Raw genomic sequence first — 56,955 nt, 5'->3', positions numbered from 1 at the left:
TCGTGCGGGCCGATCGACGGGTGGTAGACGATGCCGGCGGCCACGTCCCCGGAACCGTTGATCCAGCGTTCGGGGTCGGAGAAGAGCGCTTCGGGCCGGGGATAGTTGCGCACGATGTCCAGCTCGGGCACGAGCGGTGCGGGGCTGTGCCGGCGCCAGGCCAGTTCCTTCGACCGCCGGTCGTAGCCCAGCGTGTTCACCATCAGCCGGTGGCCCCGGTCCGGCCCTTCCGGCCACGGCAGTGGAGCGTCGAGCAGGACGGTCGTACCGCCGAGCTGGTGGGGGCGTACGTCCAGTCGGGTGGCCCACCGGCGTACCTGGGTGGACACATGGACGCGGAACCGCGGGGCGAACGGCACGGTGTGGACGGTGATGGTGAGGCAGGCCGAGTAGTACCAGGTCTGCCGACGGCGCTCGTATCGCTGAGGCGGCCAGGAGACGAGTCGCGCGCCGTCACCCGAGCTCTCGACGCGGAAGTGGAGCGGGGTGCCGCTCGTGCGGAACGTCCTGGTGACCAGCCGGAAGGCGATCCACTCGGGCAGCAAGCTGTAGAGCCGCACGGCGGGTTCGGCGGTTCCGCCCGCCGAGAGCACGCTCTCGGCGAGGTCGACCGGTTCCGTCTCCCAGTGGGGCAGACGTGCCATCTCGGCCGGGTCACCGGAGCGGAGCCTCTCTTCGAGATCGGCGTCCTCCGAGTCGTCGTCCTCCCGGTACATGCCCGCCGCCCAAGCTCCTACCACCGGGGCCAGCACGTCCGGCGGGACGGCTTCCCTCGCGTAGAGCCACGGCAGACGGCCGTCCATCCCGGCGTTGCGGCCGGTCGCGATGACGCCTGGCGCCATCGCCTGGAGCAGGGAGTTGAGCCTGCGCACGGGGAGCCGGTGGGGGTGGACGGACTTCTTGTCCGCCTCGGCATGCATCCCGGTGAGCTCGGCGTGCAGGTCCTCGCCGAGCCGCAGCACTTTCATCTCCTCCCGCCAGGGTTCGTGGAGCGGGTCGGGTTCGTAGGCCGCGACGCGAATGTGGTGGTACACGGAATTACCTCCTGGGACAGGGGCTCGGTACTTATGGGTGGGCGGGTGCTGCGGCAAGCAGGCGGGTGAGCATGCTGCGCAGTGGCGCGTACAGGGCGCGGACGATGAACTGCTCCTCCGCGGTCGTCGTGCCGCCGTCGAAATACGGGTCCAGGACGGCGAGGACGCTGTGCAGCAGACTGGATTCGGGGGTGTCGGGCCGCGCCGGTACGGCGCCGCGGTTGGGGGCGAAGGCGGCGTCGACGAAGACCACCCGGGCCGGTACGCCACCGCGTACAAGTCGCCCGATCACCTGCCACAACAGGACCAGCATGTCCCAGGTGACCTGTTCCCGTACGTCGTCGTCGAGACGGCTCCACGCCATCGAACGGGCGAGTACCTGGTACCAGTACGAACGGGCGAGGCGGCGGAACTCCTCCGCTCCTTCCTCGACGGTGGGTTTTCCTTGGATCAGGGTGGCGAAGTCACCGCCGGTGACGGCACGGACGACCCAGTCATTGATGGCATCGACGGCCAGGTGGAGGTCCTCTGGGTGCGGATGGGGCCGTGCCAGGAAGTAGACCGTGCCGATGGCCGCCTCGTCGTCCTCGTTGAGGATGTTGTGGCCGCGTTCCAGCGCGAGCAGGGGCGCCACCAGGATGTCCGCATCGAGGTCCTTCAGGTGCTCGACGTCGCCCCGGCGCAGTGATCGGGCGTGGTAGGCGGACGGCGCCTCGTCCTCCGCGGTGATTTCCTCGTCGTCCGACACCAGGCACAGCACCTTGTTGCGCCAGCGGACGTTGAGGTTGTGCAGTGTGTCGGCCACCACACGTGCCTCGGCATAGCTGCCGACCAGCAGAAGGATCTGGTCGCGCCCTGGAGGAAGAGAGAGCAACTCCTGCTGGAGCGGACCACCTTCAGTGACCTCGTACTCGTCTCCGCCCTCACCTAGATGGCACGCGATGCGGCGCAGCTTCTCCGGGCGGTCGTCCGGATGGGTTCCCGACATGCGCAGTTTCTCGTCGCCGTCGTCGATGAACTCGAAGCGCATGGAGCTCTCGTTGGCGATGCGTTCGGTCACCTCGGCCGGCGGTTCGATGACCACACCGACCGGGACGCAGACGTGGTAGCGGCTGGACGCGCCCGCCCAGCTGCTGCCCGACATGAGCAGCAAGTGAGCACCGGGCCTGCCGTCGACGGAGGTGAGGTCGGGGATGGCGCGCAGCAGCTCACGTCCGACGCCGCTGCACCGGAAGAAGGTCAGTTCGCCACTGCGGACTCCGCCCTTGTCCTCACCTGGGACCTGGAACTGGAAGCCGAGCACATTGCCCATCGGGGCCTCGGGCACCATCGGGCCGTAGTCGAGCGGCCGGCGGTACATCGTGTTGAAGCCCAGGCTGAGGGCCGCCTCGACGCGGGACCACATGGCGTTGATCATGGCGAGCCGTGGTTCCAGGGCGCTGAGCAACAGTGTGAACTCGAACCGCTCCGCGAGTTGCTTCCGCCATTCCTCGGGAGCCTGGGGCGGAGGCTTGGGCTTCCTGCGGCGTCCGCGCTTCTTCTCTTGTTCCTCCGCCTCGCGCCGCCACTCGTCGTACGCCTCTTGGTACTTCCGCTGCCGGGCAGCCATGTACTTCGGGTCGATGGCGAAGACCTCGTCCATGACCTCGGTGAGGCGGCGCCGGGTGTTCTCCGGATTGCCGGTGTGGAGCAGCTCGTTGAGGAGGGCGGTCAGCCGGCTGAAGTCCTCCTCCGTCCTACGGTGACGGTCACCGAACGGGTTGTCCCGGAACGCGTCGAGCAGTTTCCCGAGAGCCTCGCGGGGGGCATGGTGAGGGTGGTCCCGACCGCTGCCGTCGGGGAGTTCGTAGCGTTCGTCGAGGAGCCCCAGCTGGAGAGTCCAGGCACTGAAGTAGCCCGTCCGCACCCACTTGCGCAGCTCGTACCCAGCGACGAGCATCGCGTACAGCCGGTCGGTGGCCGCGCCTGCGGTGTTGAGGGCGGCGGCGAAGGTCTCAACGTCCCGTTCGGAGAGCTGGGTGCGTCCGCCGGCCGCGAGTTCCCGGATCTTGTGCCGGCTCAGCTGGTCGATGAGGCCCTTGTCCTCGTCGCTGGCGAGGACCACGGCGGGTGCGAAAGTCCGGTCGAGCTGCATCTGGACACGGTCGGCCTCGTCGATGATCACGAGGTCACTACGGCGGCAGGCGAGTTCGAGGAAGCGGATGCGCTCGCCGTTCTGAGGGCGGGGCGGCGAGGCGTCGATCAGCCCGGCCGGGGTGGCCACCCAGATCGAGGCATCGACCAGCGTGCGGGCTCCGTAGTGACGGGGGCAGGCGGACCAGTACGGGCAGCTTGTCACCCGCTTCTGCCACTCGGAGTGCCGTCTGTCGTTCGGGGTACGGCGCAGGGCCGACGGGGGTCGGAGCCCGGAGCAGGGTGCCTCGCCGTAGGCGAGTGGTTCGGTCGTCGATGTGGCGCCCTGCCGTCTGACGTTGAGCAGGCATGACGTGCCGAGGTAGGCGAAGGCGGGGTCGTCGTGGGCGAGCAGTCGGTGCTCGCCCCGGCCCGCCAGCCGGCGGTGCAGTCGCTGGGCGTGCCGCTCGCGGCCGGAGGAGCCGAGCACGGGTGCGGCGGCGCCGTCGGTGTAGAGGTCGTAGAGCCGGACGAGCTTCAACACCTCCGCGACATCGGTGACGACGACGGTGGTGCGCTTGCCCAGCTTGGCGAGATGGACGGCGATGATGTCGCGCAGTGTGCTCTTGCCAGCGCCGACGATGCCGAGCAGGTGCTGGATGCCGTCGATCGTGAAGGTGAAATTCTCGTCCTTCCTCGCCTTGTGGAAGATTCCGTTCTCCTTGGTGGACAGGTCGAACGACCGTAACCGCTCCAGCCACCGTGGTGCCCGGCCCTTGCCGGAGCGAGCGTGCTGGGCGTCCATCTCCGCCGCCGTGCGTTCCAGGTCTTCCCTGGTGAAGATCAAGGGCTTGCCGCCACCGGCCGGTTCCAGGTCCATGTCGTGGGCGACGAGGGGGATGTGGGGGACCGGCGGCAGGTCGACGACGGCCATGGTGCGACTGACGGGGAAGGCGTGCGGGCCCTGACCCGCGACCGGCAGCCGCTTGCCCGCCAGCGGCGGTGCGGCACGCAGCAGTTGTTCGTAGACAGAGCAGCGGTCGCCGGCGACGGAGAGGTCTCGGCGGGCAACGGGTGTCTCGGCGTCCGGTACATCGTAGGCGCGCACCCTGGGGTCGAACCTCTGGTAGGTGTCCAGCGCCTCGAGCCAGGTACGGCTCCGGCGCAGCGTCCACAGCGAGTACCTGGCGATACGCAGGGTCTTCGCCGCATCGGATGGCAGCGGTGCCCGGTGCGCCTCGGCGAACCCGTACCCGCTGAACAGCACCCAGGCGCTGCCCGCGGGGCTACCCGGCATCATCTTCTGCTGGAGGTACAGGCCCAGTTCGACCTGGCAGAGGGCCTCCAGCGCGGGCTGAGGCACGGAGGGCCCCAGAAATGCTTTGAGCGCGTTGAACACGTCGGTCAGGGGCGGGGTGAGACTACGCATCGTCCTTCTCCTCTCGCCGGGCCTGCCCCAGGTCAGGCACGAGGTCCATGGGCGTGGTGAGCACCAGCCGGTCCCGCAGGAGCGCGGGAAGGGCGTCGGTGAAGGCCTGCCGGTAGCCGTCCCGTCCGGCGAGCGTGTTGGGGGTCACGACGAGGGTGCGGTCCGCGAGGGGTGTGTTGTCGGTGAAATGGGCTGCGAGGAGCGCCGGCTGCAGGCGGTCGTACACCTGGATGTCCACGATGCGGGGGCCGGTGTCCCAGAGCCGGTAGGCGGGCAGAAGACCGGGCAGGGTCTCGTACGCGACTTCGGCGCGCTCCAGTTCCTCCCGGACGGCTTCGTCGGTGCGGTGCGGCAGTACGAGGTACCACCGCAGCGAGCGCTGCAGGATCCACGCCTGGTCCGGCTCACGGATGAGCCGCGGAGGGGCGTCGCGCGGGCAGTTCTCCCCCTCGCACCAGACTTCCGCGCCGGTACCGGACGGTCCGGGTACGAACACGGCACTGTCCCGGGGCAGCGCGGGGAGCCTGCACGAGGGGCAGTACAGGAAGTCTCCGTCGACGAGCAGGAACTCGGGCAACGGACCGTAGAGGTTCTTGACCCGCCTCCAGACCGCCCTGTTCCAACCCGGCGCGAAGCGGTCCTGCTGGTGGACGACCGGGTGACGCGCCAGGAACGCCCGGCACTGCTGGTAGTACTCTTCCGTTCCACTCCGTGCGTGCAGGTCCCTGAGGAGCGCGCGGGCGTGTGCCGCCACGCCTCCACCCGGTCCGTGCGAGGCCACCTCGAGACACGATCGGGTCGGCAACCGGCCGACCCGGTGCACCAACGTGGTGCCCGGCGAGATCAGGGAGGAGGGGACCGCGAAGAGTGAGTGGTCGGACGGCCTGGTCCGGCACCACTCCCACAGCTCCGGAAGACTCCTCGGCGGCGGCTCCCCTGCTTCGAGGCAGCGCATCACCGTGTGATCCAGCGCCCGCTGGGCGAGGCCGGGATAGGGCAGGGTGAAGGAGCGGAGCCCTTGGACCTCGGAGAGAGCCACCACCATGCGGGCGAGTTCGCCGAAGAAGTCGCTGCCCACGCCCTCGGGCGCCTCGCCGGCGTCCGGCCGATTGGCCCGGCCGGCCGACCCCGCCCTCATGCCGCGGCCTCGCTGACGGACGACGCCGTGCACCAGCGGGCCACTTCGCACCGCTCGCAGGAGCGTCCGGGCCGGGCCGCGTACTGGTCGTCACCGTGCCAGTTGGCCACCATCGCCCGCAGTACCTTCTCCGCGGTGACCCGATTGGCCGGGGCAAAGGGATCGATGATCTCCAGGTCGGCGCCGCCTGGGCGCAGCACCTCTAGCTCGACCCGGGCACGGAACGGTTCACCGCCCAGGTCACCGCGGGCGATCAACACGACGGCCAGGGCCAACTGCGGATAACGCTCCAGCAGGGGGCGGTCGGACCGCCAGTCGGTGACGGAGGTCTTAGTCTCGCGCCACACCCACGACCCGGCATCCCGGTAGAGCAGGTCGGGCGCGGCCAGGACTACCACGTCGGCGGTGGTGTCGTGCCTCACCACCCGGGGCTCGGTCCGCACATCCGTGCCGCCCCCGACGTATCGCAGCGGGCATACCGCGGCGTGCCGCCGCAACAGCAGGGCGCCGAGTGCGCGTTCATCTGAGGGCAGGTCGAATCCTTGCGGGACCCACTCCTCGGGAACCTCAACCGTGCAGGGCCGAAGCGATCCGTGAGCGTGTCGTTCGGCGAGGCAAGCATGCAAGGCCCGGCCACGCTCGGCCGTCACCTCGCGTTCGACGGAGTCCGCCATGGGCAGGTGCAGTCGGCGCATGTGGTCACGCGCCGGGCAGGCTCGGTAGGCCCGCCCGCTTGTGACCGACCAAGTGCGGCGGGGTCGGTCGTGCGCCTCGATGCCCAGCAGTCCGGGCGCTGTGCGCAGGGCCGGGCACACAGGCAGGTAGGGGCATCCGCCACAGGCTGACCCCGGGCGGTATTCCCGTCCATCCAGTACGCCGGCCAAGGCGGCGGGGCCGTGTTCGCGGTACCGGGCGCGCGCCTCTTCCCGGCTCCCCGCGAAGAGCTCCCGCGTACGGCCGTCGAAGAGCGCGAACTCCACGATCCGTACGTGCTCCGGCAACGGTCCGGGGGCGCCCTCGGCCAGCACCAGGGCGACGACCGCGGTGAAGCCGTCGGGCGGCAAGTCCCGCAGGCGGTGCACGGGCAGACGAAGCTCGCGGTAGGCACCGTCCGAGGAAGCCAGGCAGCGGCCCCACACGGTGAGGCGGTACTCCTGGGCGTCGCGCGGGTCGGGGACAGACAGCCGGTAGCGGTATGTCCAGGACTCGGGAACCTCGTGCAGGGGACGTTCCGGATCGGGGGGGAAGGCCGACTCGTACATCTGCACGCCGTGCTCCGACCAGGTCTGCAGACCGTCGTGCAGGGGCCTGGTACGTGTCCGAGGCGGGCTGCCGGCAGGCTCCGAACGGATGTCGCAGGCAGCCATGAAGGGGCCCAGAGCGAAGTGCTCCAACCTCTCACGGCGGCGCGGTACGGGGTCGGTGGTCTGGTAGCCGCGGGTCTTGAGAGCGTCAGCGGCGGGGCATCGGAACTCTCCCCCCTTGAACATTCCGGCGGATACCGTGATGACTTCGGAGGTGCGGGTCACCCCGTCAGGGGGCAGCCATGGCTGTGACATTTCATGCTCCATTCCCGTACGGAGGAAAGGTGGATGGCCGTGAGGGAGATCGAGGAGATCGGCGATGTGGAGAGGCGCTACGAAGTGTTGGACATGGTCGGCGACGGCGGCCAAGGCGACCTTTTCCTCGGGCGTGACCGCAACAGGGGACAGAAGGTGGCGTTGAAGCTCCAGAAGGCCCGAGACCTCGGGCCCGAGAGCGATTTCCATTGGGCCGGCAATGAACTCCTCAAAGAGGGATCACGCATGATGATGCTGACGGGAATCCAGGCGATTCCCGAAGTCATCGCCACGGGGACACACCGGCGACGCCGGTGCCTGGTCATGGAATTTGTCGAAGGGCACCAACTGCAGAAAGTCCTGTCGGCGGCCCTGCCCGTTAAGAATCCTGGGACCATTGCGGCCACCATCGGTCAGCTGTGCGAAATTCTGGCAGAAGTCCACGACCGGAATCTGGTGCACTGCGATCTCAAGCCCGAGAACGTCATCGTGCAGCCAGACGGCCGTCTCCGGCTCATTGACATGGGCCACGCGGTCGTGGCGGATCAGGAGACGGAATACGCACGCGGCACGCGCGGCTGGGCCTCCCCCGAGCAGTCCGACGCGTGCCCGTCAGGCTTGACGCGGCAAGCGGACATCTTCGCACTCGGCTGCATTCTGCTGGAGATGACCGTGATGCGCCTGCCCTACGGCGGGCAGGACGAGCGGGCGGAAGAGGGCACCCCGGTGCTGCCGGCCGACCGGCTCGCCAAACTACCCCCGGAGTTCGCCTCCCTGGCGCTGTGGATGGTCCGGTGGAAGGCGACGGAGCGCCCCGCGGATGTCCGTGAAGTGTTCGATCAGCTCCGCTGCTTCCTACCTCAGCTCGGCTCGCAACGGCCATCGAAGCCCCTGCGCCCGGACCCGACCGAGTACTATCGCGCACATCCGCCCCGGCTTTGACAGTAATCCGACGGCCGCCGCCCGGGCGGGTCACCTCAGCGCTTCCAGCCGCTCCCGGACCTCCCGCACCCCCTCACCGTGCATCAGCTCACGCAGCACGATGACTCTCTCCAGCTCCCGCACCGCCGCGTCGGTGTCGCCGACGGACACCAGGACGTCAGCGAAGAGCATCCGTACCTTGTCCTCGTTGGGCCAGTTCTCCTGTTCGCGGTAGATGTCGGAGGCCTGCCGGTACAGGGTGATGGCCTCGTCCCGTTCAGAACGGGCCAGGTGCACTTTGGCCAGGGTGAACAGCACATCGGCCAGACCGCTGCGCTCTGTCGTGCACTCCACCACGCCCAGAGCGTCGGCGCACCGACGGAGCGCCCGCTCGTGCTCGCCCCGGTCTAGGTGGATCGCGCCGAGGACGTTCAAAACCGCCGCTTTCCCGACCCGGTCGGACACCTCCCGACACAACTCCAGTGCTCGGCGGAGCACTTCTTCCGCTCCCGTCAAGTCGTCCTGCTTGCGCAGGGTGAGCCCGAGCCGGTGCAGCGTACGGGCCAGACTCAGCCGGCCTTCCGTGCTGCGGTCCTTCTCGCTGAGCCAGACGGCCCTGCGCAGGGCGCCCACCGCCAAGTCGTACTCACTGAGCCGCCAGTGGGTCCCTGCCAGTGACCGGTGGACCATGGCGCAATCGACTGGACCAGCGACGGCCTCCACCGCCTCGGCGGCGTACCGGAGGTTCTGCCGCGCATCATCGAGCAGGCGACGGCGCCACTGGTAGATGACTAGGGCCATCGGAAGCAGCCATATGTACCGGTCGATACGCCGTTTGATTGCCAAGTGAATGCCTCGCTGGACGGTGGCGTACTCCTCGTCCAGGAACGCCATCGCCTCCGCAAGGTCCGCAGGGTCGGTGACCCTGACCGCTCCGGGCTCGCCGGTGGGCAGGGTGCGCTCGCGGTCGAGCACCCGGTCGCAGGCGCGGACGTTGTGCAGCTGGTGTTCCAACACCTGTCGTACGGTGGCCTGCTCGATCTCCGCGTTCTCTCCGTCCGGCACCGGCCGCACGTGCCGAAGGGCGAAGGCCCGCACGAGGTCGTGCAGCCCGTAGCGGTCGCCGTGATGTTCCACCAGGTTCGCAGCCACGAGGTCCACCAGGGCCCGGTCGGTGCGGGTACCTTCATCCACTGCCCGCCCCAGATCCATCACCGCCTCCCAGGAAGCGCTGGGCCCGGGATGGACGGCGAGCTGCCACAGCAGCAGCCGGGCTTCCTCATTCAGCACGCGCACGGAGCAGTTGAGCGCGGCGCGGACCGACAGTTCGTGCTCGGGCAGGTCCAGGGTGTCCAGCCTCGCCCGCTCCAACTCCTTCTCCATCTCCCGTACCAGGGCAGGGAGGGTATGCAGCGGACGCGCACCCATCTCCAAGAGCCGGGCCACCACCACGAGGGCCAACGGCAGCCGACCGCAGAGGTGGACCAGCTTGCTGAAGGGCACGGCGTGCTTGGCCCGGTCCCCGGCCGACACCTTCTCCTGGAGCACCTCCAGGGCGTCCGCCTCGCGCAGCGGCTCCATCTTGCGGAACAGCACCTTTCTCTCGGACTGCAGCCGCAAGAGGTCATTACGACTGGTGACGATCACGGCGCAGGTACCGTCTCCGGGAAGCAGCGGCAGCACCTGCTGGGCGCTGAGCGCGTCGTCGAGGACGATGAGCACCGACCGGTGGGCCAGCGCCGACCGCAGCGCGTTGCTCTTGCTCTCCGTTCCGGTCACCGTGGTGTAGGGCGGCAGCACGGCCAGAAAGCCGTCTAGGACCTCGTCCGGTTCGGCGGGCCGCACATCTCCGTCGGCGAATCCGTTCAGTTCGCCGCGCAGCACCCCGTCGGGAAACCGCTCCCGCAGCCGACCGGCGAGGTTCTCGGCCACCGTGGTCTTCCCGACGCCCGCCATGCCGCTGATCAGGACCAGCGCCAGATTGCCGGCGTCCTGTTCGTCACACACGGCCTCGAAGAGGTCACCGATCAGCTCGTCCTGCCCGATCGGCTTGCGCCTGCCGCCGGGCAACTGGTCGGGAACAGGGGGCAGGAGCGCCCCGCCCGGCCGGCGGCCCTCTCCCCGGACTTGGTCGATGGCGCTCTGTACATCGACGTCCGCTCTTCCGTTGCGCTTCTCCCACTTCTTGATGAGCCGCTCACGTCGGGACTCCGGCAAGTCTGCGTGGGCGAGTAGGTAGAATCGGAAGATCTGAGGTAGTTCCGGCGCGCGCTCGAACCATTTCTCCGTCTCCTCGCGCAGCCATTTGACCTCCCTAGACTTGTGGGCTGCGTCCAGTCGCGCGTACACGGCGGCCATCAACTCGGCCCTTAGCTCCTCCCGACGCAAGAGGAAGCCGGCCTCGGACAGTCCGTGGAGCGGTTCGTCCTCGCCGTCCCACTCCTCCAAGGCCGCGCCGAGCAGCTCGAACTGCGCTTTGCAGGTCAGTCCCTCAGCCTGCCTCACCTTTTCGCGAAAACGGAGCAGGTCGACGTCACCCACCGGCACACGGAGCGTGCAGTAACCCGACTTGCCGCTATGGGGCACGAACTCCTGGCCCAGCCGCTTCCGCAGGTCGGCGACGACGCGGTTAACCAGATCGCCGACATCCTCAACGCCCTCCCAGAGGACTTCGGCGATGTCCTTCCTCTTACATCGGCAGTCTGGCGAGGTCACCAGGAGCGCGAACAGGGCCGCCACCTTCGACCCTTCGACCACCCTCCTGCCGCCGCCCCCTTCGGCTCGCACCGGGCCCAGCACGTACCCCTCCATCGCCTCCCCCTCACCGCGCCGCAGCCGGTGATCCGGCCCCTCGCCGGCGCTCCTTCATCCGTGCGCCGCGCCGTGCCGCTTCACACGCGCTTGCTTCTTCACGCCCCCCCGGGGGCTCAGTTATCCCTCAGTTTTCGCTCTGCGGCCCCGCTTCGCCCCCGGGCACGATGGCACCAGCCGCTCGCAGAAGCACGAAACGGCGGCTTAGTCATCCATCGACTCATCAGAGAGGAACCGCGAACCCGATGAACAGCCGTCAGCGCAACCGCCGGGCAGCCCGTCTGCGCCAGTCTCCCGACTGGCCGCCGAGCCGCCGCCGGCGAGCGGTCGTCCGGACCGAGGACCCCACCCCGGCGACCCCGCCCACCGAGGCGCCGGACAACTCGTCTTCCGAGACCGCCTGAGCTCAACAGTTCGTGGGTGCCCGTTCTGTACGGGCACCCACCAGCCTCGCGGACTTCGTCACCAGCGAGCTCGCGGCCTGGCTGCCGCGCTTGCTACACGCTCGCGGCCAAAGACGGCGTTACCTGGTCGAGAAGACCACTACCGCATGCTCACGCATCAAAGTGAGGCTGGTGGGACTCACCTCCGCTTGACACGGATATGAGGCCGTACGCCCCCACAGGACCCACCTCGTCAAACATCTCGGTATCTCCAGCACCTCCGGACTCGGGTTTCCACAGTTCGAAGAGAGGACCTTTCCTGATGTATCCACTGCACAGCAGTGCGTTCGCCTCGGTGAGGCGGCACTTCGACGATCCCCGGACCAGTGACGCGGTCTTCGTGTTCGTCCCCACGGACGCCGACGAGGCTGATCCGGTCCGACTGACCGCCGCCGAGACGCACGAGGCCTTGTACGGCCCCGGCTCCGACCCGCAGTTCGCCACCACGATCTGGAAGGAGGTCATCCGTACGGCGCAGAGCGACCTGACTCCAGACAGCACGGGGAAACTCCTGGCGATCTGGCTGGCCCTGCCCCGGTTGACCGGGACGGTCCACCGGGTCTGCACTCGCCTGCGGGCCGACCGGTCGGACGTGGAGGCCGAGATGGTCCTGGCTCTCCTGGAGAAGCTGGCGGATCGGGACGGCGCGAGCTGTCTCACCGACTCCTCCCTGCTGCACGCGGCGCGCGCCAGGGCGTGGCATCTCGCCCGGGAAGGGCTGCGGGAGCTTCCCTCCACCCAGATCGAACGCATCACCGAGGAGCGCGCTCTCGCTGCGTCCGGCGAAGAGGCGGATGCTCCGGTGGCGGAGCGCCTGGACGTACGGGTCGACCGTCCAGACGGCCCGGACGGGCTGTGCGCACCGCTGCGTTTCCGGGTGCGCCCGGACCATCTACGCCGACAGGGAATCTTCATCGACACCAACGACGGGTCACAAGACCGTTCGGCGGGTCACAGCCCCGGGAGGAGGCGACGGCCCGGGCGCCGCGCGGATACCCGGCCGGTCCGCCCTGCGGGGAGGCGAGGGTGAAGGACCCGACAGAGGGCCGCCTCAGTTTCACGGAGATGTTCGACCTGCCCGTCGCAGTGGACCTGCGCACGGCGGCACGAGCACTCGGAATCGGCTCGACGACCGCGTACCGGCTGATCCGCGAGCACCAGTTCCCCTGCCCCGTCCTCCGCATCGGACGTAGGTACAGGATTCCGACCAACGAGCTGATGCGCGCCCTAGGCATCGAGGACCGCCCGCTGTACAGCGTGGACCCGGAAGAGGACACGGACAATCCAAGCGTCGGCTTCTGACGGTAACCAACGTACGGCTCCGTGGCATTGGCCACGGAGCCGCACGGCCCTGCCTGCTACGACGGGCCGTTCGCCGCGACGTGCGCCGCGCGGTTCTCCACGGCTTCCTGGCAATCGGAGGGCGAAGGGATGCCCTCCCTTCGCCGAGCGGTTCGGCGGCCGATAGCCCGCGCGTCGGCCAGTTCGTGAACCCGCTGGCGATCACCGACTCGAGTTACGGCGAGCGCGCCCGTCAACCCCGAACCTGCCGGTGAGCCGTCGACGCACGCTTCGGCGCCCGCGTCATGATCGCCGCGCCCGGCCGGGGCGCGGCTCTGAACGACCCAGCGGCCCAGCCCTATGCACCGCTCGCCACGACCGCCTTCGCGAGGTGACCCCGAAGGTCCTCGTCGTCGTGGGCACGAAGGACTGGCACCCACCCAATCTTCCCGACCGGCAGGGCCGGGGAAGCGACGCCTACACGGCGTCCTACGCACCGAAGACCAGGATGGACAACTTCGACGACGCGGAGCACGAGCTGGGCGGCATCCCGGCCTTCGACGCTGCCGAGGCCACCGACGAGAACCACGACTGTCTCACCGCCGCACGAGCCCTCGTCCGGGCGCGCCTGCGCGCCCGAGTTGCGCCCGCAGGAACCGGACCGGTACCGGGCCACCGCGGTTCGCGCATCAGCTCCCACTGCTCCCTGTCCCGCTTCATGAAGCCGTCGGGCGTGTCGCCGTGCTCTGGCGCCTTCAGTTCCAGGAAGCCGGTGATGCGTCCCGGTGTCTCCACCGCGTAGTCCGGACGCACCAGGGCTTTGGGCAAGGGATACTCAGGATCAAGGCGAGGCCTCAACTTCCAGCGCGCCCCGAATCTTCCACGAGCTTCACCACCAGCAGGCTGATGGGCACCTCCGTGCCGCTGACCCGCAGACGCTCCCTGCGCTCGGATCCAGAGTCCGCCACGAAAGCCCGTATCCATTCCTCCGGCACCTTGTCTCTCCAAGCTGTGGACGTGGACGGTGGACACCGCAGACACAGCTTGTTGGAGGCGAGAGGACCGGATCAGTGCGCACGGGGGCCGCGAGGAGCACGGATAGTGGTTCCGTGACCGCTGGGAAGGCCGGGGCGGGTGTTGGTTAGGAAGAGACCGCCGTAGCCAATGTGGACCTTGCGTGCCGCCCAAACGGGAAGACGCGTGGGAGGCCATTCTCGCGCCGAGCGGACCCGCTGCCCCGTCTCGTGAAAGCATACGAATCCACCCGCTGAACGACCGGGTCAGCCCCCCGGCGGAGTGCCAGGAGCCAGCGCCGCTCCCAGAACCTCATTCCGTCCTGTACCCACTACGTCAAACGTCAGGAAACGGGGAGCCAAGCCGACAGGCGCTTGGCAATAGCCAGTACATCGATGCTGTCCTGCGCGACTTCCTCGACAAACGGGCCAGCCACGGAGATGGGAGGCGGGGCGGTACTGGTGCTGACGCCGTTGAACCGCAGGAAGACACGCGTGGCAAGCCAGGCGGTGCGCTTGTTGCCGTCGATCAGCGCGTGATTGCGAGCGACGGAGTGCAGCAGTGCCGCGCTGGCGAGGAGCAGTCGCTCCCCCGAACCGGAGTCCTTGCCCCACGCCAACAGTCCCGGTCTGCGGCCCTGAACCAGAGAGGTCCGAGGTTGAAGCTTCCGATATTCGAGCATCATCCGAGCGTCAAGAATTCTGCATTGCGCACCGCCACGTCGCCGCGAGACCCACGCCGGCCCTTGAACCTGCAGCTCAGAGCGTTCTGCACAAGCGACCTCAGTCGACGCATTCCGCAAGCGAAAACAGGTCGAGCTGACCATCTGAAATGCAAAACCACAGGTCAGGCCCCCTTAGCCACCGGCTCCAAAATCGCCACGCACTCCACATGATGAGTCATCGGAAACACATCAAATGCCCGCAGGAATCGCGGCTTGTACCCCGCCGATGCGAAGTACGCCAGGTCTCGGGCCAGGGCGGCCGGGTCGCAGGCCACGTAGGCGATGCGGCGGGGGGTGAGGCTTGCCAGGTGGGTGACCGTTTGTTTGCCGGCGCCTGAGCGGGGTGGGTCCAGGACGATGATGTCGACCTCGGTGATGCCGGTGCGGGGGAGGACCGATTCGACCTTGCCGTGTTCGATGCGGACCCGGTCCAGGTCGGCCAGGTTGTGGCGGGCGTCTTCGACGGCGCGCTTGCTGGATTCGATGCCGAGGACCGCGCCGCGGTCGCCCACCCGTTCGCCGAGTGCGCCGGCGAACAGGCCGACGCCGCAGTACAGGTCGAGCGCCATGTCGCCCTTGCGCGGGGTCAGGCCCTGCATGACGGCCTCCACCAGCAGGTCGGGGGCCTTGGGGTGGATCTGCCAGAAGCCGCCCGAGCCGACCCGGTAGGTGCGGCCGTCGGCGCGTTCGCGGACGAAGCCGCGGCCGTGGACGCGGTGTACGCCGCCGTCGTTCTCGTCGATCCGCAGCACCGACACCGGGCGGTCGAGCTCCACGATCGGCAGCCTGCCCCCGGGCACCGGCTCCACCAGGACCTGGCGGTCCGAGGAGCCGCTGGCGGCGATCGCCTGCACCTCGGCCACGGCCGGCCAGGTGCGGGCCTCGACGCCGAGTTCGCTGACGCCCGGCGCCGCGATCAGGCAGCGGTCGATGCGCTGGACCTCGTGCGAGCGGTGGCGGCGCAGGCCGGCGTGGCCCTCATCGTCCACCGCGTACTGCACCCGGGTGCGCCACGCCGGCACCTCGCCCTTGGGGAGCTTGTCGCCGGGGGCCGGCTCGACCGTGCCGTTCCAGCCCGCCTCCTGCGGGGTGAGGCCGGCCAGCCTGGCCAGTTGTTCGGTGATCACCTCGACCTTGAGGCGGCGCTGCGCGCCGGGCGCCGCGTGCTGCCAGTCGCAGCCGCCGCACGCGCCGGGGCCGGAGAACGGGCACGGCGCCGGCACCCGGTCCGGCGACGCCGTCAGCACCTCCACGGCGTCCGCCCGCAGGAAGCGGGAGTCCGCGTCGCCCTCGGTGACCTCGGCCACCACCCGCTCCCCCGGCAGGGTGTGTCGGACGAACAGCACCCGCGGGCGCTCCTCGCCCGGCAGCGTGGTGCGGGCCACGCAGTGCCCGCCGTGGGCGACCGGGCCCACCTCCACCTCGTACCGCTCGCCGACCAGCGAGCGGGCCGCGGGCCCGCGCTCCGCGGCCTCGGCCGCCACGCCCTCGCCGGCACCCACAGCGGCACCTGCACCGGCGCCGCCGCTGGTGGCGGCGCCGTTCGCGGTGGCGGAGCCGGGGCCCGCGGCGGAGTGCCGCGGACGGTTCGGGCGCTGCCGGTGCGTGCGGTTCGTGCGGTGTGTCACGGCGGGGTGGCTCCTGACGGGAGGGCGGGCGAGCGGGGCGAACAGTGTGGTCGGTACTGGTGGCGCGGGGCGCGGCGGACGCGGCTCCGGGCTGCCGTAGCGGCGGGGAGGGGCGGCAGGACGCCAGCTCATCAGTCTACGTCCCACATCCGGCGCCGGCCGCCCCAGCCAGCACCGACCGCCCCGGCCGAGCCCGCCCCGCACGAGAGCCGAGCCCGCCCCGCACGGGTGCCGAGCCCGCCGCCCCGCCCGGGCCCCCCGGGCCCGGACCCCGCACCGGCGCGTACGCCCCCACTCCCCCACCACGCCAAAGGCCCGCCACCGCAGTGACGGGCCCCCGGGGCTTCGTGAGCCGCCGGCGGGCCGGGGCTCGGCGGCCCGGCCGGCGCGTGCCGCACCAGCAGCCGCCCGCAGGCGTGCCGCGCAGCGCGCTGTTACTTCCCGCTGCCCGCCTTCTCCCGCTTCGTGGGGCGGGTGACCGGGCCGCGGCGGACGGCGCCTGGGGCGTGCCATTCGGCGCGCTTGCGGGCGCGGAGCTTGGCCGCCTCGGAGGAGTCGAGCTGCCAGGGCACCGAGGTGACCATGACGCCGGGGGTGAACAGCAGCCGGCCCTTGAGGCGCAGGGCGCTCTGGTTGTGCAGCAACTGCTCGTACCAGTGGCCCACCACGTACTCGGGGATGAAGACGCTGATCACCTCGCGCGGGCTCTCCCGGCGCAGGCTCTTCACGTAGTCGATGACCGGGCGGGTGATCTCGCGGTAGGGCGAGTCGAGGATCTTCAGCGGTACGTCGATGCCGCGCTCGCTCCACTCCGCCTTGAGCGCCTTGGTCTCGGCCGGGTCCACGCTGATGCTGATCGCTTCGAGCCGGTCGGTGCGCATCAGCTTGGCGTAGGCCAGGGCTCGCAGGGTGGGCTTGTGGACCTTGGAGACCAGGACGATGGCGTGCACCCGGGAGGGGCGGACCGAGTCCTCGGGCTCCTCGTCGGAGGCGAGTTCCTCGGCGACCCGGTCGTAGTGGCGGCGGATCGCGCTCATCGTCACGTAGAAGATGACCATGCCGAGGAGGGCGACCCAGGCGCCGTGGGTGAACTTGGTCACCAGGACGACGACCAGGACCAGGCCGGTGAAGGAGGCGCCGAAGGCGTTGATCGCCCGGGAGCGGATCATGTGGCGGCGCTTGGCCGGGTCCTTCTCGGTGCTCAGGTGGCGGTTCCAGTGCCGCACCATGCCGATCTGGCTGAGCGTGAAGGAGACGAAGACGCCGACGATGTAGAGCTGGATGAGCTTGGTGGAGTCGGCGCCGTAGACGTAGACGAGTATGGCCGCCGCGAGGGCCAGCAGCAGGATGCCGTTGGAGAAGGCGAGCCGGTCGCCGCGGGTGTGGAGTTGGCGCGGCAGGTAGCGGTCCTGGGCCAGGATCGAGCCGAGCAGCGGGAAGCCGTTGTACGCGGTGTTGGCGGCCAGGAACAGCACCAGGGCGGTGGCCGCGGCGAGCACCACGAACAGGAACGATCCGTCGCCGAAGACCGCCGCTGCGACCTGCGAGATGACCGGGTCCTGGGTGAAGTCCGCACCGACCGGCACCCCGTCGTGCAGCAGGTCCTTGGCCGGGTTCTCGGCCATCTTCACGTCGGTGGCCATGGCCAGGCCGATGATCCCGCAGAACATGGTGACGGCGAAGGTGCCCATCATCAGCAGCGTGGTGGCCGCGTTCTTGCTCTTGGGCTTGCGGAAGGCGGGCACGCCGTTGCTGATGGCCTCCACGCCGGTGAGCGCGGCGCAGCCGGAGGAGAAGGCCCGCAGCAGCAGGAAGACCAGGGCGAAGCCGGCCAGGCCGGTCTTCTCGGCGTGGATCTCGTAGTCGGAGGTGGGCGCGTGCATGTCGTCGCCGAGCACCAGGCCGCGGAAGGCGCCCCAGGCGATCAGCAGGAAGACGCCCACGACGAACACGTAGGTGGGGATCGCGAAGAGCTTCCCGGACTCCTTGACCCCGCGCAGGTTCATCAGGGTCAGCAGCACGATGGTGCCGACCGCGCACAGCGTCTTGTGCTCGATGACGAAGGGCACCGCGGAGCCGAGGTTCTCCACGCCGGATGAGATGGACACCGCGACCGTGAGGACGTAGTCCACCAGCAGCGCGCTGGCCACGGTCAGTCCGGCCTTGGGGCCGAGGTTGGTGGTGGCGACCTCGTAGTCGCCACCACCGCTCGGGTAGGCGTGCACGTTCTGGCGGTACGAGGCGACCACCGTGAACATCAGCACGACGACCGCGGCGGCGATCCACGGGCTGAAGTGGTAGGCCGACGCGCCTGCCACGGAGAGCACGAGGAGTACCTCACCCGGCGCGTACGCAACGGAGGAGAGCGGATCGGAGGCGAAGACCGGCAGGGCGATGCGCTTGGGGAGAAGGGTCTCGCCCAGTTTGTCGCTGCGCAGCGCCCTGCCGATCAAGATCCGTTTCGGCAGGTCGGTCAGTTTGGACACGCAGAGGATCGTAGGGGGTCGGCTCGGGCGCCGCCCACCCGCCACCCGTGAGCGGCGCCCCCTGACTTTCCCTAGGGGTGGCGGTGCAGGCGGGCGGGGAGGCTGCGGTGGCCGTTGGAGATGAAGGAGTCCACCGGAACCAGCTCGTCGGGGGCGACCGCGAGGTGCACGTCGGGGAAGCGTTCGAAGAGCGCGGGCAGGGCGGTGCTCGCTTCGAGCCGGGCCAGCGACATGCCCAGGCAGAAGTGCACGCCGTGGCCGAAGGAGAGGTGGTCCTTGGTGGCCCGGGTCACGTCGAAGCGGTCGGCGTCGGCGCCGTGCACCTCGGGGTCGCGGCCGGCCGCGGCGTACCCGGCCATGATCGCCTCGCCCTTGCGGATGGTGAGGCCGTCCAGCTCGATGTCCTCCACCGCGTAGCGCAGCGGCAGGTTGGCGACCGGGGCCTGCGAGCGCAGCGTCTCGTCGATGACGTCGTCCCAGCTCGCCTCGCCGGCCCGGACCAGCGCGAGCTGCTCGGGGTGGGTGAGGAGGGCGTGCAGGGCGTTGTCGAGGAGGTTGACGGTGGTCTCGTGGCCGGCGCTGATCATCAGCAGCAGGGTGTCGGCGAGTTCCTGTTCGGTCAGCCGCGAGTCGCCGTCCTCGTCGCGGGCGGCGATCAGGCCGGTGGTCAGGTCGTCGCCGGGGTGTTCGCGCTTGTCGGCGATGAGCTCGCCGAGCAGCCGGTACATCTCGGTGTAGGTGTGGGTGACCTCCGCCGGGTCGGCCGAGGTGTGGAAGATGCTGTCCACACAGGAGCGCAGCCCGTCGCGCAGGGCGGGGTCCGTGACGCCGAACAGCTCGCAGATCACCCGGATCGGCAGCGGGTACGCGTACGCCTCGCGCAGGTCCACCACCGCGCCCGGCTCGGCGCGCTCGAAGTCGTCGAGCAGTTCGGTGGTGATCGCCTCCACGCGCGGGCGCAGCGCCTGGGTGCGGCGCAGCGTGAACGCCTTGGAGACCAGCGACCGCAGCCGCTTGTGGTCATCCCCGTACGCGGTGAACATGTTCTGCACCGCGACCCAGGTGAACAGCGGCCACTCCGGCGATATCTCGCCGTTGATCCAGGTGGGCCAGTGCTTGCGGGCGTCCTTGGAGACGCGGGGGTCGGCCAGCAGGTCCTTGATCACGGCCTGCTGGGTCACCGCCCACGCCACCACCCCGCCAGGGAGCTCCACCAGCGTCGCCGGCCCGTGGGCGCGGAGCTCGGCTCCCTCGGCGTGGATGTCGCGGCCCGTGGGGTCGATGGCGACGGGGCAGGACTGGCGTTCCATGGCATCTCTCCAGGTGTCTCGTCGGTCTTGGCTGGCGCTGAACTGACGGCTGCGGTCGGCGCGCCCGCGGTGGGGGCGGCGACCGCCGGAAAGCGGACGGGGAGCGCGCTGAGCGCGCGGTGGAACGGTCCCGGGCGCCACTCCAACTCATCGACGGGGCGCGTGAGTTCGAGGTCGGGAAGCCGGTCGAGCAGCTTCTCCACGGCGACCGATGCGATCAGCCGGGCGCTGCTCTGGGCGGGGCAGGCGTGCGGGCCCGCGCTCCAGGCCAGGTGGGCGCGGTTGCCGGCGCGCTGGTCGGAGGAGAGCGAGGGGTCGGTGTTGGCGGCGGCGAAGCTGACCACCACGGGCTCGCCCGCGCGCAGCCGCAGGCCGGAGAAGTCCAGGTCGTGCACCGGGTAGTGGACGGCGTAGTTGGCCATCGGCGGGTCGGCCCACAGCACCTCGTCCAGGGCGTCGTCGACCGGCAGGCTACCGCCGGCCAGGTTGCCGGCGAACCGGTCGTCCGAGAGCAGCAGCCGCAGCCCGTTGGCGATGAGGTTCTGTTCCGGCTCGGTGCCGGCCCCCATCAGGACGACGAGTTGGTGGATCATCTCCTCGTCGGACAGCTCCGCGGGGTGCGCCATCAGCCAGGAGGTGACGTCGGCCGCCGGCTTGGCGCGCTTGAGCGCCACCAGTTCGATGAGGGTCTGGGTGAGCAGCGCGTTGGCCTTCTCGGCGTCCACGCCGTCGAAGATCCCGGACATGCCGGCCACCAGTTGGTCACCCAACTCGGGTGGGCAGCCGAAGAGTTGGTTGAAGACCAGCAGCGGGATGATACGCGCGTAGTCATTGAGCAGATCGGCTTCGCCGCGCGCGCAGAAGGTGTCGATGAGGGTGTCGGCGCTCTCCTCGACGTACCCGCGCAGCGCGTTGGGGTCGATCCGCTCCAGCGAGTCGGTGACCGCCTGGCGCAGCCTGCGGTGCTCCTCGCCGTCGGCGAACAGGCAGTTCGGCCGGTACATCATCATCGGCACGACGGGGCTGTCCATCGGCACCCGGCCGTCGGCCAGGGCCCGCCAGCGGCGCGGGTCCTTGGCGAACGTCTCGGGGCTGCGCAGCACGCTCAGCGCTTCCTGGTAGCCGGTGACCAAGGTGGCGTCCACGCCGGGGGCGAGCAGCACCGGGGAGGCCGGGCCGAAGCGGCGCATCTCCTCGTACGCGGCGGCCGGGTCGGCGGCGAAGTCGGGGCCGTACATCGGCACGCCACTGGGCCGTCCTGAGTGGGCCGGGCAGCCGGGCGGCGGCCCGGAGCCGACGTCGGGGTGAGAGGTCACGCGTGCTCCTGATCGTGAGGGGACGGGGTGCGCCCACCGGGCCGCGCCGGCCGGTGGGGGCCGGCGGTGGCTGCGGGCGGTGAGCGGACGGGTACGGACGGGGGTGGGGGGTGGGCATGCGGGCGGGGCCGGGCTCAGCGCCCGGGGGGGTGCGGGGTGGTGCGGGGCTGGCGCCGCCCTGGCGGTCCGGCGGTGGCCGGCCCGTCGGGGCGGGGGGTCAGGCGAGGCCCTGGCTCTGGTGGGCGTGGCGGGCCTGGAGGTACTGCACCAGGGAGATCAGCGCGTGCGTGGACGAGGTGCGGTCCCGGGCGTCGCAGGTGACCAGCGGCGTGTCGGGCAGCAGGTCCAGCGCCTCGCGTATCTCCTCGTCGTCGTAGCGGGGCGCTCCGTCGAAGTGGTTGACGGCCACCGCGTACGGCAGGTCGTGCTCCTCCAGCAGGCCCATCACGTCGAAGGACTGGTCAAGGCGCCGGGTGTCGGCGAGCACCAGCGCGCCGAGTGCGCCCTGCGTCATGTCCTGCCAGAGGCGGGTGAACCGCTTCTGACCCGGCGCGCCGAACAGGTAGAGCACGAGTTGGTCGGTGAGGGTGAGCCGGCCGAAGTCCATGGCGACGGTGGTGGTCGACTTGTCGTCTATCCCGGCGAGGTCGTCCACCAGGGCGCCGGCCTGGGTCATGGTCTCCTCGGTGCGCAGCGGCTTGATCTCCGAGAGGGACCCGACGAACGTGGTCTTGCCGACCGCGAAGTGGCCCACGACCAGGAGCTTGACCGCGGTGCGGACCGTCTGTCGCAGATAGACGTCCTCAGAGGCGAGCGCGGAGCCCATCGAGCACCTCCTGCAAGAGCTGGGATTCGGGGAGTTGGGCCCTGGGGATGGGGGCCCTGGTGACGATGTGTCCGCTGTCGACGAGGTCGCCGAGGAGCACCTTGGTGACGCTGACCGCGAGCCCGAGGTGCGAGGCCACCTCCGCCACCGACAGTGCGCCACCCCGGCATAACTCCACCAGCCGCCGCTGCTCAGGACCGAGGTCGACCAGCGGCCGGTCGTGCTGGGCGATGACCAGCGTGACCAGGTCGAAGGTGTTACGGGTCGGGTAGGCCCGGCCGCCGGTGACGACGTAGGGCCTGACCAGTCCCCGCTCGCGCCGGGGCGAGGTCATGCGGGGCTGCCGATGCCCTGCTCGGCGACGCCGCGCCGGGGCGGGCTGGTGAGTTCCTTGCCGAGCCGGTCCACCAGCTTCTGCATGCGGTAGGTGACGGCTTCCATGTCCACCTCGGCGGTGGCCGACACCGCCAGGTAGGCGCCCTGTCCCGCGGCCACCAGGAAGACGTAGCCGTCGGCGAACTCGACCAGGGTCTGCCGCCAGGGGGTGGTCTCCCGGGCGCAGAACTCGGCGGTGCTGCGGCTGATCGACTGGAGCCCGGAGAGCGCGGCGGCCTGCCGCTCCGCCTCGTCGCGGCCGATGCCCTGCGAGTGGGCCCGCAACATGCCGTCGGCCGACAGCAGGATGGCGTGGCTGGCCTCGGGCATCCGTACGGCCTCGTCGAGCATCCAGCCCAGGTCGTTGGTCATGTGATCGTTCACGCTGGTCATGCCGGGGGGTTCCCTTCCTCATCGTTGGGGTTGGTGGCGCGCCCTGACCTGGTCCCGCGGGCGAAGGCGCCCATCCGCCGGGCCGTCTCCGCCGCCGAGCGCGCCGGGGCCTGCTCGGCGGCGGGCTGGGGGGCGGCGGTTGCGGCCTGCTGGCCCTGGAGCGGCTGTCGCCTGCGGCGTTTGGGCAGGCCGCCGGCGGTCGCGCCGTGGACGGTCGGTGGCGCCTCCTGCTCGTCGTGCGCCCGCGCCGACGCCTCGGCGGACTCGGGCGGCGCGGCGGGCGCGGCGTGGGTGCGGGGGGTGGTGCGGGGGGTGGTGCCGGCCGCGGGGGCCGTGGGGATCGCCGGCCGGGCGGGGGCCGCGGGGACCGTGCCGGGCGCGTCGTCGGCGAGGTGGGTGAGCAGCGCGCTCGGCAGGAAGAGCACCGCGCGCACACCGCCGTACGGGGAGCGGGTGTCCACCGAGGCGCTGAAGCCGTAGCGGGCGGCGAGCACGCCGATGGCGGCGAAGCCGAACTGCGGCGGGTCGCCGAGCCGGGAGACGTCCACGGACTGGCGGCCGGCCAGCAGCCGGGCGGCGCGCTCGACCTCCTGGCCGTCCATGCCGACGCCGGCGTCGTCGATGACGACGCAGGCGCCGTTGTGCGCGGGCTGGAGGTTGACCTCGACGGTGGTGTTGGGCTGCGAGTGGCGGGCCGCGTTGTCCAGGAGTTCGGCCACGGCGAGCACCACCGGCTCCACCGTCCGGCTGACGACAGCGATGTCGACCTGGGCGTGCACCCGCACCCGTCGGTAGTCCCTGATCCGGGAGGTGGCGCCGCGCACCACGTCCAAGAGCGGGGAGGCCGCGCGCTGGCGGCCGGGCCATGAGCCGCAGAGCACGGCGATGGCCTGGGCCCGCCGGCCGAACTGCGAGTTGGCGTGGTCGATCTCCAACAGGTCGCGCAGCACGTCGGGGTTGTCGTGCCGGTCCTGCATACCGGAGATGGCGAGCTGCTGTTCGTGCGCGAGCCCCTGGAGCGCGCGCATCGACGCCTTGAGCGCGGCCTTGGCGGCCTGGTCGGCCCGGGTCTGCGCCTTCTCCACGGCCCCGGCGAACAGCTCGGTGGCCTGCTGGAGGTGCCAGGCGTACGCGGTGCCGGTCAACTGCTCGTCCAGCAGGCCGGGTTCGGGGAGCGACTGGTGGCTGGAATCGCCGGCCGCCGGCAACCGCACCTCCACCAGGTGGCGCACCTCTTCGTCGCGGGCGCGCAGACTGCCCTCAAGCGCGGCGTTGTGCTGCCGCAGACGGGCCGCGATCTGTCGCTGCCGCAGCAGCAGCACGGCGACGACCAGCAGCGCACCGGCGACACACCAGAGCACCACCTCCGATATCTGTTGTGTCATCAAGTCCTCAAGCGACGGGGGTGGGTGGCGCGCGGAGCTGAAGCGGAATACGGGCGATCATCCTAGCCAGAACGATCTCAGGCAGGACGGCATCTGGCGTGATCGAGCGGGGTGCTTGACGCGATCCGAGGGGGTGCCCTGTGGGTCGGCGGAGCGGCCCCGACGTCCCGGCAATGCCGCCGTAGCCGGCGATCTTCGCTGCCCGCACCCCCGCCGCACGCGCCTCGCCGCAGGTCCGGGGCGTCCTCCGACCGGCCCACACCGGGCGATGCGATCACGCCACGGGGCACATGCCAGGCGGGCAGGGCGGGGCGGGCCGGGGGCGGCCCGCCGGGCCATCTGAGAGATGGGGTGGGGCCGTCTCGGTGGGAGGAGCGCACCCAGGTGTACGAGGGCGGCGAGCGGCCAGGGCATGACCGCCCGCGTACGCCACTCCCCGGGGCGCGCCCCCGCGGGGCCCCGGGGGTCGCTCGCCCACGGGGGCACGGGAGCCGGGGTGGCCAGGCGCAGGGGCGGCGCCGGGGCCGCGGGCACTGCGGCTACCGTTGTGCCGGACGCCTGGCCGGACAACACTCACTCCTGCCGCGTACCGTCGTCGCCGGGGCCGTTGGCCTCGTTGTCGCCCCGTATGCCCGGAAGGAAGATATGAGCAGGGTTTTCACGCGAGCTGGCTCGCCGACCAGGAGTGCGGGGTAACAGGCCGATGCACATCGTCATCATGGGCTGTGGCCGGGTGGGCGCGGCGCTCGCGCAGACCCTGGAGCGGCAGGGGCACACCGTCGCCGTCGTGGACCAGGACCCGACGGCCTTCCGGCGGCTGGGGGCCGGCTTCAGCGGGCGCCGGGTGACCGGCGTCGGCTTCGACCAGGACACCCTGCGCGAGGCGGGCATCGAGGAGGCCGGGGCGTTCGCCGCGGTCAGCAGCGGCGACAACTCCAACATCATCGCCGCCCGGGTGGCCCGCGAGATGTTCAGCGTCGAGAACGTCGCCGCCCGCATCTACGACCCCCGCCGCGCCGAGGTCTACCAGCGGCTCGGCATCCCCACGGTGGCCACCGTGCGCTGGACGGCCGACCAGATGCTGCGCCGGCTGCTGCCATCGGGCGCGGAGCCGCTGTGGCGCGACCCGAGCGGCGGCGTGCAACTGGCCGAGGTGCACACCTCGCCCGCCTGGGTCGGGCACAAGGTGAGCCGGCTCCAGGAGGAGACCGGGGTGCGGGTCGCCTTCCTCACCCGGTTGGGCGAGGCGGTCCTGCCGACCTCGCAGACCGTGCTGCAAGAGGGTGACCTGGTGCACGTGATGATGCGGACGGACGAGGTGGAGTCCGTCGAGGCGGCGTTCGCCAAGGGGCCGGAGGGCGGCTCGTGAGCCGGGTGCGCGCGCTGGGCGCGGGTGACGGGGGCCGCGGCGGCAGCGCCGCCGGCCGGACGGGCAGCAGCCGCGGGCGCGGCACGGTGGACAAGGAGGCGGCGGCATGAGGGTCGCTATCGCCGGAGCGGGCGCGGTCGGCCGTTCCATCGCGGCGGAACTGCTGGAGAACGGGCACGAGGTCCTGCTCATCGACAAGGCGCCCACCGCCATCTCGGTGGAGCGGGTGCCGCAGGCCGAGTGGCTGCTCGCGGACGCCTGTGAGATCACCTCGCTGGACGAGGCGGCGCTCCAGCGCTGCAACGTGGTCATCGCCGCCACCGGCGACGACAAGGTCAACCTGGTGGTCTCGCTACTGGCCAAGACCGAGTACGGGGTCCCGCGGGTGGTGGCCCGGGTCAACAACCCGAAGAACGAGTGGCTGTTCAACGAGGCGTGGGGCGTGGACGTCGCCGTCTCCACGCCGCGGCTGATGTCCGCCCTGGTCGAGGAGGCGGTGAGCGTCGGCGACCTGGTCCGGCTGCTGCGCTTCAGCCACGGCGACGCCAACCTGGTCGAGCTGACGCTGCCGCCCGAGGCGGCGCTCGCCGGTACCCGGGTCGGCGACGTGGCCTGGCCCGAGGACACCTCGCTGGTCACGATCATCCGCGGCACCCGGGTCCTCACGCCCAGCGGCGAGGACGTCCTGGAGGCCGGCGACGAGCTGCTGTTCGTGGCGGCCCAGGCCCGTGAGGAACAGTTGGAGGACCTGCTGTCGCTGCGCCGCGAGGACGCGGACCTGCCGGACTGACCCGCCCGGCCACGCGGAGCGGCCGTCCACCCCACGGGGCCCGCGTCCGCACGCCTTCCGTCCGCACGGCTCCGGTCGTACGGCTCCGGTCCTACGGGCTCGCGCGGCGTACGCCCCGCGGGGTCGTACGGGAGCGGCTGGCAGGGGCCGGAAGTGGCGCGCTGGATGGCGAAAGGCGCCGGGCGGACTGGGGGTTCCAGTCCGCCCGGCGCCTTCGTCGTGTCCTGCGGCGGCCACCGCCCGGGGCGAGCGGCCCGGGCCCCGGCCCGCCGGCCGGACGGCCCCGTACCCGCTAGCGCGTCGAGCCGTCCCGGCCGGCTCGGTCCGGGTCCGTGGACAGCCGCTCCAGGACCGCGTCGGTGGTCTGCGCGCGCACGCTGTCCGCCACCGCGTCCTGCACCGCGCGCTCCGCCGTGCGCTCCTGTTCGGCCCGCTCGGCCGCGGCCTCCTCGGCCTCCATCTCGGCGATCACGTCGATCGGTGGCGGCGCCTTGGCCAGGAAGATCCAGGTCAGGTAGACGCAGAGCAGGAAGGGCGGGATGCCGAGGGCGACCTTGACCCAGCCGAGCTGGGTGGCGTCGCCCCACCAGTACAGCGGGAAGAGGATCGCCGACTTGGCCAGCAGGATCAGGCCCCAGGCCCAGGTGGCCTTGGTGTACGCGCGCATCCGGCCGGGGTTGCGGGTGCGCCAGGAGAGGTTCTCCTTCAGCATCGGCCCGAGCAGCACGCCGATCAGCGGGAACCGGAAGATCGCGGAGAGCACGTACACGACGGCGAGCCCCAGCGTGTACAGCATCCCCGGCAGGTAGAAGTTCTTCGCGTCGCCGGACATCATCGCGAAGACGGCGCCGAAGGCGACCCCGAAGACGCCGCTGAAGGCGTGCTTGAGGGTCTCCTTGCGGGCCAGCCTGGCCACCGCGAGCAGCACCGTCAGGGCGAGTGCGGCGAGCGCGGCGACGTGGATGTCCCGCTTGATCGTGTAGATGAGGACGAAGACCAGGCCGGGCACGGTGGTGTCCACCATGCCGCGCACCCCGCCGAACGCCTCAAGGAGCGCCGTGTCGGCCGCCGCCTTGCTCTGTGCGGCATCCGCCTCGGCGTCGGTGCCGGCCTGCGGGGCGGCGTCCGCCCCGCGGGTGGCCCTGCCGGGCGGTCCGGACCCGTCGGAGGCCCACTTGTCGTCAGACGTCACCCGCTACTCCTGTCCGAGCGGTCGGAGTTCGTACTTGGGGTTGAACAGCACGCGGCGGCCGTGGCTCACCGATATCCGGCCCGAGGCGATCAGCCGCCGGCCCGGTTCGATGCCGACGATCGAGCGCCGGCCGAGCCAGACCACGTCCAGCGCGGCCGACCCGTCGAACAGCTCGGCCTCCAGCGCGGGCACGCCCGCGCGGGGCCGGAGCGTGACGGTCCGCAGCGTACCGGCGACCTTGACGATCTGGCGGTCGCCGCAGTCGCCGATCTTGACGCACCCGGCGTTCTCGGCGTCCTGCCGCAGCTCCGCGGAGTGCAGGTCGTCCTGCGACGTCGACAGCCGGTCGAGCAGCCGGCGCAGCGGGCCTGCCGGCTTCTCGGGGCGGGATGGGGCACTCATACGGCCCAGGGTACCCGTGGCCCGCCGTGCCACTCACTGCTCGAAGCGGTAGCCCATGCCCGGCTCGGTGACGAAGTGCCGCGGGTGCGAGGGGTCGCGCTCCAGCTTGCGGCGCAGTTGGGCCATGTAGACGCGGAGGTAGTTGGTTTCGGTGCCGTAGGAGGGGCCCCAGACCTCCTGGAGGAGCTGCTTCTGGCTGACCAGCCGGCCCGCGTTGCGGACCAGGACTTCAAGGAGGTGCCACTCGGTGGGGGTGAGCCGGACGTCGGCGCCGTCCCGGTGGGCCTTCTTCGCCGCCAGGTCGACGGAGAAGCTGTCGGTCTCCACCAGGACGGCGCCCTCGCTCTGGCCGACCGGTTCGGCCCGGCGCACCGCGGCCCGCAGCCGGGCCAGCAGTTCGTCCATCCCGAACGGCTTGGTGACGTAGTCGTCGGCGCCCGCGTCCAGCGCCTCCACCTTCTCGTCCGAGGTCTGCCGCGCGGAGAGCACCAGGATCGGCACCCGGGTCCAGCCGCGCAGCCCCTTGATCACCTCGACGCCGTCCATGTCGGGCAGGCCGAGGTCGAGGACGACGACGTCGGGGTGGCGGGCGGCGGCGAGGCGGAGCGCGGTCGCGCCGTCGGGGGCCGAGTCGACCTCGTACTTGCGCGCCCTGAGGTTGATCACCAGGGCGCGCACGATCTGCGGCTCGTCGTCGACCACGAGCACCCGCCCGGGGGTCCGGGGGTGGCCCCCGGAAGAGCTCAGCATGGTGACTGCCTTTCTGGCCGAGTACGTACCGGCGTACGTACGGTACGAGAGCTGGTCATGTGATGGCCTGGGCCGGGAGGTCGGGGACGGTCTGGGAGCGGCCGGCCGCCGCGCGCAGCGTGAGGACCATCGTCATGCCGCCGCCCGGGGTGTCCTCGGCGGTCAGCGTGCCGCCCATGGCCTCGGCGAAGCCGCGGGCGACGGCGAGCCCGAGGCCCACGCCGGCGCCGCGCGGGGCGTCCCCGTACCGCTGGAACGGTTCGAAGATGCGGTCCTTGTCGCTGTCGGGGACGCCGGGGCCGCGGTCGGCGACGCGCACCTCGACCCGGCTGCCGAGCGCGCTCGCGGCGACCAGCACGGGCCGGCCCTGCGGGCTGTACTTGACGGCGTTCTCGACGATGTTGGCGACGCTGCGCTCCAGCAGCCCGGGGTCGACGGCGACCATCGGCAGCTCCTCGGGCACGTCGAGGGTGACGCTGCCCTCGGGGACGCCGCCGAGCGCCATCGGCACCACCTCGTCCAGGTCGATCTCGCGGATCAGCGGGGTGACGGTGCCGGTCTGGAGGCGGGACATGTCGAGCAGGTTGCCGACCAGGTGGTCGAGCCGGTCGGCGCCGTCCTCGATGCCTTCGAGCAGTTCCGCCTCGTCCTCCGCCGACCAGGCCACGTCGTCCGAGCGCAGCGAGGTCACCGCGGCCTTGATGCCGGCCAGCGGGGTGCGCAGGTCGTGGCTGACGGCGGCCAGCAGGGCGGTGCGGATGCGGTTGCCCTCGGCGAGCTGGCGCGCCTGTTCGGCCTCGCCCACCAGCCGCTGCCGGTCGAGCACCACGGCGGCCTGGGCGGCGAAGGCGGCCAGCACCCGGCGGTCCTCGGCGGGCAGCACCCGGCCGTTGAGGGCCAGGGCCAGGTGGTCGCCGACGGGCACGTCCACGTCGGCGTCCTCGGGGCGCAGGGGCATGGTGGGGTTGCCGGCGGCGCCGGCCGTCGGGGAGGCAGCACCGGCCGCACCAGCCGCACCGGCCGTCGAGGCGGCGTCGGCGGCTGCCGGAGCGGCGGTACCGGCCGCTCGCGCGGCGGCCGGCGCCCCAGCCCCAGCCCCAGACTCGGCACCGGCACCGGGCTCGGCACCGGCCGGAAGCTCCGCGGCCGGACCGGGGGTGCGCGCCCCGCCCGGTCCGTCCGCCGCGGCGCCCTCCGCCGTCGTGCCGTCCGCCACCGGCCCCTCCGTAGCCGGTGGCGGCACGGTCGCCGACAGCCCCTGGGGCGCCGCGGCGCTGCCCACGCAGGTCCACGGGCTGGTGTCGCTCTCCCGTTCCAGGAGCGCCACCGACTCCATGCCGAAGGTCTCCCTGACCCGTTCGAGCAGCGCTTCCAGGCTGGTCTCGCCGCGCAGCACGCTGCCGGCGAGGAAGGAGAGGATCTCGGACTCGGCCCGCAGCCTGGCCGCCTGGTGGGTACGGCGGGCCGCCAGGTCCACCACCGAGGCCACCGCAACGGCCACCGCGAAGAAGATCACGATGGCCACGATGTTCTGCGGGTCCTGCACGGTCAGGGTGTGGGTGGGCGGCGTGAAGTAGTAGTTCAGCAGCATCGAGCCGACCGCGGCCGAGGCCAGCGCCGGCAGCAGCCCGCCGAGCAGCGCCGAGACCACGGTCAGGAAGAGGAAGAGCAGCACGTCGTTGGCGAGCCCGGGCCCCTCGTGCAACGCGGTGAGCAGCAGCGTCAGCAGCGCCGGGCAGCCGACGCCGACCAGCCAGCCGGCGACGATCCGGCTCCGGCCCAGCCGTGCGGCGCGGGCCACCGGCAGGCCGCGCCCCTTGGCCACCTCGTCGTGGGTGACGATGTGCACGTCCAGGTCGGGCCCCGACTCGCGGGCCACGGTGGCGCCGACGCCGGGGCCGAACACGTACTGCCAGGTCTTGCGGCGGCTGGAGCCGAGCACGATCTGGGTGGCGTTGACGCCGCGGGCGAATTCCAGCAGGGCGCCGGGGATGTCCTCGCCGACCACGTGGTGGTAGGTGCCGCCGAGGTCTTCGACCAGGGTCCGCTGGACGGCCAGTTCCTTGGGCGATGCGGAGGTGAGCCCGTCGCTGCGGGCGATGTAGACGGCGAGCACCTCGCTGCCCGAGCCCTTGGCCGCCATCCGCGAGGCCCGGCGGATCAGGGTGCGCCCCTCGGGCCCGCCGGTCAGGCCGACCACGATGCGCTCGCGCGCCTGCCAGGTGGAGCGGATGCGGTGCTCGGAGCGGTACTGCTGGAGGTATTCGTCGACCCGGTCCGCGGTCCACAGCAGGGCCAGTTCGCGCAGGGCGGTCAGGTTGCCGGGGCGGAAGTAGTTGGACAGGGCCGCGTTGACCTTGTCGGAGGCGTAGATGTTGCCGTGCGCCATGCGGCGGCGCAGCGCCTGGGGCGACATGTCGACCAGTTCGATCTGGTCGGCCCGGCGGACCACCTCGTCGGGCACGGTCTCGCGCTGCCGCACGCCCGTTATCGACTCGACCACGTCGCCCAGCGATTCCAGGTGCTGGATGTTGACGGCGGAGACGACGTCGATGCCCGCCTTGAGCAGTTCTTCGACGTCCTGCCAGCGCTTGGCGTTGCGGGAGCCGGGCACGTTGGTGTGCGCGAGCTCGTCCACCAGCGCGACGGCGGGCCGCCTGGCGAGCACGGCGTCCACGTCCATCTCGGTGAACGTGGTGTCCCGGTAGTCGAGCTCACGACGCGGTACCGCCTCCAAGCCGTGCAGCATCACCTCGGTGCGCGGCCGGCCGTGGTGCTCGACGAAGCCGACCACCAGGTCGGTGCCGCGCTCGACGCGCCGGTGTCCCTCGGCGAGCATCGCGTACGTCTTGCCCACGCCCGGTGCCGCGCCGAGGTAGATCCGAAGCTTGCCGCGTGCCATGTCCTCATTGTCTTTCGTGCTGCGTGTGGTGCCTACGCCGCTGTCGACTCTACGACCACGGATTCGGACAAATGACGTGACCATGGACGGCTGCGGTCGTCTTGACACGGCTCTGACGCCGGACTCGGAGCCGGCCGCTCCGCGCTGCCGGGAGCTGCCGCGGGGGGGGGGGGGGGGGGGGGGGGGGGGGGGGGGGGGGGCGCGCGCCGGGCGGGCACCGGGGCGCCGCCGGGGCGTGGCAGTCCGCCGGCGGCCGGTAAAAGGGGCGACGGACGGGCCGCGCCCTGCGAGCATCGCCCGTATGACTGAGGTACTCCTCGCCCACACCTCCGGGCTCGACGCGACGGCGCTGGCGGCCGTGCGCACCCTGCTGGACGACGCCTTCGACGGCGACTTCGACGACACCGACTGGGACCACACGCTGGGCGGCATGCACGCCCTGCTGTGGGAGGGGCGCGAGCTGATCGCGCACGGCGCCCTCGTCCAGCGCCGGCTGCTGCACGGCGGGCGGGCGCTGCGCGCCGGCTACGTGGAGGGCGTCGCGGTCCGCGCCGACCGGCGCGGGGTCGGCAAGGGGACGGCCGTGATGTCGGCCCTGACGCCGGTGCTGCGCGGCGGCTACGAGGTGGGGGCGCTCTCCGCGGCCGACGGGGCCGACGTCTTCTACCAGCAACTGGGCTGGCAGCAGTGGCGGGGCCGGACGTCGACGCTCACCCCCACCGGCGTGCAGCGCACCGCCGAGGACGACGCCAGCACCTTCGTCCTACCGCTGGCCGCCCCGCTGGACCTGACCGGCGAGTTGATCTGCGACTGGCGCGACGGCGACGTGTGGTGAGCGGGGCCCGGCCGGCGGCGGGCCGCCCCACGGGGTGGGGCGGCCGGCCCGAGGCCCTGCCCCGCGCGGGCCCCGCCGCGAACGGCGCTCGGGTCGCTCAGGCCGCGGCCTGTTCGCTGTCCTCGATGATGTGGCCGTCGCGCAGTTCCAGGACCCGGTCGGCGAGGCCGAGCAGGTTGGGGTCGTGGGTGGCGACCAGGGCGGTGACGCCCTCGCTGCGCACCACCGCGCGCAGCAGTTCCATCACCGCGAAGCCGGTCTCCGCGTCCAACTGGCCGGTCGGCTCGTCGGCGATCAGCAGCGCCGGGCGGTTGGCGAGCGCGCGGGCGATGGCCACCCGCTGCTGCTGCCCGCCGGAGAGCTCGCCCGGCCGCTGCTCCGCGTGGTCGGCGAGGCCCACCAGGGACAGCAGCAGCGCCACCCGCTCCTCGCGCTCGGCCGCCGGCGCCTTGCGCAGCCGCATCGGCACGCCGACGTTCTCGGCGGCGCTGAGGATCGGGATCAGCCCGAAGGACTGGAAGACGAAGCCGATCCGGTCCCGCCGCAACTGGAGCAGTCCGCTCTCGCCGAGCCCGACGACCTCGGTGCCGTCCACGGTGATCTGGCCGTCGTCCGGCGTGTCCAGGCCGCCGATCAGGTTGAGCAGCGTGGTCTTGCCGGAGCCGGAGCGGCCCTTGAGGGCCACGAGTTCGCCGCGCGGCACGTCGAAGGAGATGCCGCGCAGCGCGTGCACGGCGGACGGCCCGCTGCCGTAGGTCCGCCGCAGGTCCCTGACCTGCACCATGTCCGTCCGCTGTAGCGTCTGCTCGCTCATCGCCTGCCGCTCCCCTCCCGGCCCGGGCCGTCCCCGAACCGATCACACCGACGGCTACGGTACGCGTCCACGGGCCACAGTCCAGCCCTGTGCGCTGCGGAAATGTCTGGATGTGGGTGACCGTGCGTAGCCGTGCCGGTACGTCGGCGGGTGGGGGGTGGCGTGCGGCATCGCTGCGGGTGGGTGGGGGTGTGCCGGGCGGCGGCGCTGGAGGCGGCTTGGGCAACTTGGGCGGCTGGGGGCGCCGCTCGCGTCACGCCGCCACCAGGACGTTCTCGCTCGCCCGCCCGGCCAGGTAGTCGGCCACGTTGCGCGCGGTGGCCTCGATGATCTGGCCGACCGCGTCCCGGGTGAAGTACCCCTGGTGGGAGGTGACCAGGACGTTGCGGAAGGACATCAGCCGGGCCAGCACGTCGTCGGACATCGCCTCCAGGGAGTGGTCGACGTAGAAGACGCCGGCCTCCTCCTCGTAGACGTCGAGACCCACTCCGTCGAGTCTGCCCCGCTTGAGGGTGGCCACCAGGGCCGCGGTGTCGATGAGCCCGCCGCGGCCGGTGTTGATCAGGACGGCGCGGTCCTTCATCCGGGCCAGCGCCGCGGCGTCCACCAGGTGGTGGGTCTCGGGCACCAGCGGGACGTGCAGGCTGATCAGGTCGGACTCGGCGAACAGTCGCTCCTCGTCCACGTAGGTCATGCCGAGGGCGCGGCACCGCGGGTTCTCGACCGCGTCCCAGCCGAGCAGCCGCATCCCGAAGCCGTGCGCGATGGTCGCGAACGCCTCACCGATCTGGCCGGTGCCCACCACGCCCGCGGTGCGGCCGTGGAAGTCCCAGCCCATCAGCCCGGTGAGCCGGAAGTCGAACTCCCGGGTGCGGCCGACCGCGCGCACCGTCCTGCGGTTGACGGCCAGCGCCAGCGCCCAGGCGAACTCGGCCACCGCGTGCGGCGAGTAGTGCGCGACCCGGGCCACCGTCAGCCCCAGTTCCCTGGCCCGGCCTAGGTCGATGTTGTTGTAGCCGGTCGACCGCTGGGTGATCAGCCGGGTGCCGCCGGCGGCCAGCGTGCTGAGCACGGCCGCGTCCAGGACGTCGTTCACACTGCTGCTGACGATCTCGTACCCCTCGGCGACCGCCACCGTCTCCGGGCTCAGGAACGCTTCGAGGCAGCGCACCCGGTGCTCTCCGCGCAACGCCTCCACCAGCAACGGCCGCTCGTCAGCGAGGACCCCGAAGGCCACGATGTCCATCTCTGTCCCCTTCGCCGCGTACGACCGGGCCGCGTCCGGGGGACCTCGTCCGGCCGGATCACCTCCGCCCGGACCTCGTACGGGCAACCGTCGCGGAGCGCCCCGCCGCCGGCCTGGCAGCGGTACGGGCACGGGCCGACGCCGCCGAACCGGCCGAGGCCGACCCAGCCGAGCAGGGACCGTACGGGCCCCAGGCCCGGCCCCTACGGCCGTTCCCAGCCTGGCACAGCGCAGCGCAGGCGGCACGGCGCAGCGCAGGCAGTACGACGCGGGTGGCGCAGGCGGCGCAGCGAGGAGCGCGGCGTCTGCCGGGCCTGCCTATGGTGGAGGGGAGCGCGCTGCGCGGCGTCCGGCGCCGAGGCGCGCGGGCCACCGGTTCCCCCGCACGGGAGGGGCAGCGCCATGGCAGCGCAGCCACAGGAGCAGCCGCAGGAGTTGTCCGCGCAAGGGGTCGCCGACGTGGTCGCGGACGCCACGACGGCACCCTCCCTGCACAACGCGCAACCCTGGCGCTTCGTCTACCGCACCGCGGAGCGGGCCTTTCGGGTGAGCCGCGACCCGGAGCGGGCCATGCCGCACGTCGACCCCGACGGCCGCGCCCAGCACCTGGGGTGCGGGGCCGCGCTGTTCACCCTGCGGGTGGCGCTCGCACACGCCGGCTGGGCCACGGCGACCACGCTGCTGCCCGACCCGGCGCAACCGCTGGCGCTCGCCGACGTACGCCTGACCGGGCCGCCGCCCGCCGCCGACGCGCTGGCCGCGCTCTACCCGGCCATCCGCCGCCGGCACACCAGCCGCGACCCGTTCACCGCCGACGTGGTGCCGCCCGAGGTGCGGTCGGGCCTGGTCGAGGCCGCCGCGGCGGAGGGCGCCCGGCTGACCTTCCCTGACGCCTGGCACGTGGACGCCCTGCTGGAGTTGGTGCACGATGCGGAGGACCGCACCGCCGGGTACGCGGCGGACCCGCAGGCCCAGCAGGCCGAGCAGGAAACCGCCCGCTGGACCCGGGTCGCGGGCGAGCGGGCCGCGGCCGAGGGCGTCCCGCCCTCCGCGTACGGCCCGCGCAAGCACGACGGCCGGGCCCCGGTGCGCGACTTCGCCGCCCACCGGGAGGTACCGGGCCGGGGCAGCGCCACCTTCGAGGCGGCGCCCCAACTCGCTCTGCTCGGCACGGCCTCGGACAGCCCCGCCGACTGGCTGCGGGCCGGCCAGGCGCTCGGCCGGGTCCTGCTGCGGGCCACCGCCGACGGCCTGGCCACCTCGCTGACCTCGCACCCGTTGGAGTGGCCCGACCTGCGCTGGGCCGCCCGTGACCCGCTGTCGGACCTGGGCACGGTGCACATGGTGCTGCGCCTGGGGTACGGGCCACCGGGTCGGGCCACGCCCCGCCGCCCGGTGGCCGAAGTGCTCACCGTCGCACCGTGAGCGGGGGGCCGCGGCCACCCCGTGCGCGAAGCGCCGCGGCTCGGTCCGTGAGCGACGTACCACAAGCCCACCCCCGTGCGCGAAGCACCGCGGCTCGGTCCGCGAGCGAAGTGCCGCGGCCCTTCCGCGAACAGGGACAGCGGCTCAGTCGCCCCGCTCCCCCGCGGCCAGGTCGCGCACCGCCACGTTCAGCTCCAACACGTTGACGTGCGGCTCGCCAAGGAACCCGGCGATGCGGCCGTCGGTGTGCCGGTCGACCAGCTTCTGCACGGCCGCGCGGGACAGCCCGTTCTCCCTGGCCACCCGGGCCACCTGGATGTCCGCGTAGTCGGGCGAGATGTGCGGGTCGATGCCGGAGCCCGAGGCGGTGAGCGCGTCCACCGGGACCTCGCTCTGCGGCACGCCGTTGAACGCGGCGACGGCGTTCCGGCGGGCGATGACCGTCTCCTTGAGCACCTTGCTGTCCGCCGCGAGGTTGGACGCGCCCGAGACCACGATCGAGTACCGGGTGTTGTAGACGTTCGCGCCCGCGGCCGACGGCCGCGGCTGGAACCACTTCGGGTCCGGCAGCGGATTGCCGTCCTTGTCCTTGGCGTCCTTCAGGTCGAAGTGCTGCCCGATCAGCCGGGAGCCGACGACCTGCCCGTCGTCCTTCACCTCGGAACCGTTGGCCTTGTCGTGGAAGAGGGCCTGCGCGATGCCGGTGACCACCAGCGGATAGATCACCCCGCACACCAGGGTCAGCACCAGCAGGGCGCGCAGCCCGGCGGTCGCCACTCGGGCGATGCCGCGTACGGATTGGTTCATGGAAGTCACCCGATGCCAGGGATGAGGGAGAGGAGCAGGTCGATGATCTTGATGCCGAGGAACGGGGCGACGAGGCCGCCGAGCCCGTACACGCCGAGGTTGCGGCGGAGCATCCGGTCCGCGCTCATCGGCCGGTAGCGCACGCCGCGCAGGGCGAGCGGCACCAGGGCGATGATGACCAGCGCGTTGAAGATGACCGCGGAGAGGATCGCGGACTCCGGTGAGCCGAGCCGCATGATGTTGAGCGTGTCCAGGCCCTCGTAGCCCGCGACGCCGGCGAACATCGCCGGGATGATCGCGAAGTACTTGGCGACGTCGTTGGCGATGGAGAAGGTGGTCAACGCACCGCGGGTGATCAGCAGTTGCTTGCCGATCTCCACGATCTCGATGAGCTTGGTGGGGTCGGAGTCCAGGTCCACCATGTTCCCGGCCTCCTTGGCGGCCGAGGTGCCGGTGTTCATGGCCACGCCCACGTCGGCCTGGGCCAGCGCCGGGGCGTCGTTGGTGCCGTCGCCGGTCATCGCGACCAGCTTGCCGCCCGCCTGCTCCCGCTTGATCAGCGCCATCTTGTCCTCGGGCGTGGCCTCGGCGAGGAAGTCGTCCACGCCGGCCTCGTCCGCGATGGCCTTCGCCGTCAGCGGGTTGTCGCCGGTGATCATGACGGTCTTGATGCCCATCCGGCGCAGCTCGTCGAACCGTTCCCGCATGCCCTCCTTGACGACGTCCTTGAGGTGGATGACGCCGAGCACCCGCGGCCCGTCGGTGTCCTCGACGGCGACCAGCAGCGGGGTGCCGCCCGCGGCCGAGATGCCGTCCACCTTCTCGCTGGCGTCGCCGGTGACCGTGCCGCCGCGCTCGCCGACCCAGGCGGTGACGGCCGCGGCGGCGCCCTTGCGGACCATGTGCACCGCGCCGTCCTCGCCGGTCAGGTCCACGCCCGACATCCGGGTCTGCGCCGTGAAGGGGACGAAGACGGCGTGGCCAAGCTCCCCCTCGTGCCGGGCCCGCAGCCCGTACCGCTCCTTGGCCAGCACCACGATCGAGCGGCCCTCGGGCGTCTCGTCGGCCAGCGAGGAGAGCTGTGCCGCGTCCGCGAGCTCGGCCTCGCTCACCCCTGCCACCGGGACGAACTCCGCCGCCTGCCGGTTGCCCAGGGTGATGGTGCCGGTCTTGTCGAGCAGCAGCGTGGACACGTCGCCCGCGGCCTCCACCGCCCGCCCCGACATGGCCAGCACGTTGCGCTGCACCAGCCGGTCCATGCCGGCGATGCCGATCGCCGAGAGCAGCGCCCCGATGGTGGTCGGGATGAGGCAGACCAGTAGCGCGGTCAGCACGACCATGTCCTGCTTGGCCCCCGCGTACGCGGCGAACGGTTGCAGGGTGACGACGGCCAGCAGGAAGACGATGGTGAGCGAGGCGAGCAGGATGTTCAGCGCGATCTCGTTCGGCGTCTTCTGCCGGGCCGCGCCCTCCACCAGGTTGATCATCCGGTCGATGAAGGTCTCACCGGGCTTGGTGGTGATCTTGATGACGATGCGGTCGGAGAGGACCTTCGTACCGCCGGTGACGGCCGAGCGGTCGCCGCCCGACTCGCGGATGACCGGGGCGGACTCGCCGGTGATGGCGGACTCGTCGACCGACGCCACGCCCTCGACGACGTCCCCGTCGCCGGGGATGATCTCGCCGGCCTCGCAGACCACCCGGTCCCCGATGCGCAGGTCGGTGCCCGGCACCCGCTCCTCGCCGCCGCCGGCCACCAGCCGGCGTGCGACGGTGTCGGTCTTGGCCTTGCGCAACGTGTCGGCCTGCGCCTTGCCGCGCCCCTCGGCGACCGCCTCGGCCAGGTTGGCGAAGAGCACGGTCAGCCACAGCCAGCCGGCGATGGCCCAGCCGAACCAGTCGCCCGGGTCGACGACCGCCAGCACGGTGGTGACCACCGAGCCGATCTCGACCACGCACATGACGGGCGCCTTGACCTGCACCCGCGGGTCGAGCTTGCGGACCGCGTCGGGCAGCGAGCGCAGCAGTTGCGCGGGGTCGAACAGCCCGCTGCCGACCCGACCTGCGCCGGCCGCCGCCGGCTGCTGCGCGGGCCCGCCGTCCGGCGGGCGGGTGGCGGTTGAGGTGGACATGGGGTCCTCGGGTATCTCGGTGGTGGTTCCTACGCGGGTCATGCCAGCCCCTCCGCCATCGGTCCCAGGGCCAGTGCCGGGAAGAAGGTGAGCCCAGTGATGATCAAGATCGCCCCGACCAGGAGTCCGGCGAAGAGCGGCTGCTCGGTACGGAGCGTGCCCGCCGTCTTGGGTACGGGCTGCTGCTCGGCCAGCGAGCCGGCCAGCGCCAGCACGAAGACCATCGGCAGGAAGCGGCCGAGCAGCATGGCCAGGCCGATCGTGGTGTTGTACCACTGGGTGTTGGCGTTCAGGCCGGCGAAGGCCGAGCCGTTGTTGTTGGCGCCCGAGGTGAAGGCGTACAGCACCTCGGAGAAGCCGTGCGCCCCGCTGCCGTGCACGGAGCCGTCGGCGCCGTTGAGGATCGAGTCCGGTGGCGTGGACAGGCCCATGGACAGCGCGGTGAAGCCGAGGACGAGGGTCGGGGTGATCAGGATGTAGCAGGCGGCGAACTTGATCTCGCGGGTGCCGATCTTCTTGCCCAGGTACTCCGGGGTCCGGCCGACCATCAGGCCCGCGATGAACACCGCGATCACGGCCATCACCAACATGCCGTACAGGCCCGATCCCACGCCGCCGGGCGCGATCTCGCCGAGCATCATGCCGAGCAGGTCAAGGCCGCCGCCGAAGGCGGTGTTGGAGGAGTGGAAGGAGTTGACGGCGCCGGTCGAGGTGAGGGTGGTGCTCACCGAGAAGAGCGCGGAGCCGCCGATGCCGAACCTGGTCTCCTTGCCCTCCATGGCCCCGCCGGCCTCCTGGAGCGCGGCGCCGCCGTGGTGGAACTCGGTCCACATCATCAGGGCGACGAAGCCGAGCCAGATCAGGCCCATCGTGCCGAGGATCGCGTACCCCTGCCGCACGCTGCCGACCAGCACGCCGAAGGTGCGGGTCAGCGAGAACGGGATGACCAGGATCAGGAAGATCTCGAACAGGTTGGACAGGCCGTTGGGGTTCTCGAAGGGGTGCGCGGAGTTGGCGTTGAAGTAGCCGCCGCCGTTGGTGCCGAGCTCCTTGATCACCTCCTGCGAGGCCACCGCGCCGCCGTTCATCTGCTGCGAGCCGCCGTCGAACAGGCCGACCTCGTGGATGCCGGCGAAGTTCTGGATGGCCCCGCAGGCCACCAGCACCACGGCGCCGATGACCGCCATCGGGATGAGGATGCGGATCAGACCGCGTACCAGGTCGGCCCAGAAGTTGCCGAGTTCGCCGGTACGGGACCTGGCGAAGCCCCGTACCAGCGCGATGGCCACGGCCATGCCGACGGCCGCCGACACGAAGTTCTGCACCGCGAGCCCACCGGTCTGCACCAGGTGCCCCATGGACTGCTCGCCCGAGTAGGACTGCCAGTTGGTGTTGGCCACGAAGGAGGCGGCGGTGTTGAACGACTGGTGCGGGGAGATGGAGGTGAAGCCGAGGGAGAGCGGCAGCCCGGCCTGGACGCGCTGGAGCAGGTAGAGGAAGAGGACGCCGGCCAGCGAGAAGGCGAGCACGGAGCGCAGGTAGGCGGGCCAGCGCATGGCGGCCGACGGGTTGGCGCCGATGCAGCGGTAGATCCACCGCTCCACCCGCAGGTGTCTGCTGGATCCGTAGACGGCGGCCATGTAGTCACCCAGCGGCCGGTACACCAGGGCCAGCGCCCCGACCAGGGCGAGGACCTGGAGTATCCCTGCGAGGACAGGACTCATGACGAGCTCAGAACCTCTCCGGGAAGACGAGGGCGAGGACCAGGTAGCCCAGCAGGGCGACGGCCACGACCAGTCCGACGACGTTCTCGGCGGTCATAGCTTCGTCACCCCCTTGGCGACGAGTGCCACCACGGCGAAGACCGCGATCGTGGCGACGACGAAGGCCAGGTCGGCCATCGTGAGCTCCTAGAGGGTTCGGAAGCTGTTCGGACCTCTTGAGGAAACCCCGCTCCGCGCGCTCTGAGCGCTCCGTTGACGGCTCCTATACGGCCATGTACGCCCTATTGACGGCTTTCCTACGCCGACGGCTGCGACCTGCACAAAAGCGGTGGGTCCCACTCCGGAGAACGGAGTGGGACCCACCGCTAAGGGTCAGTTTCCGGCCATGACCTGGGCCGAAGGAGCGCTCAGGGGGCGCCTGCCGGGGTCAGCGCACCTCGGTGATCTCGGGGCCGCGCTGCAACTGGTCGACGCCACCGGCGAACCGCGAACCGGCGGCCTCTTCCTGCTGGACCCCGTCCGGGACCATCTGCGCGTCCTCGGGCAGCTTCAGGACGATCGGGTCGCGCGGGGCCATCGGCGACTCGCCGCGGACCACGACGGTGTCCCGGACGATCTGCTCCAGCAGCCCGGCCGCCTCCGGCTGGACCGCGCCCTGCCCGGAGATCACGCCGCGCAGGAACCAGCGCGGGCCGTCCACGCCGACGAAGCGCACCAGTTGCACGCCGTTGGTGCCGTCCGGCAGTTGCACGGGGACCTGCGCCCGCAGCTCCCAGCCGAGCGGGCCCTCGACCTCGTCGACCACACCGCCCTGCTGGGTGATGCCGCCGCCGATCTCCTCGCGCACCTCGCGCCAGATGCCCTCGTTCTTGGGGGCGGCGAAGCCCTGCAACTGCACCGCGCTGTCCCGCAGTACGACGGTGGCGGCGACGATCGAGTCACCGGCGACCTCGACCCGCAGCTCCATGCCCTCGACCCCGGGCACGAACAGGCCACCGAGGTCGACGCGGCCCTCACCGGGCTTGCTGACCTCGGAGATGTCCCACGGCCCGTCCGGGCGCGGCGCGGGCGGCAGGCTTACCTGCTCCACCTCGTCCGCCGGCTCATCAGCCGTGTCCTCGGCCGACTCCTCGGCGGCCACGCCCTTGTCGACCTGGTCGACGGCGTCCTCACTGCGCTTGCGTCGACGTCCGAACACGTCACTGTCCTTCCCGGTCGGCACCGACCGAAGCGTATCCATTCCCACCCGATGAGCCGCCCGTCGCGGCGTGGCCCCCCGTGGACCCGAAGCCCCCTTCGGCACGCGCCGATCCGGGAAGCTCCGCCACCTCGTGGAAGCGCACCTTCTCCACCTGCTGAACGATGAGCTGGGCGATCCGGTCGAAGCGCTCGAACCGCACGCTCTCGCGCGGGTCCAGATTGACCACGATCACCTTGATCTCCCCACGGTACCCGGCATCCACCGTGCCGGGGGCATTCACCAGCGCCACTCCCAGCCGGGCCGCCAGACCCGAGCGGGGGTGCACGAACGCCGCGTACCCGTCGGGCAGTGCGATGGACACCCCGGTCGGCAGCACCGCGCGCTCGCCCGGGGCGAGTTCGGCGGCCTCGGTGGTGACCAGGTCGGCCCCGGCGTCCCCGGGGTGACCGTAGGCGGGCAGCGGAACCGACGGGTCCACCCGCCGGATCAGGACGTCTACGGGCTCACGGCTCACGGATTCACCTCAAAGGCGCGCGCGACCTTGATCTGGTCCGGGTCGGAGAGCGCCGCGTTGATCTCTTCCGGCCGGCCGTTCGCGATGAAGTGGTCCACCTTGACCTCGATGAAGAGCGCGTCAGCGCGGACGGCGACCGGCCCGTCGGGCCCGCCGATCCGACCGGTCGCGGTGGAGTAGATCTTGCGCCCGTGCACCGCCACCACCCGGGCGTCGATGTACAGCTCGGTGTCGACCGGGACCGGACGCAGGAAGTCGGTCTCCAGCCGGCCGGTCACCGCGATCACCCGCAGCAGCCAGCCGAGCGCGCCCAGCGCCTCGTCCAGCGCGGTGGTCAGCACCCCGCCGTGCGCGAGCCCGGGGGCGCCCTGGTGGGCGGCCCTGACCGTGAACCGCGCGGTGACGCTCACGTCATCGCCGGCCCGCGTCGCCAGGTGCAGCCCGTGCGGCTGGGTCTCGCCGCAGCCGAAGCACTGGTCGTAATGGGCGCCGAGCAGCTCCCCGGGCGCGGGCGCGTCGGGGTGCCGCACCGGTGGCCCGGCCTCCGCCGGCGGCGTCAGCGATGTCGTTCGTGCACTCACGGGTGCAGACCTTACCCGCGCTGGTGGGCGGCGTACTCCGCCGTGCCAAGCTGGAAACCATGCAGCCTTACGAAGAACGCCTGACCGCACCCCGAATCTGGTGGCTCTCGGCCGCCCTGACCGGTGTCGCGGGGGCGTTGATCCTGCTGCCGTTGGGGACGTTGGCCATGCTCGGGGGGCTGATCGGCGCGGGCGCGCTGGCCAGCATCGCGGTCAGCGCCTACGGCTCGGTGCGCATCCGGGTGGTGGCCGGTTCGCTGGTCGCCGGCGACGCGAAGATCCCGGTCACCGCGCTCGGCGAGGCGCAGGTGCTGGACGCCGCGGAGGCCGTCGCCTGGCGCGGCCCCAAGGCCGACCCGCGGGCCTTCATGCTGCTGCGCAGCTACATCCCGACGGCGCTGCGCATCGAGGTCATCGACCCGGCCGACCCGACGCCCTATCTCTACCTCTCCACCCGCCACCCGCAGCGTCTCGCCGCGGCGATCGCGGCGGTCCGCACGGGCTGAGGGACCCCGCACCCCGGCCCGGGCCGCGCCCGCGCGCGGGTCGCCCTTGCCCGTCTGGACTGGGCTGATCTGGTCCGGTCTGATCTGGTCCGGCCTGGTCTGGTCCGGTCTGGGCGTCGCCCCGCGGGTCGGCCGGACGCGGCGGCAGCACGGATGCGGGCCGGTGGGGCCGTACGGACCGGTGAGCGGGCGGTACGGGCCCGCCGGGCCGGGGCGGGGGTTACGGGCCGCTGGCCGGGGCTTGAACTGCGGCAGCGGGCCGGGGGCCGCGGGGGCCAGGAGTCGCCGGGAGGCGGTGCAGGAGCGGGGGCGTGCCGGCCCCTTGCCGCCGATCAGTCGCGGGGGCGACGACGCAGGCCACGGCGCCGGCGGCGGCGCGCAGGGGCCGCCGGGTCTTCCCCGGCGGTGTCATCACGAGCGAGGTCGCCGCGCGCGGCCTCTTCGAGGGCTGCCTCCGGGGCAGCGGCTTCGAGGGCGCCTTCTCCGTACGCCGCGGCGGCGGGCGCATCCAGCGCCGACCTGGCCTCGTACGGCACGAACGCGGTGGTGGGCGGTGCGGACAGCTCGTCCTCGCCCTGCTCGGGGGGCGGGAGCTGGTCCCAGGGGATCTGGCGGGTCCGCAGGTCGGCCCGGACCTTCTCGGCGAGCCGCTTGGTCTCGCGGCGGTTCAGCAGCGCCCCGACGGCCGCGCCGATCATGAACGGCGCCAGGTTGGGCAGGTTGCGCAAGGTGCGCTTGACGATCCGCTGCCGCAGCTCGCGCTTGAGCGGCCCGCTGAGCGCGACGTTGAAGCTGGCGGGCTTGACGACGTCGATGCCCCGCTCCTGCGTCCAGGCCATGAGGTAGGCGGCGGAGCGCTGGCGCAGCGGGCCCGGCGCCCGCAGGCCGTACACCTCGTGCAGCTCGGCGATGAGCTTGAACTCTATGGACGCGACGCCGACGATCTCGGCGGCCAGTTCCGCCGGCATGGCCGGCGGGACGGGCATCATCGCGGCGGCGCCCACTCCCGCGCCCACCGTCGCGGTGCCGCCCACGGCTCCCGCGACGAGCTTGTCCGCGATCTCTTCCGGGCCGAGTCCGGGGAACTGGGCCCGCAGCGTCGCGAGGTCCCGGACCGGAACGCGGGGCGCGCCCGCGATGATCCGGTCGGCCACGACGGCGAGGGCCGCACGCAGCCCACGACCGGTGTGCCTGACGCCGTTGCCGGCGGCCTTGCGCCCGCGGTGGACGGCGTCCGCGAGCGAGGCCGCCCGGCCCCGCTCGACGTTCGCGTCACCCCGCTGGGAAACGTCCCGCACCGCAGGGAGCCGTGAATCAGGCCGCGCAGTCGCGGCAGATCGGCTGGCCGTTCTTCTCGGCGGCCAGTTGGCTCCGGTGGTGCACGAGGAAGCAGCTCATGCAGGTGAACTCATCCGCCTGGCGGGGCAGGACCCGCACCGACAGCTCCTCGTTCGACAGGTCGGCGCCGGGCAGCTCAAGGCCCTCCGCCTGCTCGAACTCGTCCACATCGACGGTGGACGCGGACTTGTCGTTCCGCCGGGCCTTCAGCTCCTCAATGCTGTCCTCGTTGACGTCGTCGTCGGTCTTACGTGGGGTGTCGTAATCCGTTGCCATGTCGCTCTCCCCCTCTGGGTATCTGCGGTGTCTCCAGCGCACGTAACGCGTGAGAGGCCGGACTTGTGCCCGACCTGAGGCGGAGATTTTGCCTCACATCAAGGTCTGTTACTCAATCGACACCCAACCGGCCCCCTGAAAGAGGTGATCCGGTGGGATGGCGGTGGGACGGTACACGATGGGCGCGGGGCAGTTCACACGCACCCCCACCGGTACTTCCCGTGATCGCGACCCCCGAAAACCCGGATTTTCCCGGCTTTCCGCCGCTCTCGGCAGCTACGGAGAGTAGATGGCCGAAAATTCGCCCATGTGATCGAAAACACATGTGGATGAGTCTTATAGAGTCAGGATAATTCCGCTAAAAGCGAACAAATGCCGGCTCTTTCTTGCATCGTCCACCCAAGGTCCCCGACGCGTCCAGCGAGCCGGTCCGCGCCCGCCCCGCTCAGACGGGGAAGGAGACCCGGATCACCAGCCCGCCGCCCTCGCGCGGCAGCGCCGAGATCCGTCCGCCGTGCGCCCTGACCACCGACCGCACGATCGACAGACCGAGCCCGACGCCCTTGTCGCTGCCGGTCCGCTCGGTCCGCAGCCGCCGGAACGGCTCGAAGATGTTGTCCACCTCGTACGCGGGAACCACCGGGCCGGTATTCGAGACCACCAGCACCGCCGCCGAGCGGTCCAGCGCGGTGTTCACCTCCACCCAGCCGTCGGGCGCGTTGTAGCGCACCGCGTTCTGCACCAGGTTGAGCGCCACCCGCTCCAGGAGCACCCCGTTGCCCTGCACGATCGCCGGCTGCTGGCTGCCGCGCAGCTCCACACCCTTGGCCTGGGCCTCCGTACGCGCCTGGTCGACGGCCTGGGTGGCCACCTCGGCGAGGTCCACCGGTTTGCGGTCCACGATCTCGTTGTCGCTGCGGGCGAGCAGCAGCAGCCCCTCCACCAGTTGCTCACTGCGCTCGTTGGTGGCCAGCAGCGTCTTGCCGAGCTGGGTCAGCTCGGGTGAGGCGTCCGGGTCGGAGAGCTGCACTTCGAGCAGCGTGCGGTTGATGGCGAGCGGGGTGCGCAGCTCGTGCGAGGCGTTGGCGACGAACCGCTGCTGCGCGGTGAACGCCCGGTCAAGCCGCTCCAGCATCTCGTCGAAGGTGTCCGAAAGCTCCTTGAGCTCGTCGTCCGGGCCGCCCAGCTCGATGCGCCGGGACAGGTCGGAGCCGGCCACCTGGCGGGCGGTACGGGTGATCCGGCCCAACGGCGACAGGACGCGCCCCGCCATCGCGTACCCGAAGGCGAAGGCGACCACCGTCAGGCCCAGCAGGGCCAGCAGCGACCTGCGCAGCAGCCCGTCGAGCGCCATCTCGCGCTGGCTCTGCATGCAGGCGGCGACGGCCCGGTTGAACTGCGTGCTGTTGCCCCGGTCCGGCAGGTTGCAGATGTCGCTGGTGGCCCGGTAGTCGGCGTTGATGATCTGGAACGGGAGCTCATTGCCCTTGTGCAGGGCGTCGGCCGCCAGTAGATAGATGATCGACAGCAGCAGGATTCCGGCCATCAGGAACATGCCGCCGTACAGCAGCGTGAGCCGTATGCGAATGGTCGGACGCAGCCACGGAAGCGGCCGGCCGAGCTCGGACGGGGACCAGTGCGGCTTGGGTGGCGCGGGGGGCTGCGGTGGCGTAGGGGGTGGAATGGCGGCCATGTCCGGTCAGATCCGGTATCCGGAACCGGGGACGGTCACGATCACGGCGGGCTCGCCCAACTTGCGGCGCAGCGTCATCACGGTGACCCGCACCACGTTGGTGAACGGGTCGGTGTTCTCGTCCCACGCCTTCTCAAGCAGTTGCTCCGCGGAGACGACGGCGCCCTCGCTGCGCAGCAGCACCTCAAGGACGGCGAACTCCTTCGGCGCGAGCTGGATCTCCTGGCCCTCGCGGAAGACCTCGCGCCGGTTGGGGTCCAGCTTGATCCCGGCGCGCTCCAGGACCGGCGGCAGGGCCACGGTCGTACGGCGTCCGAGCGCCCGCACCCGGGCGATGAGTTCGCTGAACGCGAACGGCTTGGGCAGGTAGTCGTCCGCGCCGATCTCCAACCCCTCCACCCGGTCGCTGACGTCGCCGGAAGCGGTGAGCATCAGGACGCGGGTGGGCAGCCCGAGGTCGACCAGCTTGCGGCACACCTCGTCGCCGTGCACCAGCGGCAGGTCGCGGTCGAGCACCACCACGTCGTAGTCGTTCACGGCGATCCGCTCCAGGGCCGCCGCGCCGTCGTAGACGACGTCGACGGCCATGGCCTCCCGCCGTAGCCCGGTGGCCACCGCGTCCGCGAGAAGCTGCTCGTCCTCGACGACGAGTACACGCACGGTGTTGTCCTTTCAGTACGCCCCGTGGGGCGGTCGGCCCGCTGGGCCCCTCCTCGATGTGCCCGGCGTTCGCCGCGCGCTCGCCCGGCGTTCGCCCCGTGCTCGCCCCGCGGTCAGCCAACGCCGCGCGGCACGCCGGGCCGGAGCCCGATGAGCGTCTCCATCCTGCCTCTAAGCCCGATAAACCGGCGGTAAGGGGCTGCTCAGCGCGGTGTGTACGGGCCCGTAAAGGGCCGGGAGCGGGCCTTGAGGAATCTTCGGAAGGGGAGGTTTCTGGGTGCGGAGGGCGGGGGAAGACGACTGCACACCCCGCGATCACGCCTTGGCCGAAGCACGCGGCGCCCAGTCGCCTCGTCGCATTCGGTGATCAGACGCGTGATCGTCCTCCCGCCACCGCGGGGCAACTCCCAGGGCACACCCCGTGCCACCGAGCCGACCCACGACGAGGGGGCGCACCATGGACGCGTTCACCGCAGGACTTCTGCAGCGCATAGAGGCCACCGAAACGGACCTGACGCGCGCCCGCGAGTCGGGCGACGACTTCCTGGTCGAAGTGGAGCAGGCGGAACTGGACGACCTCCGCCGCCTGGCCGCCGAACACGGCGTCCAGGTCAGCGCCGCCAGCGCCTGACCCGGGGCGGGCGCTCCGGTAGCGACCCGGTACTGGAAGGTGCCGGGCCACCGGGCCGCGTACTCCGTCGTACGCCCCAGCTCGCCCCCGCACTTCCGAACCTCCCGATGCCCCGGACGCCCTCGCTGGCGGGCCGGGGCATCGTCGCGCCCGGAGCACGCGCGGCCTACCCGGGCCGGGCCACCCGCGCGTTCGTCGCCTTGCGCCTTGCGCCCTTGTACGTGTGCCCTTGTGCGTTTTGCGCTCTTGTCGGCGCTGCGCGTCCCGGCGGGCCCAGCCGCTCCCCGGCCCGGCTCCCGGCCTCAGTCGTGCCAGGCCCCCAGCGCCTCCAGGCGGCTCTGGAGGTCCGGGAAGAGGCCGGGGGTGGCGGCGACGGCGAGGTCCGTGGAGAGGGGGTCGCCGGGGCGTCCGCCGGTGGACGCCCCGGCCTCGCGGGCGATCAGGTCACCTGCCGCGTAGTCCCAGGGGTTGAGGCCGCGCTCGTAGTAGCCGTCGAGCCGCCCGCAGGCCACGTCGCACAGGTCGATGGCGGCCGACCCGCCCCGGCGGATGTCGCGCACCTGCGGCAGCAGCACCTTGACCACCTCGGCCTGGGCCACCTTGCGCTCGGTGAGGTAGCTGAAGCCGGTGCCGACCAGCGACTGCTCGAAGGGGGGCGCCGGGCGCACCCGTATCGGCCGGTCCCCGAGGTGGGCGCCGGCGCCGGCCACCGCGCGGAAGGTCTCGCCGCGCATCGGCACCTCCACCACGCCGACGACGGTCTCCCCGTGCAGTTCGGCCGCGATGCTGACGGACCAGGACGGGAGGCCGTAGAGGTAGTTCACCGTGCCGTCGATGGGGTCGATCACCCAGCGCACCCCGCTCGTGCCGGGACTGCTCGCACCCTCCTCGCCGAGCAGCCCGTCCGCCGGCCGGCGCGCGCCGATGAACTCGGTGATCAGTCGCTCGGCCGCGATGTCCATCTCGGTCACCACGTCGATGGGGCTGGTCTTGGTGGCGGCGACGCCCAGGTCGGCCGGGCGGCCGTCGCGCAGCAGGGCGCCCGCCCGCTGGGCCGCCTCCAGGGCGACGGTCAGGAGTTCGGCCTTGAGCTCGCCGGTCGGCTGGTCGTTCACGGTGCTCCTCGCACTGGCTGACAACGGTCTTCCTCGATGGTGACCCGTCGGACCTGGCCCGGCGGGCCGGGGGCCCGCACGGACGCCGCCCGGCCGGCTCGGCGGGCCCGGCTACCCCTGCCCGGCCCCCTCCGGTCCCGTCCAGTCGGCGCCCGCGGCGGCGGGGCGCGGGGCACGCGCCGGGCAGCAGCCGACCGGGCAGACGTCGTGGCTGGGGCCGAGGGCGCCGAGCGCGCACCGCTCGGGCGGCGCCGCGCCGGGCGCCGGGTCCACCGCGAACCGCTCGGTGGCGGCCCGCTCCACGACCAGTTCCCGCACCGCGGCGGCGAACCTCGGGTCGGCGCCGACGGTGGCCGCCCTGGACACCGGCAGGCCCAGCTCGGCCGCCTTGGCCCGGGCCTCGGTGTCCAGGTCGTACACCACCTCCATGTGGTCCGAGACGAAGCCGATGGGGACCATCACGGCGGCGGGGACGCCGGCGCCGTGCAGCTCCTCCAGGTGGTCGCAGATGTCCGGTTCGAGCCAGGGGATGTGCGGGGCGCCGCTGCGCGACTGGTAGACCAGCCGCCACGGGTACTCCACGCCCGTCCGCTCGCGCACCGTGTCCACGATCACCCGGGCCACGTCCCGGTGCTGGGCCACGTACGCGCCGCCCTGGGCGCCCTCGGTGTGCGCCGGCGGCGGGCCCGAGGTGTCGGCCGCGGCCGTGGGGATGGAGTGCGTGGTGAAGGCCAGGTGGGCGCCGGCCCTGGCGTCCGCGGGCAGCTCGGCCAGGGCCGTCAGCGTCGCGTCCACCATCGGCTCGATGAACCCCGGGTGGTTGAAGTAGTGCCTGAGCTTGTCAATCCGCAGCTCCGGCAGGCCCTCGGCGGCGAGCGTGGCCAGCGCGTCGGCGAGGTTCTCGCGGTACTGCCGGCAGCCGGAGTACGAGGCGTACGCGCTGGTGGCCAGCGTCAGGACGCGGCGGTGGCCGTCACGGGCCAGCTCGCGCAGGGTGTCGGTGAGGTAGGGGGCCCAGTTGCGGTTGCCCCAGTAGATCGGCAGGTCGAGGTCGTGCTGGGCGAAGTCCTCGCGCAGCGCCGCCAGCAGGGCGCGGTTCTGCTCGTTGATCGGGCTGACGCCGCCGAACAGGAAGTAGTGCTGGCCGACCTCTTTGAGCCGTTCTCGGGGGATGCCCCGGCCACGCGTCACGTTCTCCAGAAAGGGAACCACGTCGTCCGGGCCCTCGGGGCCACCGAAGGACAGCAGCAGCAGGGCGTCGTACGGCGCGGTGGCGGCGGGCGGAACGGGGGGTGCAGAGGGGGGCTCGGCTGACATGTGTCGATCCTGCCACCCGCCGCTGACAGCCGGGAAATACCCCTGCGACGCGCCGCGCCGAGCCGTAAGCTGTATCGGCCCAAGACATCCCTTACCGGCGGAGCGCTCCCCGTGCCCAACCCCTATCGCGAGATCTTCGCCGCACCCGGCACCGCGGGCTTCTCCGCCGCGGGGTTCCTCGGTCGTATGCCGCTCGCGATGCTGGGCATCGGCGTGGTGACGATGATCTCCGAGATCACCGGGAGGTACGGGCTGGCCGGGGCGCTCGCCGCCACCCTGGCGCTGTCCGGCGCGGCGCTCGGGCCCCAGGTGTCACGGCTGGTGGACCGGCACGGCCAGCGGCGGGTGCTGCGGCCCGCGGTGCTCGTCTCGCTGACCGCCATCGCCGGCCTGCTGGTGAGCGCGGAGCGCGGCTGGCCGGACTGGGTGCTGTTCCTGTGCGCCGCCGGCGGTGGCTGCGTGCCCCCGCTCGGCTCCATGATCAGGTCGCGCTGGGCCAACATCTACCGCGAGGAGCCGCGGCGACTGCACACCGCGTACTCCTTCGAGTCGGTCGTGGACGAACTCTGCTTCATCCTCGGCCCGATCATCTCTATCAGTCTGTCCACCGTCTGGTTTCCCGAGGCCGGGCCGCTGATCGCCGCGTGCTTCCTGGCCAGCGGCGTGTTCTGGCTCACCGCGCAGCGGGCCACCGAGCCGGTGCCGCAGCCGCGCGAGGCCGGGCACGGCAAGGGGTCGGCGATCCGCTCCCCCGCGCTGCGCATCCTGGTGGGCACCGGCGTGTTCATGGGCACGATCTTCAGCTCGGTGGACGTCGTCACGGTCGCCTTCGCCGAGGAGCAGGGCCACAAGTCGGCGGCGAGCCTGGTCCTGGCGACGTATGCGGCGGGGTCCTGTGTGGCCGGCGCCGTGTTCGGGCTGCTGCACGTCACGGGCCCGCCCGCGCGACGCTGGCTGTGGGGCGTGTGCGCGATGGCCGCGACCACCCTCCCGCTGCCGCTGGTCGGGAACCTCGGTCTGATGGCCGCAGCCCTGTTCGTCTCGGGCCTTGCCATCGCACCGACCGGCGTGACCATCATGTCCCTCATCCAGCAGCACGTACCGCGCGCCAAGTTGACCGAGGGAATGACCTGGGCCAGCACCGGAATCGCGACGGGCATCGCACTCGGCGCACTCGCCTCGGGATGGGTGGTCGACGCCGCGGGGGCCGAGACGGCGTACGCGGTGCCGGGGATCTCGGGGACGGCTGCGATGGTTCTCGCGTTCTTGGGTTATCGCCGGGTGATACCGGCAGAGCCGACGGGGTCCACGCCGTTGGCACAGGGAGGAACTGATGCGGATGGCCAAGGTGGCGACGCGTGGCGGGACGGCCACGGGGAAGACGGCCGGCAGTCGCAGCCCGTGGCGTAACTGGGCGGGCAACGTCACGGCCACGCCGGACCGGGTCTGCGCGCCGGCGAGCACGGTCGAGGTCGTCGAGGCCGTACGGGCCGCGGTCGACGCCGGGCTGACCGTCAAGGCGGTCGGCACGGGGCACTCGTTCACCCCGACCGCCGCCACGGACGGGCTGCTCGTCCGCCCGGAGCGGCTGGCCGGCGTGCACGCCCTGGACCCGGTGGCCCGCACCGTCACGGTCGGTGCCGGCACCTCGCTGCGGCAGTTGAACGCGACGCTGGCCGCGCACGGCATGTCGCTGAGCAACATGGGCGACATCATGGAGCAGACGGCCGCCGGGGCGATCAGCACCGGCACCCACGGCACCGGCAGGTCCTGCGCCTCGCTCTCCGCCCAGCTCACCGCGGTCGAGCTGGTGACGGCCGACGGTTCGGTGCTGCGCTGCTCGGCCACCGAGCACCCGGAGGTCTTCGCCGCGGCCCGGGTCGGCCTCGGCGCGCTCGGCGTCGTCACCGCCCTCACCTTCGCCATCGAGCCGCAGTTCCTGCTGACGGCCCGCGAAGAACCGATGCCGTTCGACCGGATCACCGAGGAGTTCGAGCAGTGGGTGGCCGAGAACGAACACTTTGAGTTCTTCTGGTTCCCGCACACCGGCAACTGCCTGACCAAGCGGAACAACCGCAGCCCAGGACCGCTGGACCCGCCGGGCCGGGTCAGCGGCTGGGTGGAGGACGAACTCCTCTCCAACGGCCTCTTCCAGGCGGCGTGCAGCATCGGCCGCGCCGTCCCGGCCACCATCCCCGGCATCGCCCAGGTCTCCAGCCGCGTCCTGTCCTCGCGCACCTACACCGACATCCCGTACAAGGTGTTCACCAGCCCACGCCGGGTGCGGTTCGTGGAGTGCGAGTACGCGCTGCCGCGGGCCACGGCCATGGCGGCGCTACGGGAGCTGCGGGCGATGATCGAGCGCTCCGGGCTGCGGGTGAGCTTTCCCGTCGAGGTGCGCACCGCGCCCGCCGACGACATCCCGCTGTCCACCGCGTCCGGCCGCGACACGGCGTACCTGGCGGTGCACATGTACCGCGGCACGCCGTACGAGGCGTACTTCGCCGCGGTGGAGCGCATCATGACGGCGCACGGCGGACGCCCGCACTGGGGGAAGCTGCACGGCCGGGACGCGGCGTACCTGGCGGGTGTCTATCCGCGGTTCGGCGAGTTCACCGCGGTCCGCGACCGGCTCGACCCGCACCGCACCTTCGGCAACGCGTATCTGCGCCGGGTGCTCGGCGACTGACCGCCGCGCGCCGCGGTGGTACGACGCGCCGGACGCGAGCCGTGAGCGGCGGTGGGCCCACCGGGCCGGCGGGCCCACCGCCGCGGTCAGCCCTCGCGCGCGGGCGCGCGCGGTGCCGAGGGCTGACCGCCGGCCGGAGTGCCGCCGCCCGGGTCGCCCAGGGAGCCGCTCGGGCCGGTTCCGGTGGTCGCACCGGCGTCGAGGTCCGGGGCGTCGGTACCTGGCCGCTGCGGTGTGGTGGGCCGGTCCGCGTCGGGCGACTCGGGCCCCGTCGACGGTGGCTGCGGCTTCCGGTCGGTCGGCGCGGGGCTGGGCGGCGTGCCCTGCGGGTTGCTGGACTCCGCCTCCCGGCCACCCGGGCGAGTGGACTCCGGCGCTGCATCCCGCGAGCCCTGCGGGCCACCGGTGGCGTCGCGGCGCGGGCCGCCGTCCCGCTCCGCTGGCCGTTCCCGCTCGGGCGTACGACCTGGCCGTCCGTGCGGACCCGCGTCGCGGGAGACGCTGTTGCCGAACGTGGTCCCGCCCCGGTCGCCGCCCCACACATTGGACACCGGGCCGCCACTGGCCCATTCGATGCCGGTGATCACGGCCATGGCCAGCACGAACACGCCGAGCGCGGCGAACGCGAGCCGCTTGCCGCCGCGCAGACGAGTGCCGTGCGTGGTGGCGTCGGTGAACACGCCGAGCCGCCGGGCCCCACGCCCGGGACCCGTCCCCGCTCCGGGCTCCGCTCCGGCACCGTGCGTCTCGTCCATCCGGTGCGTCGTGTGCACGCCCGACCACCCGTACGCCGTGCGTGCGGTGTCCGCTGCATGTGCGGTGGTACGTGCCGGGTCTGCCGTACGTACGTCAGACGGGCCGTGCGCGGCGTGGCCCGCGGGCGGGGTCGGTGGTGTTGGCGCCGTGCGGCGCAGCAGGTGGGTCACCTCGTCCACCCGGGGCAGCGCCCGGACGTGCTCGACGTCCGCGCCGTGCGTCCCCTTATTCCCGCGGCCCCCACGGCTCCCGCTGCTGCCGTGGCTACCGTCGCGCCTGTGGTTTCCGTGGCTTCCGTCGTTCCCGACGGTCTGTCGGGGCAGCGGGCGCGTACGGTCCGCATCCTCCGTCGGCTCCGTCGCGGCGACGGTTGCGGGCTCGGCCGCTGCCGCGGCGGCAGTTCCCGGCGCCGGCACGACACCTGACGCGCCGTCCGTCACACGCCGCAGGGGTCGGGTGCCGCCCGGTTCGACCGATGGCAGCGCTCTGGTCCGCGCCTCGGACGACGCCCGGGCCCGCGCGGCCGTGCGGCCGGGTGCGGGCCGGTCGAGTGCCCAGGTCACGGCCGGCCCGACGGTTTGACGGGCCGTCCGGCCGGAGGCATCCGGTGTTCGCCGCGTCGACGGCGGGCGCCGTGACGCCGCTGGGGCGGGTACGCCGGCGGCGGAAGCGGGCGGCGCGGCGGGGGCGCGTGCCCTGCCACGGGCGCGCCGCGGCCGGCCGGTGCCTGGTCGGTGCTGGACGGTGGCCTCGCGCAGTTGCTCCCCGGCCCCGCGGAAGAGGTGCTGGAAGACCGAGCCGCCCGTGGTGGCCACGACGCTGACCACGCCGGCGCCGATGATGGTCCCGTACACGCCGAGTCTGGAGGCGAGCACGGCGGCGGCCACCGCCGCGAGGGCACTTCCGGCTACCTGAGCGACACTCAGTTCGAGTCGCTCCTTCTGCTCTTTTGCCTCACTTTCAGATGTGTCGCGCATCTCCCGCCTCTGCTCACAGTTCGATCCGCCTTGCCTAGAGAAGTGACATTTGGGCGAAGCAGGTAGTTCCACTTCCGTCGATTCTGTGAAACTCGCCACCTGAGCGCCCGATCAGGTGGGTTTTGCGGCCCTTCAACTCCCTTGGCCTACGACAACTTCGATGGCGCGGCGGTCCTCTCACATGGCCCAAATGGAGTACTGTTGCGAATCCTGGCCTCGTGATCCCGTCCGGCCGCCCGGACCGAGCGGGAGAAGCCAGTGGCGCCAACTCGACCGGTGGCGCTGCGACATGGCATGGCGCGTAGTGCGCAGAGTGATTTATCGTCACTTTGCGTCGTAAACACGTCACCGTGCCATAACGGCGGATCAGAGCCTAGGCTCGACACGCCAGGCAACTCGGCAATGTTGTGGCAGGCTGCACCCCGGGCAGGCCACACTCATCTAGCGGGAGAACGGCAGCGACGCACGTGACGTCGGCAGGCACCACCCGGGAGGTCCCCATGCCCGAACTGCGTGTCGTGGCCGTCAGCAACGACGGCACACGGCTGGTGCTCAAGGCTGCGGACAGCACGGAGTACACGCTCCCGATCGACGAGCGGCTGCGTGCCGCTGTGCGCAACGACCGCGCCCGACTCGGCCAGATCGAGATCGAGGTCGAGAGCCATCTGCGGCCCCGTGACATCCAGGCCCGGATAAGAGCAGGCGCATCGGCCGAAGAGGTCGCCCAGCTCGCGGGCATCCCCGTGGAGCGGGTGCGCCGGTTCGAGGGCCCGGTGCTCGCGGAGCGCGCGTTCATGGCCGAGCGCGCCCGCAAGACCCCCGTGCGCCGCCCCGGCGAGAACACCGGCCCCCAGCTCGGCGAGGCCGTCGCCGAGCGGCTGCTGCTGCGCGGGGCCGACAAGGACGCCACCCAGTGGGACTCCTGGCGGCGCGACGACGGCACCTGGGAGGTGCTGCTCGTCTACCGCGTCGCGGGCGAGACCCACACCGCGAGCTGGACCTACGACCCGCCCCGCCGGCTGGTGCAGGCGGTGGACGAGGAGGCCAGGTCGCTGATCGGGGAGGCGGACGACACCCCGGAGCCGAGCTTCCCGTTCGTACCGCGCATCGCCCGGCTGCCGCGCGACCGGCCGCTGGACCGTACGCCGGTGCGGGCTGCACCCGGCGAGCGCGGCCCCGGCGCCGACGACGTGGAAGCGGTCTCCGCGGCGCTGGAGCTGGAGGAGGCACCGCCCGAGCGGGACTCGCTGACCAGCCTGCTGGAGGCGGTGCCCAGCTTCCGGGGCGACATGATCGTGCCCGATCCGGTGCAGCCGCCCCGGCCGCCGGACGAGGCAGCCGAAGAGGTGGAGGCGGTGGAGCCGCCGGCGCCGGCAGCGAGCGCCGGTTCGGCGTACGCGGACGTGCTGATGCCCCGTTCGGTGGCGGGCCACCGCGACCGGTTGACCGGGACGACGGACCGGCAGGCCGAGGCGGACGGCGTCCGCCCCGGGCGCCGGGCAGCGGTGCCGAGCTGGGACGAGATCGTCTTCGGCACCCGCCGCAAGAAGCAGGAATAGCGACAGCGAGCGCGCGGCAGGGCGGAGGTTCGACCATGACCACCGCGCGCCGCTGTGCCGCACCGTACGTCGATGCGCCCCCTGCGGGCGACACCGCGCCTCACCGGCCCCGTGCCCGTGGGGCGCTTCGGCGTTTTCAGAGCCGGGCGGTGGGCTTCGCGGGTGCGGCTCCGGCGCGGGTTGCCGCTGTGCGTGCATTCTCTGTGCGTACGTTCTCTGCGTGTACGGCCCTTGCGCGGGTGGCCGCTGCGGACGCGGTTCGTTGGGGGTACGGGCTGCGGGCGGCCGGTGGCCCGGGGCGACGGGTCCGCGCGGCCGGCGATGCTCGCGGCTCGACGACTGATACCCGCGCCCCGACTGGTGCCCGCAGCTCGGCCCGGACCGAGTGGTCCGTGGGACGGCGGCGGGCGGCGGAACGGTGGCGGGCGGCGGCGAGCCGACGGCCGGGCCGGCAGGCACCCGGCGCCGACCGATGGCGGACCGTCCGCCGGGGGCCCGTCCGCCCGGGGCCCGTCCGCCCGGGGTCGGTACGGGCCGGTGGGCGGCGGGGGCCGGGCGGGGCGCGGCGG

The 56,955-nt window shown here is 71.9% G+C and carries 46 protein-coding genes and 1 pseudogene (1 of these 47 only partly in view); 13 read left to right on the top strand and 34 right to left on the bottom strand.

Features of this window, described 5'->3' with window-relative positions:
• The 4 genes in view from ACMA1D_RS22745 to ACMA1D_RS22730 are tightly spaced (at most 31 nt apart) and all read right to left on the bottom strand, a layout consistent with a single transcriptional unit that may run on beyond the window.
• Positions 1-1,034 carry the beginning of a pPIWI_RE module domain-containing protein gene (locus ACMA1D_RS22745; protein ID WP_414725855.1) on the bottom strand. The gene continues 1,708 nt to the left of window position 1, outside the view, so only the first 1,034 of its 2,742 coding nucleotides appear in the window; the start codon lies at positions 1,032-1,034; the stop codon falls past the left edge of the window.
• 31 nt (positions 1,035-1,065) lie between these two features.
• A complete protein-coding gene (locus ACMA1D_RS22740; protein WP_414725854.1) occupies positions 1,066-4,575 on the bottom strand; it encodes a hypothetical protein in 3,510 nt (1,169 codons plus the stop codon).
• Positions 4,568-5,713 (bottom strand): hypothetical protein, encoded by a 1,146-nt coding sequence (locus ACMA1D_RS22735; RefSeq protein WP_414725853.1) that lies wholly within the window; start codon positions 5,711-5,713, stop codon positions 4,568-4,570. Before ACMA1D_RS22735 ends, ACMA1D_RS22740 begins: the two co-directional genes overlap by 8 nt.
• Positions 5,710-6,975, bottom strand: a complete 1,266-nt coding sequence (locus tag ACMA1D_RS22730) for a PD-(D/E)XK nuclease family protein (RefSeq protein ID WP_414725878.1) — start codon at positions 6,973-6,975, stop codon at positions 5,710-5,712. Before ACMA1D_RS22730 ends, ACMA1D_RS22735 begins: the two co-directional genes overlap by 4 nt.
• A gap of 336 nt (positions 6,976-7,311) precedes the next feature.
• Between ACMA1D_RS22730 and ACMA1D_RS22725 the strand changes: the two genes are divergently transcribed.
• Positions 7,312-8,214, top strand: coding sequence for a serine/threonine protein kinase (locus ACMA1D_RS22725; RefSeq protein ID WP_414725852.1), 903 nt, complete (start codon positions 7,312-7,314; stop codon positions 8,212-8,214).
• 30 nt (positions 8,215-8,244) lie between these two features.
• Here the strand turns inward: ACMA1D_RS22725 and ACMA1D_RS22720 are convergent, their stop codons facing one another.
• Positions 8,245-11,004 (bottom strand): tetratricopeptide repeat protein, encoded by a 2,760-nt coding sequence (locus tag ACMA1D_RS22720; RefSeq protein ID WP_414725851.1) that lies wholly within the window; start codon positions 11,002-11,004, stop codon positions 8,245-8,247.
• A 705-nt stretch (positions 11,005-11,709) separates the two neighbouring features.
• Here ACMA1D_RS22720 and ACMA1D_RS22715 point away from each other — a divergent pair.
• The 3 genes from ACMA1D_RS22715 (at position 11,710) to ACMA1D_RS22705 (ending at position 13,530) form a co-directional block, all read left to right on the top strand.
• A complete protein-coding gene (locus ACMA1D_RS22715; RefSeq protein ID WP_414725850.1) occupies positions 11,710-12,477 on the top strand; it encodes a hypothetical protein in 768 nt (255 codons plus the stop codon).
• A 35-nt stretch (positions 12,478-12,512) separates the two neighbouring features.
• Positions 12,513-12,749 (top strand): helix-turn-helix domain-containing protein, encoded by a 237-nt coding sequence (locus tag ACMA1D_RS22710; RefSeq protein WP_414725877.1) that lies wholly within the window; start codon positions 12,513-12,515, stop codon positions 12,747-12,749.
• Between the two features lie 370 nt (positions 12,750-13,119).
• Entirely contained in the window at positions 13,120-13,530 is a 411-nt protein-coding gene (locus ACMA1D_RS22705) for a hypothetical protein (RefSeq protein ID WP_414725849.1), read from the top strand.
• A gap of 555 nt (positions 13,531-14,085) precedes the next feature.
• On the opposite strand, the gene ACMA1D_RS22700 is transcribed toward ACMA1D_RS22705, so the two are convergent.
• From ACMA1D_RS22700 to ACMA1D_RS22660, 9 genes are all read right to left on the bottom strand, one after another.
• Positions 14,086-14,427 carry a Fic family protein gene (locus tag ACMA1D_RS22700; protein ID WP_414725848.1) on the bottom strand — a complete coding sequence of 114 codons (342 nt, stop codon included), beginning with the start codon at positions 14,425-14,427 and terminating at the stop codon, positions 14,086-14,088.
• Between the two features lie 161 nt (positions 14,428-14,588).
• Positions 14,589-15,950 (bottom strand): class I SAM-dependent RNA methyltransferase, encoded by a 1,362-nt coding sequence (locus ACMA1D_RS22695; RefSeq protein WP_414725876.1) that lies wholly within the window; start codon positions 15,948-15,950, stop codon positions 14,589-14,591.
• Positions 15,951-16,528: 578 nt separating this feature from the next.
• A complete protein-coding gene (locus ACMA1D_RS22690) occupies positions 16,529-18,580 on the bottom strand; it encodes an APC family permease (RefSeq protein ID WP_414725847.1) in 2,052 nt (683 codons plus the stop codon).
• A gap of 71 nt (positions 18,581-18,651) precedes the next feature.
• The gene (locus ACMA1D_RS22685; RefSeq protein WP_414725846.1) at positions 18,652-19,761 is read right to left on the bottom strand and encodes a cytochrome P450 family protein; all 1,110 of its coding nucleotides are present in this window, start codon (positions 19,759-19,761) and stop codon (positions 18,652-18,654) included.
• The gene (locus ACMA1D_RS22680) at positions 19,758-21,128 is read right to left on the bottom strand and encodes a cytochrome P450 (RefSeq protein ID WP_414725875.1); all 1,371 of its coding nucleotides are present in this window, start codon (positions 21,126-21,128) and stop codon (positions 19,758-19,760) included. Before ACMA1D_RS22680 ends, ACMA1D_RS22685 begins: the two co-directional genes overlap by 4 nt.
• A 295-nt stretch (positions 21,129-21,423) precedes the next feature.
• Positions 21,424-22,032: a GTP-binding protein gene (locus ACMA1D_RS22675; protein ID WP_414725845.1), complete on the bottom strand. Its 609-nt coding sequence runs from the start codon at positions 22,030-22,032 to the stop codon at positions 21,424-21,426.
• Positions 22,010-22,366, bottom strand: coding sequence for a DUF742 domain-containing protein (locus tag ACMA1D_RS22670; RefSeq protein WP_349994948.1), 357 nt, complete (start codon positions 22,364-22,366; stop codon positions 22,010-22,012). The genes ACMA1D_RS22675 and ACMA1D_RS22670 overlap by 23 nt, the downstream gene beginning before the upstream one ends.
• Positions 22,363-22,800 (bottom strand): roadblock/LC7 domain-containing protein, encoded by a 438-nt coding sequence (locus ACMA1D_RS22665; RefSeq protein ID WP_414725844.1) that lies wholly within the window; start codon positions 22,798-22,800, stop codon positions 22,363-22,365. The genes ACMA1D_RS22670 and ACMA1D_RS22665 overlap by 4 nt, the downstream gene beginning before the upstream one ends.
• Positions 22,797-24,185, bottom strand: coding sequence for an ATP-binding protein (locus ACMA1D_RS22660; RefSeq protein WP_414725843.1), 1,389 nt, complete (start codon positions 24,183-24,185; stop codon positions 22,797-22,799). Before ACMA1D_RS22660 ends, ACMA1D_RS22665 begins: the two co-directional genes overlap by 4 nt.
• A 685-nt stretch (positions 24,186-24,870) precedes the next feature.
• On the opposite strand from ACMA1D_RS22660, the gene ACMA1D_RS22655 reads away from it, so the two are divergent.
• Together ACMA1D_RS22655 and ACMA1D_RS22650 are read left to right on the top strand one after the other, a co-directional pair.
• Positions 24,871-25,554: a potassium channel family protein gene (locus tag ACMA1D_RS22655; protein ID WP_414725842.1), complete on the top strand. Its 684-nt coding sequence runs from the start codon at positions 24,871-24,873 to the stop codon at positions 25,552-25,554.
• Positions 25,555-25,660: 106 nt separating this feature from the next.
• Positions 25,661-26,344, top strand: a complete 684-nt coding sequence (locus ACMA1D_RS22650; protein ID WP_349994951.1) for a TrkA family potassium uptake protein — start codon at positions 25,661-25,663, stop codon at positions 26,342-26,344.
• 292 nt (positions 26,345-26,636) lie between these two features.
• Here the strand turns inward: ACMA1D_RS22650 and ACMA1D_RS22645 are convergent, their stop codons facing one another.
• Genes ACMA1D_RS22645 through ACMA1D_RS22630 form a run of 4 tightly spaced genes read right to left on the bottom strand, consistent with a single transcriptional unit; the run spans position 26,637 to position 31,590 of the window.
• Positions 26,637-27,536 (bottom strand): DUF3159 domain-containing protein, encoded by a 900-nt coding sequence (locus tag ACMA1D_RS22645; RefSeq protein ID WP_414725841.1) that lies wholly within the window; start codon positions 27,534-27,536, stop codon positions 26,637-26,639.
• A 3-nt stretch (positions 27,537-27,539) separates the two neighbouring features.
• Complete coding sequence (locus ACMA1D_RS22640) at positions 27,540-27,938, bottom strand: OB-fold nucleic acid binding domain-containing protein (protein WP_414725840.1); 399 nt, start codon at positions 27,936-27,938, stop codon at positions 27,540-27,542.
• A gap of 33 nt (positions 27,939-27,971) precedes the next feature.
• On the bottom strand, positions 27,972-28,688 hold the full coding sequence (locus ACMA1D_RS22635; protein WP_414725839.1) for a response regulator: 717 nt from the start codon (positions 28,686-28,688) through the stop codon (positions 27,972-27,974).
• Between the two features lie 55 nt (positions 28,689-28,743).
• Positions 28,744-31,590: a DUF4118 domain-containing protein gene (locus tag ACMA1D_RS22630; protein ID WP_414725838.1), complete on the bottom strand. Its 2,847-nt coding sequence runs from the start codon at positions 31,588-31,590 to the stop codon at positions 28,744-28,746.
• A gap of 301 nt (positions 31,591-31,891) precedes the next feature.
• Between ACMA1D_RS22630 and ACMA1D_RS22625 the strand changes: the two genes are divergently transcribed.
• Complete coding sequence (locus ACMA1D_RS22625; RefSeq protein WP_414725837.1) at positions 31,892-32,425, top strand: GNAT family N-acetyltransferase; 534 nt, start codon at positions 31,892-31,894, stop codon at positions 32,423-32,425.
• A gap of 97 nt (positions 32,426-32,522) precedes the next feature.
• Here the strand turns inward: ACMA1D_RS22625 and ACMA1D_RS22620 are convergent, their stop codons facing one another.
• On the bottom strand, positions 32,523-33,239 hold the full coding sequence (locus tag ACMA1D_RS22620) for an ABC transporter ATP-binding protein (protein ID WP_414725836.1): 717 nt from the start codon (positions 33,237-33,239) through the stop codon (positions 32,523-32,525).
• A 253-nt stretch (positions 33,240-33,492) separates the two neighbouring features.
• Positions 33,493-34,485, bottom strand: coding sequence for a 2-hydroxyacid dehydrogenase (locus ACMA1D_RS22615; protein ID WP_414725835.1), 993 nt, complete (start codon positions 34,483-34,485; stop codon positions 33,493-33,495).
• 402 nt (positions 34,486-34,887) lie between these two features.
• Between ACMA1D_RS22615 and ACMA1D_RS22610 the strand changes: the two genes are divergently transcribed.
• Positions 34,888-35,910 (top strand): Acg family FMN-binding oxidoreductase, encoded by a 1,023-nt coding sequence (locus ACMA1D_RS22610; protein ID WP_414725834.1) that lies wholly within the window; start codon positions 34,888-34,890, stop codon positions 35,908-35,910.
• A 144-nt stretch (positions 35,911-36,054) separates the two neighbouring features.
• Here the strand turns inward: ACMA1D_RS22610 and kdpC are convergent, their stop codons facing one another.
• From kdpC to ACMA1D_RS22575, 7 genes are all read right to left on the bottom strand, one after another.
• Complete coding sequence (gene kdpC, locus ACMA1D_RS22605) at positions 36,055-36,717, bottom strand: potassium-transporting ATPase subunit KdpC (RefSeq protein WP_414725833.1); 663 nt, start codon at positions 36,715-36,717, stop codon at positions 36,055-36,057.
• A gap of 5 nt (positions 36,718-36,722) precedes the next feature.
• Positions 36,723-38,849: a potassium-transporting ATPase subunit KdpB gene (gene kdpB, locus ACMA1D_RS22600; RefSeq protein ID WP_414725874.1), complete on the bottom strand. Its 2,127-nt coding sequence runs from the start codon at positions 38,847-38,849 to the stop codon at positions 36,723-36,725.
• A gap of 38 nt (positions 38,850-38,887) precedes the next feature.
• Positions 38,888-40,573, bottom strand: a complete 1,686-nt coding sequence (gene kdpA / locus ACMA1D_RS22595) for a potassium-transporting ATPase subunit KdpA (protein ID WP_414725832.1) — start codon at positions 40,571-40,573, stop codon at positions 38,888-38,890.
• Positions 40,574-40,580: 7 nt separating this feature from the next.
• Positions 40,581-40,670 (bottom strand): K(+)-transporting ATPase subunit F, encoded by a 90-nt coding sequence (gene kdpF / locus ACMA1D_RS22590; protein ID WP_037802756.1) that lies wholly within the window; start codon positions 40,668-40,670, stop codon positions 40,581-40,583.
• A gap of 330 nt (positions 40,671-41,000) precedes the next feature.
• Entirely contained in the window at positions 41,001-41,771 is a 771-nt protein-coding gene (locus ACMA1D_RS22585; RefSeq protein ID WP_349994971.1) for a DUF3710 domain-containing protein, read from the bottom strand.
• A 1-nt stretch (position 41,772) separates the two neighbouring features.
• Positions 41,773-42,288: a dUTP diphosphatase gene (gene dut / locus ACMA1D_RS22580; RefSeq protein WP_414725831.1), complete on the bottom strand. Its 516-nt coding sequence runs from the start codon at positions 42,286-42,288 to the stop codon at positions 41,773-41,775.
• Positions 42,285-42,869, bottom strand: a complete 585-nt coding sequence (locus ACMA1D_RS22575) for a PaaI family thioesterase (protein WP_414725830.1) — start codon at positions 42,867-42,869, stop codon at positions 42,285-42,287. The genes dut and ACMA1D_RS22575 overlap by 4 nt, the downstream gene beginning before the upstream one ends.
• A 59-nt stretch (positions 42,870-42,928) precedes the next feature.
• Here ACMA1D_RS22575 and ACMA1D_RS22570 point away from each other — a divergent pair, with 59 nt between their 5' ends.
• The gene (locus ACMA1D_RS22570) at positions 42,929-43,375 is read left to right on the top strand and encodes a DUF3093 domain-containing protein (protein WP_414725829.1); all 447 of its coding nucleotides are present in this window, start codon (positions 42,929-42,931) and stop codon (positions 43,373-43,375) included.
• A gap of 560 nt (positions 43,376-43,935) precedes the next feature.
• Here the strand turns inward: ACMA1D_RS22570 and ACMA1D_RS22565 are convergent.
• The 4 genes and pseudogenes from ACMA1D_RS22565 to ACMA1D_RS22550 all read right to left on the bottom strand — a co-directional run.
• Positions 43,936-44,673: pseudogene (locus ACMA1D_RS22565) on the bottom strand (hypothetical protein); the annotation flags it as partial.
• 16 nt (positions 44,674-44,689) lie between these two features.
• Complete coding sequence (locus ACMA1D_RS22560; protein WP_176164529.1) at positions 44,690-44,989, bottom strand: DUF4193 domain-containing protein; 300 nt, start codon at positions 44,987-44,989, stop codon at positions 44,690-44,692.
• A gap of 445 nt (positions 44,990-45,434) precedes the next feature.
• On the bottom strand, positions 45,435-46,682 hold the full coding sequence (locus ACMA1D_RS22555; protein ID WP_414725828.1) for a sensor histidine kinase: 1,248 nt from the start codon (positions 46,680-46,682) through the stop codon (positions 45,435-45,437).
• A 6-nt stretch (positions 46,683-46,688) separates the two neighbouring features.
• Positions 46,689-47,342: a response regulator transcription factor gene (locus ACMA1D_RS22550; protein ID WP_349994965.1), complete on the bottom strand. Its 654-nt coding sequence runs from the start codon at positions 47,340-47,342 to the stop codon at positions 46,689-46,691.
• A 457-nt stretch (positions 47,343-47,799) separates the two neighbouring features.
• On the opposite strand from ACMA1D_RS22550, the gene ACMA1D_RS22545 reads away from it, so the two are divergent.
• Positions 47,800-47,973, top strand: coding sequence for a hypothetical protein (locus ACMA1D_RS22545; RefSeq protein WP_349994964.1), 174 nt, complete (start codon positions 47,800-47,802; stop codon positions 47,971-47,973).
• A gap of 302 nt (positions 47,974-48,275) precedes the next feature.
• Here the strand turns inward: ACMA1D_RS22545 and ACMA1D_RS22540 are convergent, their stop codons facing one another.
• Both ACMA1D_RS22540 and ACMA1D_RS22535 read right to left on the bottom strand, forming a co-directional pair.
• The gene (locus tag ACMA1D_RS22540; RefSeq protein ID WP_414725827.1) at positions 48,276-49,088 is read right to left on the bottom strand and encodes an inositol monophosphatase family protein; all 813 of its coding nucleotides are present in this window, start codon (positions 49,086-49,088) and stop codon (positions 48,276-48,278) included.
• A 111-nt stretch (positions 49,089-49,199) separates the two neighbouring features.
• Complete coding sequence (locus tag ACMA1D_RS22535; protein ID WP_414725826.1) at positions 49,200-50,405, bottom strand: ferrochelatase; 1,206 nt, start codon at positions 50,403-50,405, stop codon at positions 49,200-49,202.
• Between the two features lie 111 nt (positions 50,406-50,516).
• Here ACMA1D_RS22535 and ACMA1D_RS22530 point away from each other — a divergent pair, with 111 nt between their 5' ends.
• Entirely contained in the window at positions 50,517-51,815 is a 1,299-nt protein-coding gene (locus ACMA1D_RS22530) for an MFS transporter (RefSeq protein WP_414725825.1), read from the top strand.
• On the top strand, positions 51,745-53,094 hold the full coding sequence (locus tag ACMA1D_RS22525; protein ID WP_414725873.1) for a D-arabinono-1,4-lactone oxidase: 1,350 nt from the start codon (positions 51,745-51,747) through the stop codon (positions 53,092-53,094). Before ACMA1D_RS22530 ends, ACMA1D_RS22525 begins: the two co-directional genes overlap by 71 nt.
• A gap of 86 nt (positions 53,095-53,180) precedes the next feature.
• Here ACMA1D_RS22525 and ACMA1D_RS22520 read toward each other — a convergent pair whose 3' ends face one another.
• Positions 53,181-53,849, bottom strand: coding sequence for a hypothetical protein (locus ACMA1D_RS22520; protein ID WP_414725824.1), 669 nt, complete (start codon positions 53,847-53,849; stop codon positions 53,181-53,183).
• Between the two features lie 1,445 nt (positions 53,850-55,294).
• Between ACMA1D_RS22520 and sepH the strand changes: the two genes are divergently transcribed.
• Positions 55,295-56,386, top strand: a complete 1,092-nt coding sequence (gene sepH, locus ACMA1D_RS22515) for a septation protein SepH (protein ID WP_414725823.1) — start codon at positions 55,295-55,297, stop codon at positions 56,384-56,386.
• Positions 56,387-56,955 lie beyond the last annotated feature (569 nt).

The organism is Streptomyces sp. 796.1, from assembly GCF_047525675.1.
Lineage (GTDB): Bacteria > Actinomycetota > Actinomycetes > Streptomycetales > Streptomycetaceae > Streptomyces.
Note: the sequence above shows the minus strand (reverse complement) of the source record. Positions and strands in the feature narration are given on the sequence as shown.

Excerpts from the sequence above, each read along its gene's own strand:
- ACMA1D_RS22740 (WP_414725854.1), bottom strand. The coding sequence starts at position 4,575 with ATGCGTAGTCTCACCCCGCCCCTGACCGACGTGTTCAACGCGCTCAAA.
- ACMA1D_RS22735 (WP_414725853.1), bottom strand. The coding sequence starts at position 5,713 with ATGAGGGCGGGGTCGGCCGGCCGGGCCAATCGGCCGGACGCCGGCGAG.
- ACMA1D_RS22730 (WP_414725878.1), bottom strand. The coding sequence starts at position 6,975 with ATGTACGAGTCGGCCTTCCCCCCCGATCCGGAACGTCCCCTGCACGAG.
- ACMA1D_RS22720 (WP_414725851.1), bottom strand. The coding sequence starts at position 11,004 with ATGGAGGGGTACGTGCTGGGCCCGGTGCGAGCCGAAGGGGGCGGCGGC.
- ACMA1D_RS22715 (WP_414725850.1), top strand. The coding sequence starts at position 11,710 with ATGTATCCACTGCACAGCAGTGCGTTCGCCTCGGTGAGGCGGCACTTC.
- ACMA1D_RS22710 (WP_414725877.1), top strand. The coding sequence starts at position 12,513 with ATGTTCGACCTGCCCGTCGCAGTGGACCTGCGCACGGCGGCACGAGCA.
- ACMA1D_RS22700 (WP_414725848.1), bottom strand. The coding sequence starts at position 14,427 with ATGATGCTCGAATATCGGAAGCTTCAACCTCGGACCTCTCTGGTTCAG.
- ACMA1D_RS22680 (WP_414725875.1), bottom strand. The coding sequence starts at position 21,128 with ATGTACGGCCCCGACTTCGCCGCCGACCCGGCCGCCGCGTACGAGGAG.
- ACMA1D_RS22675 (WP_414725845.1), bottom strand. The coding sequence starts at position 22,032 with ATGGGCTCCGCGCTCGCCTCTGAGGACGTCTATCTGCGACAGACGGTC.
- ACMA1D_RS22670 (WP_349994948.1), bottom strand. The coding sequence starts at position 22,366 with ATGACCTCGCCCCGGCGCGAGCGGGGACTGGTCAGGCCCTACGTCGTC.
- ACMA1D_RS22665 (WP_414725844.1), bottom strand. The coding sequence starts at position 22,800 with ATGACCAGCGTGAACGATCACATGACCAACGACCTGGGCTGGATGCTC.
- ACMA1D_RS22660 (WP_414725843.1), bottom strand. The coding sequence starts at position 24,185 with ATGACACAACAGATATCGGAGGTGGTGCTCTGGTGTGTCGCCGGTGCG.
- ACMA1D_RS22650 (WP_349994951.1), top strand. The coding sequence starts at position 25,661 with ATGAGGGTCGCTATCGCCGGAGCGGGCGCGGTCGGCCGTTCCATCGCG.
- ACMA1D_RS22640 (WP_414725840.1), bottom strand. The coding sequence starts at position 27,938 with ATGAGTGCCCCATCCCGCCCCGAGAAGCCGGCAGGCCCGCTGCGCCGG.
- ACMA1D_RS22635 (WP_414725839.1), bottom strand. The coding sequence starts at position 28,688 with ATGCTGAGCTCTTCCGGGGGCCACCCCCGGACCCCCGGGCGGGTGCTC.
- ACMA1D_RS22630 (WP_414725838.1), bottom strand. The coding sequence starts at position 31,590 with ATGGCACGCGGCAAGCTTCGGATCTACCTCGGCGCGGCACCGGGCGTG.
- ACMA1D_RS22625 (WP_414725837.1), top strand. The coding sequence starts at position 31,892 with ATGACTGAGGTACTCCTCGCCCACACCTCCGGGCTCGACGCGACGGCG.
- ACMA1D_RS22620 (WP_414725836.1), bottom strand. The coding sequence starts at position 33,239 with ATGAGCGAGCAGACGCTACAGCGGACGGACATGGTGCAGGTCAGGGAC.
- ACMA1D_RS22615 (WP_414725835.1), bottom strand. The coding sequence starts at position 34,485 with ATGGACATCGTGGCCTTCGGGGTCCTCGCTGACGAGCGGCCGTTGCTG.
- ACMA1D_RS22610 (WP_414725834.1), top strand. The coding sequence starts at position 34,888 with ATGGCAGCGCAGCCACAGGAGCAGCCGCAGGAGTTGTCCGCGCAAGGG.
- kdpC (WP_414725833.1), bottom strand. The coding sequence starts at position 36,717 with ATGAACCAATCCGTACGCGGCATCGCCCGAGTGGCGACCGCCGGGCTG.
- kdpB (WP_414725874.1), bottom strand. The coding sequence starts at position 38,849 with ATGTCCACCTCAACCGCCACCCGCCCGCCGGACGGCGGGCCCGCGCAG.
- kdpA (WP_414725832.1), bottom strand. The coding sequence starts at position 40,573 with ATGAGTCCTGTCCTCGCAGGGATACTCCAGGTCCTCGCCCTGGTCGGG.
- kdpF (WP_037802756.1), bottom strand. The coding sequence starts at position 40,670 with ATGACCGCCGAGAACGTCGTCGGACTGGTCGTGGCCGTCGCCCTGCTG.
- ACMA1D_RS22570 (WP_414725829.1), top strand. The coding sequence starts at position 42,929 with ATGCAGCCTTACGAAGAACGCCTGACCGCACCCCGAATCTGGTGGCTC.
- ACMA1D_RS22560 (WP_176164529.1), bottom strand. The coding sequence starts at position 44,989 with ATGGCAACGGATTACGACACCCCACGTAAGACCGACGACGACGTCAAC.
- ACMA1D_RS22555 (WP_414725828.1), bottom strand. The coding sequence starts at position 46,682 with ATGGCCGCCATTCCACCCCCTACGCCACCGCAGCCCCCCGCGCCACCC.
- ACMA1D_RS22545 (WP_349994964.1), top strand. The coding sequence starts at position 47,800 with ATGGACGCGTTCACCGCAGGACTTCTGCAGCGCATAGAGGCCACCGAA.
- ACMA1D_RS22535 (WP_414725826.1), bottom strand. The coding sequence starts at position 50,405 with ATGTCAGCCGAGCCCCCCTCTGCACCCCCCGTTCCGCCCGCCGCCACC.
- ACMA1D_RS22525 (WP_414725873.1), top strand. The coding sequence starts at position 51,745 with ATGGCCAAGGTGGCGACGCGTGGCGGGACGGCCACGGGGAAGACGGCC.
- ACMA1D_RS22520 (WP_414725824.1), bottom strand. The coding sequence starts at position 53,849 with ATGGACGAGACGCACGGTGCCGGAGCGGAGCCCGGAGCGGGGACGGGT.